This is a genomic window from Brevundimonas sp. (genome assembly GCF_041648115.1).
Taxonomy (GTDB): Bacteria; Pseudomonadota; Alphaproteobacteria; order Caulobacterales; family Caulobacteraceae; genus Brevundimonas.
The window spans coordinates 1-56,881 of sequence record NZ_JBAZPR010000002.1 but is presented as its reverse complement, the minus strand read 5'-3'; the positions used below and the strand labels follow the sequence as shown (position 1 = coordinate 56,881).

Genomic DNA, 56,881 nt, shown 5'->3' with positions numbered 1-56,881 from the left:
GGCGACATCGTCATCTGCGACCGGTTGAAGGATGTCATCAAGACGGGCGGCGAATGGGTCTCCTCCGCCGAGATCGAGGATCTGGCGCTGCGAGATCCGGACATCGCCGAGGCGGCCGTCGTCGGCGCACCGGACGCGCGATGGGGCGAACGCCCCGTGCTCTTCGCGGTGGCGCGCCCCGGCTGCACACCCTCGCTCCAGACCCTAAAAGACCGGATGTCACCCATGGTGACCGCCGGCCAGCTCAGCCGCTGGGCGGCGCCCGATCGGCTGATCCTGATCGAGGCCCTGCCGCGCACCAGCGTGGGCAAGATCGACAAGAAGCTGCTGCGTCTTCGCCTGGGAGAAGACGTTCTCGACAGCCGGAGCGCCTCATGACCCGCCTATCCTCCCCCACCCCGAGCCGGCGCGCCATCCTGACGGCCGGGACACTCGCCGCCGCCCTCGCCACCCGGACGTCAGCGGCCCCCGCCGCGGCAAACGCCGTTCGCGGCGAGGGCGCGGTGCCTTTTTTGTGGGGTGCGGCGACCGCCGGGCACCAGGTCGAGGGCAACAATGTTGCCAGCGACATCTGGCTGCTTGAACAGGTCAAGCCGACCCTGTTCAGCGAGCCGTCCGGCGATGCCTGCGACAGCTTCGAGCGCTGGAGCGAGGACGTGGAAATCGTCCGGTCACTGAACCTCAACGCCTATCGGTTCTCCGTCGAATGGTCCCGCATCGAGCCCGCCGAGGGCCAGGTCTCCCTGTCGGCCCTGGAGCACTACCGGCGCATGGTCGTCGCCTGCCGTGAGGCGGGTCTGGCCCCCATCGTCACCCTCAGCCACTTCACCTCGCCGCGCTGGTTCGCGGCCAAAGGCGGCTGGTTCCACCTGGATGCGCCGACGACCTTCGCCCGCCACGCCGAGCGGGTCATTCGCCACCTGGGCGAAGGCGTCAGCCATGTCGTGACGTTCAACGAACCCAATCTCCAGCTTCTGGGCGAATGGGGCCGAACCCCGGACCCGACGGTTCGCCAGACCATGACGGATATGCTCGCGGCCGCAGCGAAGGCCAGCGGGTCGGACCGCTTCTCCCTGATGAACACGGGAGATGCGGCGGCTATGGTCGCCCCCGTCCTGGAGGCGCACCGATTGGCGCGACAGGCGATCAAGACAGTTCGACCCGACCTTCCGGTCGGCATGACCCTGGCCATTCCGGACGATCAGGCCGAAGACGCTGACAGCCGGATCGAGGACAAGAGAGCGGCAGTCTATGCGCCCTTCTTCGCAGAGGCACGCCAAGATGATTTTCTGGGTGTCCAGACTTACAGCCGCAGCCTGATCGGCGCCGAGGGTCCGCTCCCCGTACCCGAAGGCGCGGAGCGGACCCAGATGGGCGACGAATTCTATCCGCAGGCCATCGGCAGCTCGATCCGCTACGCTTATACGCAGACCGGCCGCCCGATCCTCGTCACGGAGAATGGGCTGGCGACTGAGGACGATCGCGTGAGGGCACGCTTCATCCCCGCAGCGACGGCGGCCGTCCTCGCGGCCCGGAGCGACGGCGTGCCGGTGATTGGCTATCTGCACTGGTCGCTGCTGGATAATTTCGAGTGGTTCGCCGGCTATGGTCCAAAGTTCGGGCTCGTGGCCGTGGATCGCACGACGTTCAAACGCACGGTCAAGCCGAGCGCTCGCGTCCTCGCGGATATCGCCGGGTCTGACCTTTCTCGATCTCAGGGGCTCGCTTCATGATGAACCGGATCCGCCTCGTAGCGGCCGTCTTGGCCGCATTGATTGCCGGAACGTCTTCAGCCCTGGCGCAGGCCCCGGCGGCCGGTGCCGTCGAGGACCCGTCCACTGCGCATCTCCCGCCGATTGTCCTGCCCTATTCCAACTTCGCCAGCCCCGAGGCGCGCGTTTTGGCGGGTCGGCTGATGCATGAACCGCCCTTCGTCTTCGGAGACGATATCGCCAGGGCTCGAGCGCACTACGGGCGCTACAACGACGACCGCCTCGCAGAAATGCGAGCCCTCTATTCGACGCGCGAGGAGCGACTGACCCTGGGCGGCGTGCCGGTCGACGTCGTCATGCCGACCGAAGGCGTGTCGGAGCGGAATACGGATCGGGTCCTGATCAATGTCCATGGCGGCGCCTGGATGTGGGGATCGGGCAGCGGCGCGCTGGTCGAGGCCATTCCCGTCGCGGCGGTCGGCCGGATCAAGGTGGTGGCTGTCGATTATCGTCTGGCGCCCGAGCACCGCTATCCCGCCGCGTCGGAGGATGTCGCCGCCGTCTATCGCGAGCTGTTGAAGACCTATCGGCCCGAAAACATCGGCCTCTATGGCTGCTCGGCCGGCGGCGTCGTCGTCGCCCAGGCGACCGCCTGGTTCCAGACCCACGACCTGCCTGCCCCCGGCGCAATCGGCACCTTCTGCGGAACGGGCTCGGGTTATGGCGGGGACAGCATCTTCCTCGGCCAGGCGACGACGGGCGGCACGGCGCCGCCGCCCGCCGCCGCGGAAAGCATCGGCATCCCCAACAAGTATATGGAGGGAGTGGCGCTGGATGACCCGGAGGCCTATCCCGCGACCGACGACGCCGTCATCGCGCGTTTTCCACCCACCCTGCTGCTCGCCGGCGGTCGCGACTTCGCCGCCTCCACCCTGACGACCATGCATCGCCGGCTGGCGGCGGTCGGTGTCGAGTCCCACCTCTTCCTGTTCGACGGTCTGTGGCACGCCTTCTTCGTCTGGCCGGATTTGCCGGAGTCGAAGGAGGCATATGGGCTGATCGCACGGTTCTTCGATCAGCATCTTGGCGAACCGCCCGCCGCAACGGCCCGGGACGCCGCACGGCCGTGACCCGCAACCGCAGGTTTTCTGCCTCCCTGACCCCAAACAGAGAGCCCGCTGCCTGCGCTTGTGCGCCAGGCCGGCCCTCGGTCAATTTCCAGAGTCTCCCCTGATGTTCTCGACAGGCCCTTTCCTCCATCGTCTTGTCCTGGCCGTCGCGGCCGCGACTGTGCTGACTGCGGCGCGGGTATCCGACCCGACGCCCGCCGACCTCTATGGTCCCCTGTTCGAAGCGATTCAGGCCGGCAAGGTGTTCGGGGACGGCAAGACCTTCGTGGACGCCGTGCCCCGCCGCCCCGTGGCCGAGATCATGGCGGACTACGCGCGCGAACGCCCGGAGGGCGAAGCAGCCCTGCGGGCCTTCGTCGAGGCCCGTTTCATCGTCCCGGACGCGTCGCCCGCATCGGATTCCCCTCTCGTCGCGGAAGGCCTTTCGCTGCGGGCCCATATCGCGGCGCTTTGGCCTGTGCTGACACGCGCGCCGCTGGAGCCCGTCGAGGGCTCTTCGGCCTTGGCCCTGCCGTCGCCCTACGTCGTCCCCGGCGGCCGCTTCCGCGAGATCTACTACTGGGACACCTATTTCACGATGCTGGGCCTCAAGGCCGACAGGCAGGATGCCCTGGTCGAGTCCATGCTGGAGAATTTCGAGGTCCTGATTGCCGAGCACGGGCACATTCCCAACGGCGCGCGGACCTATTATCTGAGCCGGTCTCAGCCGCCATTCTTCGCCCTGATGGTCGGACTGTCCGACCGCACGGACTCCGAAAGTCGCCGGACCCAGCTCTCGGCGATGCAGAGTGAGTACGCCTTCTGGATGAAGGGGGCCGACTGCGTCGCCGCGACCGGCGCCTGCGACCACGTCGTGCGGATGCCGGACGGCGCCCTGCTCAACCGCTACTGGGACTCCCGCGACACGCCGCGCGATGAAAGCTGGGCCGAGGACGTCGCCACAGCGCGCGAGGCGACGGGCCGGCCCGCTGCAGAGGTCTATCGCGACCTGCGCTCTGGGGCGGAGAGCGGTTGGGACTTCAGCTCGCGCTGGTTCGACGATCCGCAGAACATCGCCACCCTGCACACGACCGAGATCGTGCCGGTCGACCTCAACAGCCTGCTCTGGACACTCGAGCGGACCATTGCTGCCCACTGCCGGGCCCTGGCTGAGCGCGCCTGCGTGCGGGACTTCGATCGCCGCGCGGGAGCCCGAAAACGCGCCATGAACAGGTACCTTTGGAGCGTTTCGGAGCGCCGCTTCGGAGACTGGGACCGCCGGACCGGCCGGATGACGTCGAGCGTCTCCGCAGCGGGCCTCTATCCCCTGTTCACGGGTTGGGCGAACCGCAGCCAAGCCCGCGACACGGCGCGCCAGACCGAGGCCGTCCTAATCGCGCCCGGCGGCCTGCGCACCACCGCCCTGACCACCGGACAGCAGTGGGACGCTCCCAACGGCTGGGCGCCGCTGCAATGGGTCGCAATCTCGGGCCTCGACCGTTACGGGCATCGCGCCACAGCCGAGACCATTGGCACGCGCTGGCTCGGCACGGTCGACCGCGTCTACCGCGAGACCGGCAAGATGCTCGAGAAATACGACGTCGAGCAACAGCGGCCCGGCGGCGGCGGCGAGTATCCCCTGCAGGACGGCTTTGGCTGGACCAACGGGGTCACCCGCGTCCTTCTGGATCGCTATCCAGACGTCGTGTCCGAAACCGCGCCGACGGCGCCCTGACACAAAGCCCCGCTTCCAGAAGACGCCGCCCTTGACCGGAAACCACCCCATGATCGCCACGCCCGCAAATGACACCGTCCCGTCGTCGAGCGGCCCGAAGGGAGACGTCGGCTATCTGCAATGGTTCGTCTTCGGGCTGTTCTTCATCTTCGGCGGCATCACCAGCCTCAATGACGTCTTGGTGCCCAAGCTGAAGGAGCTCTATTCGCTCAGCTATTTCCAGGCGATGTTGATCCAGACGGCCTTTTTCGCCGCCTATTTCATCGTCTCCCTGCCAGCGGCCGCCCTCGTCCAGAAAGTCGGCTACATGCGCGGCGCCGTGGTCGGCCTGCTGATCATGATGGCCGGCTGCCTGATGTTCATTCCTGCCGCCAACGCGGGCCTGTTCGGGGCCTTCCTCGGCGCCCTGTTCGTCCTGGCGGCGGGGGTGACCCTGGTCCAGGTCGTCGCCAATCCGCTGATCTCCATGCTGGGCGCGCCCGACACCGCCTCGAGCCGTCTGACCTTCGCCCAAGCCTTCAACTCGCTCGGCACCACACTCTTTCCCTGGGTCGGCGCCACGCTGATCCTGGGGTCGCTGGCGACGGTGAGCGCCGCGGAGTTGAGCGGAACGGCCCTGACCGCCTACCGCGCTGCGGAATCCGCCGTCATCACCCACGCCTACATCGGCATAGCCGTGGCCCTGGCGGTCGTCGCTGGTGTGGTCTGGCTGAATCGCAATCGTCTGGTGGAAGACCAGGCGCCGACCATCGGCTTCCTCAGCGCCTTCAACCTGCTCAAGCAGCCACGCTTCGCCTTCGGAGCTCTGGGCATCTTCGTCTATGTCGGCGCCGAGGTCGCGGTCGCCAGCCTGATGACCAACTATCTGATGCAGGCCGACACCCTGGCCCTGCCGGCACAGGGCGCCGGCGAGCGCCTCGCCCTCTACTGGGGCGGCGCCCTGGTCGGTCGCTTCATCGGCGCGTGGGTCATGCGGTTCATCGCCCCATGGAAGGTACTGGCCAGCGTCGCCCTTGGCGCCGTTGTGTTGATCGCCCTGTCGGTGTTCACGACCGGCGCAATTTCCGGCTACGCGCTGCTCGCCGTCGGCCTGTTCAATGCGGTGATGTTCCCGACCATCTTCACCCTGGCTTCCGCCGGTCTCGGTAAACGCGCAGCGGAGGGGTCCGGCATCATCTGTATGGCCATCGTCGGCGGGGCCATCGTCCCGCCGCTGACAGGCTATGTCGCAGACGTCTCAACCCTGCGGATCGCTTTCGTCATTCCGGTGGTCTGCTACTTCGTCATTGCCCTCTATGCGCGGTATTGCGGGGGCATCGGGAAGGATGTCAGCGACATGTCTTGGTCCGCGAGCCAGGAGCCCGGCGATGCCTGAACGGACCGCCCTGCCGGACATCATCCACCGATATCTCGACGCCTACAATCGGAGGGATGTGGAGGCCCTGGTCGCGTGCGTCTCGGAGACGGTGTTGTTCGAAAACGTCTCGAACACCAGGCCCTCCTTGCGCATCGACGGGCGCGATGCCTTCGCCCGCCTCGCAGCCCAGGCGGCGGAAACCTTCACCCTCCGGCGGCTGGAGGTTCGAACTGCGGTCATCGCCGGGGATCATGTGGCGCCTGAGGTGGACTGGACCGGTACGCCGGCCGTGGACCTCGGAGAGTTCAGGGCCGGGGAGCGCGTGGTGCTGCGCGGAGCGTCGTTTTTCACCATCTCCGGCGACCGGCTCGTCAGGTCGTGGATCTCAGTTGAGCGGCCTGACAGCAGACAGCGAATTTCCGGACCGTGAACGGTCGTGTGAGCCGGGGTGGGCGGGCACTCAATGGCGCGCTGGTGGCGTCGTCGGCCTCGTCGCGCTGTTCAGCATGCTGTTATGGTGCCGCTCCTGGCCGTCGGTGTCTTCCGGCGCCAGGCTTGCGCGAACGCGTTGATTCGATGGTCGCAATGGCTCTCGGGCGCCTGTGAAGGGGCGATGACATGAACCAGGGCGATCTCAGCCGTCTTGGCGGCGCCATGGTGGCGCGGGCCCGGCAGTGGCGAACCCGCATCGGACTCGGCGCGGTCATCGCCTTGGCCTTCTTCACTATGACAGGGTGGCCCTTCGCTTTGGCCTGGCTGCTGGTCTACTCGATCCTCCAGGCGCTCGAGTTCTGGGGCTTTCGGGTGTCGCGGAAGTCGGAGGACTGGACGCCCTCGACCGTCTGGGCATGGCGGGCGGTCGGCTTCATCGCCCTCAACAATCTCGTCTTCTGCGCCTTTGCAGTCCGGCAGGCCTTCGGCGGCCAGGATCTCTCGGTGATCGCCGCCATCCTTGTTATCGCCGGCGCCATAGTGAACGGCGTGATCGCCTGCGCAGGCTCCCGGCACCTGACCTGGGCCTCCATCCTGCCCCACATTGGTTGCTTCTGCGCCGTCACCGCCTCGGTGCTGATGGCCGGCTATCCGCCCTGGCTCACCGCCCAGATGGGCGTCGCCGGCCTGCTTTTCGTCGTGCTTGCGATCGCCGCCTCGAACCAGCTGGCCCAGAAACTCCGGCTCATGGAGCAGGGGCGGCTGACGGCCGAAAGCGCCAACGTCTCCAAGAGCCAGTTCCTGGCCAACATGAGCCATGAGAGACGAACGCCTCTCAACGGCGTGGTGAGCATGGTCGATCTGCTGGCGCGATCTCCGCTCTCGGCACCGGATCGTGAACTCGTCCAGATCATCCAGTCCTCAGCGGACACCCTGACCACCCTGCTGTCCGACATCCTGGACATGGCCCGCATCGAGGCCGGTGAGGTCACCCTCGAATACGTCCCCTACCATTTCGGGGACATGGTTCGCTCGGCCTGCGCCCTGTTCACCCTGCGCGCGCAGGAGAAGGGAGTCGCCGTCGTCCTCGAACTGCCGGAGGACGCCGATCGCTTCATCTTAGGTGACGGCAATCGTCTGCGTCAGGTCTTGAACAACCTGATCTCGAACGCGGTGAAGTTCACGACGCGGGGCCAGGTCACCGTCATCGTCACCCTGCCCGAGGCCGGCTGTGTCCGGGTAGTGGTCGCCGACACCGGGGTCGGGTTCGACCCACAGGCCTCCGGCGATCTCTTCGCCCGCTTCCAGCAGGCCGACGGCACGATCACGCGCAAATTCGGCGGTTCCGGCCTTGGGCTGGCCATCTCCCGCGAACTCGTCTGCCTCATGAAAGGACGGATCGGCTATGACAGCATCCCGGGCGAGGGGGCGACATTCTGGATCGACCTCCCGTTCGAGCCCTGCGAGCCGTCGGATCGATCGTCATCGAAGGCGACGAGATCGAGATCGGCCGTACCCTCACCGTCCTGATCGCCGACGATCATCCGATCAATCTCAAGGTGGCCACGATGATCCTCGAGCAGATCGGCTCGCGCTGCACCACGGCCGTCGACGGCGCCGAAGCCGTCGCCGCCTTCCAGTCCGGACGGTTCGACCTCGTCCTTATGGACATGCAGATGCCGGTTATGGACGGGCTGACCGCCGTCCGGGAGATTCGCGCCCTCGAAGAACGCTTGGGCCTCGCGCGAACCCCGATCGCCATCCTGTCGGCCAACGTCATGCCCGAGCACATCGCGGCCGCATCCGATTCAGGGGCCGACGAATACCTGTCCAAACCCATCCGCCCCGCCGATCTGCTCAGGCTCGTCTCAAGGCTCACGGCGTGAGGGCGCTCGAATGTGGGGCGGTGGTTCACGGACCCGAGGAACATCCGACCGGCTCGCCCTGACGACGCCTCCGTCCGGATCGCTTCTGGCGCATTCGCCTTTGGCCGGATGCCCAGATGCTGGACCTCGCGATCTGGATGTCTTCGCCAAGGTGGTGGAGACTGGAGGGTTTACACAGGCGCCTCGACTGCTCGGATCCTCGAAATCTACGCTCAGCGGGCGGGTCGTCGGTCTCGAACATTTTCTGGGCGCCGAGCCTCTGAAACGCGGTCTCCGACGCTGATGTTTCTTGACGCACTGACCGAACGCGTACCCTACGGGTGGACCGCCGTTTGAACGATGAGATGAGGCCGATGGATCGCCTCGTTCAGAGCGAATGAGCAGCCTATGTCGCCTTCGCTTTCATTCCTCGGCTGAAATCGGCTTGTAGTCGCGAAAATCTTCTCTCAACCTTGATTTGAGAAGCTTTCCCGTTGCGGTGTGCGGAAGGGCCTCGACGAAGACGACGTCGTCCGGCATCCACCATTTTGCGACCTTGCCTTCAAAGGTCTTCAACAAGTCCTCGCGGGTCACGTCCGCCTCCGGTCGCTTCACGACGATGAGCAGGGGACGCTCGTCCCACTGGGGATGTGGAACGCCAATGACCGCGGCCTCCTGCACGGACGGATGGCCCATCGCGATATTCTCAAGGTCGATCGAACCGATCCACTCGCCGCCGGATTTGATCACATCCTTGGAGCGATCAGTGATGGTCATATAACCGTGCGGGTCGATCGTGCAGACGTCCCCGGTCTTGAACCACCCATCTTCTGTGAATGCCGAAGGGTCAACACCGTGGAAGTAGGACCCCGAGATCCATGGACCTCGAACGAGCAAATCCCCGAAAGCGACCCCGTCTTTAGGCAAAGCGCGACCGGCGTCATCGACGATCTTCAAACTCACGCCAAAGATCGGGCGTCCCTGTTTGGCGATAAGGTCGTACTGCGCCTCCGCCGGCAAATCGCGCTCGCCGCGCCGCATGGAAGTGATCGTTCCCAGAGGGCTCATCTCGGTCATGCCCCAACCTTGAAGAACCCGAACCCCGTGAGCCTTGTCGAACCGTTCGATCATCGCGCGCGGCGGCGCCGATCCGCCAATCAGTGTTCGTTGCAGCGAGTCCAGGCTCCGTGATTCGGTTTCGCAGAAGCGCAGAAGCTCAAGCCAAACCGTCGGTACGCCAGCCGCTGCCGTAACCCCCTCAGCCTCGAACAGTTCAAACAGACTTGCGCCGTCCATCTTGAAGCCCGGAAACACGAGTTTGGCGCCGACCATAGGCGCCGCGTAGGGAATGCCCCAGGCATTGGCGTGGAACATCGGCACAACGGGGAGGATTGTGTCATCGGCCGTCAGGCCTATGGCGTTTGCGCCGTTGACCGCAAATGCATGAAGTATTGTCGATCGATGGCTGTAAAGAACGCCCTTTGGGTTTCCAGTCGTCCCAGATGTATAGCAAAGCGAGGCAGCGGTGTTCTCGTTGAACTCGGGCCATTCAAATGTTTCGTCCTGGGCCAGAACGAGGTCTTCGTAACAAAGCAGATTTTTTAGGACGCTCTGTGCAGGCATGTGTGCCCGATCTGTCATCACTATGATGCCGCGAACGCCGCTCAAGCTCTTGTCTAGGCCTTCGAGAATGGCGAGCACGTTGAGGTCGGCGAAGATGAATTGATCTTCTGCATCATTGATTATATAGGCAATCTGCTCCTGGAACAGGCGCGGGTTGATAGTGTGGCAAATGGCTCCGATGCCGGAGACCGCGAAATACACTTCAAAATGCCGATAGCCGTTCCAGGCGAGGGTGCCGATCCGGTCGCCCGGGGCGACGCCCAATGCTGCAAGCGCTTTCGCGAGCCGGCGTGAGCGCCGGCCGGCATCCGCGTAGGTATAACGATGGATCGGTCCCTCGACCGAGCGTGAAACGATCTCTGTGTCGCCGTGATACTCCGCCGCGTGTTCAATCAGTTGCGATATCAGCAACGGACGGTCCATCATAAGTCCAAACACTGGATTTCTCCCTAGTTCTCAGATCCTCCGCTCGGAAGGACCCGATCACACCTAAAACCGATAGACCAACCCGACATTCGCCAGGATCGGCTTGATATCCAGGGTCGCCTGAACAGGCGCGCCCCCAAGCGATCCGGAGGCGTCGGCGGAGAAGGGGACGTATCGGACGTCGGCATTCAGCATCCAGGCCGGATTGAGGTCGTAACGAACGCCTGCCTGGACTGCCGGAGCCCAGCTGTCGTCGATGTCAAAGTTGGTCAACGCCTTGTCGTTCTTGTTAAGGAAGACGATTCGCCCCACGCCCAGCCCGAGATAGGGATGGACCTGACCCAGACCGTTGAAATGGTACTGGGCCGACAGGATCACTGGCCCGAAGTCAACTTCCGCCAGAGATCCGAGGGGCGCGATGGAACCGGCGCCGTCAATTTCGGCAGTGGGCGGCACACCGACGAACAGATTTACCGCAATATTGGGCGTGAAATAGTATCCGACATCGACCGTTACCGAGCTTACATCTTCGATGCTGACGTTGGAGCCGGGGACGGGTCCGCCGCCCAAGGTGAGGCCCGATGCCTCCTCATCCACGAAAACTTGCGTTGCATTCACGCTGACGGCCCATCGCTTGAAATCTTGAGCCTCTTGGGCCGAAGCGGCTTGCGCTGAAAAGACACAGAAGACCGCGATCACTGCGGCGAGTTGTGAAAGCCGTACAGCGTTGGGCTTGCCGTTCGCACTCATGAAACTGTCCTCCCTGGTATGCCGTCCCTGTTGGCGGGATCGGCGTTTGTTGATGGTTTGGTAATGAATTCGGGCATCGGGAGCGCGCCCGTTCGGCGCGGCTCCGGTTCGTTGTGGCCATGGCCTAGTGGACAGCCTCCCCGGTTGCGCCGGATGCGAGTTTCGTTTTGCCGAGAATGAGTTCCGCGGCTCTTTCCGCGATCATCATCGTCGGGGCGTTGGTGTTGCCGGCCACAAGCGCGGGCATGATAGACGCATCCACGACCCGAAGGCCCTGCACCCCTCGCACCCGAAGCGCCGGGTCGACGACCGAGGCCGGATCACGCCCCATCCGGCAGCTTCCTACGGGATGGTAGATCGTCTCGGCCCGCCTTCGGATGTCCGCCACGATGTCCGCGTCGGTCTGAACCGATGCCCCTGGAACCAGTTCGGTCCTGGAATGGACTCCCATCGACGGCGCCGACAGGATGCGCCGCCCCAGCTTCACCGCCGCGACCATGGTCTCAAGGTCTTCGGGCGCCGAGAGATAACCTGGATCGATCAGCGGGTCGTCGAAGGGGTCGGAGCTTTTCAGCCCGATCCTTCCCCGGCTCCTGGGCAGCAGATCGCAGACGTGCAGGGTATAGCCGTATCCGAACGCCAACTCCCGGCCATGATCCTTCAGCAGGGTCGGCAGGAAGTGGAACTGGATGTTCGGCCGCGACCGCTCCGGCGAGCTTTTCACGAACCCGCCGGATTCGGCCACATTGCTCGTCAGGAACCCTCTTCCCAGGAAGACGTAAGACAGGAGACCGGCAAAGGCCCGAGGAATGAACGACAATGCGACGCCGATCGGCGTGCGGTCTTTCGATTCATGCATGATCGTGATGTCGAGGTGATCCTGCAGATTCTTCCCGACCTCCGGGCTGTCCACGACCACCGGAATGCCATGGGCTTTCAGCTCCGCCGCGTCGCCGATGCCCGATAGCAGCAGCAGTTGGGGCGAATTGACCGCCCCACCGGACAGTATGACCTCTCCATCGGTGCGGACGTCGATCAGCCTGCCCCCGACGGAGTAGGTCACCCCAACCGCCCTTTGACCTTCCAGAAGGACCCGCGTCACCCGCGCGCCGGTGATGATCGTGAGGTTCGAGCGTTCCCGGGCCTTGGACAGAAAGGCGCGCGCGGAGCTCCAACGTCGGCCGCGGCGCTGCGTGACCTGATAGCGGCCGATGCCGGCCTGGGTTTTTCCATTGAAGTCCTGAACGTGCGGAAGCTGGATCTCCCGTCCCGCTTCGACGAAAGCCTCGCTCAGCGGGTTGACCGTTCGCAGGTCACTGACGTGCAACTCCCCGTCGCCGCCATGGAACTCGTCGTTCCCAAACCGTTCATTGGCCTCCATCCGCTTGAACAGTGGAAGCACGTTCTTGTACGACCAGATCGGGTCCGCCGCCTCGCCCCACGCGTCGTAGTCGTCCGCGTGGCCGCGGATGTACACCATGGCGTTGATCGAACTGGACCCACCGAGCGTCTTGCCCCGCGGCCAGAACAGACGGCGGTCGCCAAGATTGGGCTGGGGCTCCGTGTCAAAAGCCCAGTTGAGGGTCTTGCTCTTTGACAGCAGGGCGATCCCGATGGGCATGTGTATCAGCGCGCTGCGATCCGGCGGACCTGCCTCGAGCAGGCAGACGCGCGTTTTTGGATTCGTCGACAAACGTTCGGCCAGTAGACATCCGGCTGATCCCGCCCCGACGATGATATAGTCAAACATAATTTCCCTCCCAATCATTCGTTTGTTCTCACCTCATCCAAGTATGCGAACGGTCATCTCGATGAGCTTTCTTACGCGAGCAGTATATGGAGGGAAGAGAAGACCCAAAATGGAAAACTTGTCCTTTAGAATAGATCGTTCATGGGAGAAGGTTTTGAAGCCGTAGAACCCGTGAGCAGTTCCAATTCCGCTGTTGTTGACTCCTCCAAACGGTAGGTTTGGATGCAGAAAGTGGACAACGTTATGATTAATGCAGACGCCACCAGAACTGGTCTTCTGAATAACAGCGTCATAGAAAGAAGCGTTATTGCTGAAGACGTAGATTGCAAGGGGCTTTGGAGAGGCGTTAATCTCATCCAGAACGGCGCCAAGGTCGTCGTATTCGATGATTGGAAGAATTGGGCCGAATATTTCTTCCTGCGAGATCGCCATATGCGGCGTCGTCCCGCCCAGGATCGTCGGTGAGAAATAGTTCTGCTCTGGATCTCGCGTCCCGCCTTCCAGGACCGTCGCACCTTTGGCCGTGGCGTCGTCGGCTAGGGCGCTCAGTCGCTCAAAATGCCGACGGTTCACGATCCGGCAATAGTCCGGTCCGGCCTTCTGCTGTCCGCTCGTCTGTCCGTACACCCGCCTGATCTCGCGCCGAAGCGCGTCGACCAGATCCGCTGCCCGGTCGCGAGCGACATAGACATGGTCAGGAGCGATGCAGGTCTGGCCGTTGTTCGCGAACTTGCCCCAGACGAGCTTGCGGGCGACCTGTTCGATATTCGCGGTCGAATCGACGATCGTCGGTGATTTGCCACCCAGTTCAAGCGTCACGGATGTCAGGTGTCTCGCCGCCGCCGCCATCACCATCTTGCCGACACTGGGACTACCGGTGAAGAAGATGTGGTCGAAGGGCAGATTCAGCAGGGCTTGAGAAACTTGGGCGTCGCCTTCGCAAACGGAAACGAGTTCCCTGGGGAAAGTTTCTTCGACGATGTCTTTTATCAACTCGGAGGTGTGCGGAGTCATTTCCGACGGCTTGATTATGGCGGTGTTTCCAGCCGCCAGGGCCGACACCAGCGGGCCGAAACTGAGATTGACCGGATAATTCCAAGGGGAAATGATCAGACAGACCCCCTTGGCTTGATAGCGGACCTGCGCGGCGGTTCCGAACATCCCCAACGAGCCGGGAACCCGGTGCGGCGCTAACCAGGATCGGAGGTGGCGCTGGGCGTGTGATATTTCCTGGTAGACCGGGAATAGCTCGGTCAGGCGCACCTCGGACTCAGGCTTCCTGAAATCTGCGTAAAGGGCTCCGATGATGTCGTTTTCTCTACGCTTGAGCGTCGCCCTCAAGCGCGACAGAACGGCCAGCCTTGCGTTCAGTGTAAATTTCGCCCGATTATCAACAGCCGACTGACGTTGCAGCGCGAACAGGGACTCGATCGTATCCTCGACGCGGGGCTTACCCGACATCATGCTGGTTGCCGTTATTGCGTGAACGGTCATTCCGTTCTCCTTCATAAATTCCCGAGATTGCCGACCGGAAAATGATCGTCCACTCGAACGGATCACCCATAGAGATCGTAGTCTTCCTTGGTCGCGCCGCAGTCCGGGCAGTACCAGTCTGCGGGGACATCCGCCCATCGGGTGCCGGGCGCCAGGCCCGTATCGGGATCACCCAGAGCCTCATCGTAGATGTGACCGCAGGTCACGCAGTGCCATTTCGCGAACGGCTCGGGTTCCGCAGCAATACCCGACGGTTCTGTCCCCTGGCCGGCGCTGATCATCCCCCGGCTCCGGCCCCGGCGCTGGATCGGCGTCCGGTGTTTTCTGTGGTTTCGCCCGAGCCCAATGGAATAAAATCGGGTTTGTCGCGCACGGCACAATCGGGGCAGGCCCAGTCATCGGGAATTTGCGCCCATGATGTACTGGGTGGGAACCCTTCGTGGGCCTCTCCTAGGACTTCATCATAGACGTAGCTGCAATCGGGACACTGAAACCGGGCCATGTCCTGCTCCTTTATCGATTTGTCTTTGAAAGTTGAGTTCCGGCGACGAGGCTGGTGACGAGGATGCGATCACCCGCGCCCCGCTTTTCAGGACGCCATCCCGGCCCGCGACGGTCGGCCGAGGAGACCCGGGAACGAGCCTCCTCGGATAGTCGCTCGAGGTGGGTTTCTACTCGGCCGCCGCCCGAACTGGCCGGCGTGAAGCCGCGCCGAACTTGCGTTCAATCTGTTTTCTGCGCGCGCCGTCGATCTGAATCTTGCCAAGATCGCCGCCAGCCCATTCTACAACGCGGCGGTCCATCACAGACCGGAACACGGGCGGGATGAGCGCCATGAAGAACATGCCCGGATAGCCGCTCGGCAACTCCGGAAGCCCTTTAAAGTCACGGAGAGACTGATAGCTGCGCGTCGGGTGAGCATGGTGATCGGAATGACGTTGAAGATGGAACAGGATCAGATTCGAGGCGATGTGATTGCTGTTCCAGGAATGCCGGGGCAGGGCGCGTTCATAACGCCCGTCCGCCGTTTTCTCGCGCAGCAATCCATAGTGCTCAATGTAGTTGGCGCTGGTCAGCTGCCACCATCCGAACGCAATCTGGATGGGCAAGAACACCAGCAGCTTGGGATCTGGTCCGAGCGCCAGCAAAAGGGTTGCGTAGAGAATCAGGGAAATCAGCAGCGGCGGGATGATTTCATTATCCAGGCTCCAGATACCCTTGCCCACGCGTTCAAGCCGCACCTTTTCCAGATTCCAGGCGCGCTTGAAGGCTCCCGGAATTTCGCGCAGCGAAAATTTATAGATGCTCTCACCCATCCTGGACGTAGCCGGATCTTCCGGAGTTGCAACGTCGCGATGGTGACCTTTGTTGTGTTCGATGAAGAAGTGGCCATAGCCGACCACGGCCAGAACGATCTTGGCCATCCAGCGATCAAAGGCTTCCTTCTTGTGTCCCAATTCATGGCCAGTGTTCAGCGCCAGGCCATTGACAATGCCCAGAGACAGGGCAAGCGCGACGACTTCCCACCAGGCCATCGGCTGGGTCACCACCCACCATGCCGAGACGATGAGCGAGGCATAATGCACGGGGACGGTCAGATAGGTTAGAACACGATAGTAACGATCCGCCTCAAGGCGCGCCACAGCCGCCTCCGGAGGATTGTTCGGATCGTTCCCAAATACGATGTCCAGAGCCGGAATGACGGCATACCAGACAACCAGTGTAAAGGCGTAAAAAACACCCAACCCGGTCAAGCTGACCAGGTAAAGGCCGATCAACGGCGCTGCGGGCCAGACGACCGACAACATCCACAGATAGCGTTTCCTGTCCACATAGTGGTCCGGCGCGCTATCGGCGGACGGATTTCGTGCGAGGGTGCTCACCTGTCGTCTCCTTTTCCCAATGCAGACACATTCACTGTGTTCGTAAGATCGGTTCTGATTGACCGTCTCAGCAACTAGGATTGATCGGAGAAGACGAACAACCCCACTAAAGTGTGGTTTTCAGCCTACGTCAGGGCATCTATCCGGCGTAGGCTCGAAGCTGCGGCTGGTGTCTGGATGTCCCACACAAGGCGCGCGGTTTGGAGGGCTTCTATGAGCCGATCGAACTTGAAGGTGGTGATCCTTGGCGCGGGCCATGCCGGGGGAACAGCCGCCGCCCTGCTTCGCCAGTTTGGGTTTGACGGCGACGTAACGCTGGTGGGTGAGGAGCCCATCGCGCCCTATCATCGCCCGCCCCTTTCCAAAGCCTGGCTCCGGACCGGTCTCGAAGGTGCATGGCTTCCCTTGAAACCGGTCGATTTCTACGCCGGACACGGCATTGACTTCCGACCTGGTGTTCTTGCGGAAAAGCTGACGCGTCTGACCAAGGCGGTTCATCTCTCGACAGGCGAAGTCCTGACCTATGACTTTCTCATCATCGCCACGGGCGCCCGACCGATCAAACTGGCAGTCCCGGGATCGGATCTGGCCGGGGTGCTGGCGTTGCGCACGGCCGATGACGCCGAACGGCTGAGGGCGGTCATCAAGGCGGGTCAGCGGTTGGCCGTCATCGGTGGCGGCTATGTTGGTCTGGAAGTCGCCGCGTCTGCGCGCGCCCTCGGCGCGGAGGTGGTAGTTATCGAGCGCGAAAGGCGGCTGCTCGCGCGGGTCGCCGGCAAGGACCTTTCCGCATTCTTCCTCGACTATCACCGGGAGCGAGGCGTTAGTTTCGAACTGGGAGCGGCGGTGTCGGGTTTCGAGGGCCACGATGGACGCGTAACCAGCGTCAAGCTCGACGGGGGCGGCACGATCGCCTGCACCGCCGCCCTGATCGGTATCGGCGCCGCCCCAAATGATGAGATCGCGCGGGACGCAGGATTGGACACGGCCGGCGGCGTCATCGTCGACCTGGAAGCCCGCACCACTGATCCGGCCATTTTCGCGATCGGTGATGTGACGCGCCGGCCGATGCCAATCTATGATCGCATGTTTCGCATGGAGAGCGTACCCAACGCACTCGAACAGGCCAAACAGGCCGCCAGCGCCATCGTCGGTCGGGCGCCGCCGCCTAGCGAGGTGCCATGGCAGTGGTCCGACCAGTACGATCTGAAGCTGCAGATCGCCGGCTACCCCTTCGACGTCGACCGCGTCCTTCTGCGCGGCGAACCGGCGAACGCCAGGTTCTCCGTCTTCCATTTGAGGGGCGATCAGGTCCAATGCGTCGAGGCGCTCAACTCGCCGCAAGATTTCATCTTCGGCAAACAGCTGATCGCCAGTCGCGAGTCGGTTGACCCCGGCAAGCTGGGCGACCCGGGCATCGCCTTGAAGGAGATCGCAGCCTGACGAACAGCCGGAGAAACAAACAAGGCCCGCAGCCACGCACAGGGCCTATCAGTTCGCGAGTAGCGTCGCTGGCCTCCGGATCACTGTCGCGCCCTCGCATCTTCGACGTCGATAATCCGACGCGCTGGTATCTCCTTTGCGCGCCCCGCGGCTATGGGAAAACTGTCGCTATGGCTCAGTATTGGGCAGATCATCGCAAAGCCTATACTGCGGCGGCATGGGTTTCGGTCCGGGAGTGCCAAGGCGATCTGCAACGCCTTGCGGATCTCATCTGCGCGCAACTCTCCGCTCCCCAGCAGGACACGCCGCTTCCGCCTCCGAAAGGAGGTCCTCTCAACCTCAATGATCTCGCCACCTGGCTCTGGCAAACCTGGGATCGACCAGGAATGAAGGTTCTTATCTGTTTCGATGATCTCGAATTTGATCTGCACGCGATAGATGAGATCGAGGCCTTCATGCTCGCGACGCCCGGCGGAGTGGAATTTATCGGGGCCAGCTCGGCGGACATCGGATTTTCGCGAATGAAGGCTCGACAAGGTATGCGGCAGTTGAGGCATGACTCCCTTGCCTTCACACTCGAGGAGGCGAGATCGCTATGCAGCGGGGAAAAGCCGGCAATCTCGGAAGCTGAAATTCACTTGCTCTGGAACCGCACCCAGGGCTGGCCCGAAATCTTCTGCCTCCTCATGCGAGCGGCATCAAAAAAGCGATCACTGCCCGCGAATCTCTCTGCCGATAGAATAACCGGTAGGGATATCGACCTCAATGAATATTTCCGTACCACAATACTCAACTCATTTCCTGACGACGTCGTTAAGTTCTGTCTCTGTGCATCTATCATTGGTTGTGTATCAGAGGAGTATTTCAATTATGTGTTCTGCAGGGAAGATGGGGCTTACTATATTGATAAACTCTCTACCGAGCAACTCATTTTGACAGCAGCGGACAGATCTCGTCTGACATATGAGTTTCACCCCCTGATTCGTGAATTTTTGGAACACAGATTCGCGATAGAGCATCGCGGCTCTAAATCGACTCTGCTCGCCCGCGCAGCCCAGTGGCAAAGGCAAAACAACAACAGCCGCGAAAGCATCAACCTATCCTTACGCGCGGGCGAGAACGAATCGGCCGCTGATGTCGCATCTGAAAACATGATGGATATCGCGCTGCGGGAAGGCGAGATAGATCAAATCCAATTCTGGCAGGGCAGCTTTTCCGCTGCTGTCATTTCGGGCTCGCCAACGATTGCCCTGGGGCTGGCCTGGGCCCAGATTTTCAGTCACGACAATGGGAGGGCAGACGGGCTATTGGCGGATTTGCGCGCCGCGGACCTCGGCGGTTCTGATCAAGAAATACGAAAACAGATTGAGTGCTGGTGCGATCTCGTCGCGGCTATCGGCGCAGCGACCGCCGATAATCTGTCGGAAAGTCGACGTCAATGCGAGGCCTGGATCAAAGCCTATGACGGGGCGGATCTGGTCAGCAAAGGTGCTGTGCTCACATGTCTTTGCTTTCTTGCGTCCAGCGAACACCGTTTTGATGATTTGCGGACGTTGTTTCTGGAAGCATCATCAGTAAACAACATTGCTGATCACCGCTACGCGCTGGGCTGGCTCTACGCGGCTATGACTCTTGCTGAGATTTCCAGGGGGAACATGCACGAAGGTGCTGAATTACTTCAGAAGGCTCGTGACGATGAGAATGCCAAAATCAATATGACTCCATTTTCTGTAAATCTTTTGAACACGTTAGAACTTGAGATCAACTACGAGGCCGATCAACTTGACGGACTGGAGGCGCGCGTTGATGAGGTTCTCGAATTTGTAAGACGTCACGGAATTGTCGATTTTACATTTTCCGCCTATCGTACCGCTGCGGCAATTTCCCGGCGAAATGGCAATTCACAACGTGCTATCGAGCTGCTCCAGGAGATGCGCGTTATAGCTGGAGAGTACGGATTCTCCCGGCTAGAAATTCTAGCGAGATTGACGCTCGCGGACATGTTCATTGTAGAGAGCGCGGAGCGAGCTGTCTCTATTTTACCGAACTTCAGTCACCCTGTCTTTCTCACCACTCAAGGACCGTATCTCCGCGCTCGGCAATCTCTGACTGAATCTCGCATTGCGGCAAAACAGGGGAAATTTCACCTTGCCAACCGTTTGGCAAATATCGCTCTGGACCATGCACGCCGATTTGACCTTGGTCGAATGGAGGTCGCGGCGTTGCTCTGCGCCGCCGTCTCTTGCGCTGGACTAGGAAGAACGGCGCTCTCGGAACAGCGCGTCGCCGACGCGATCGACATTGCTTCGCGCCTTGGGTGTTATCGCACGCTCCTCGACGAACGTTGGCATCTGGAAGCTCTTGGATCCATCTCAACGCCGCTGTTGAATCTTATTTCCAGTGAGGAGGGATTGGGGCGTCGAGACCCTGTTCTCGGGAACAACCGCGTCCCGCCGCTGAATAGCGCGAGTTTCGTTGCGCTCACGAGAAAAGAACTGGCCATCCTTCAAAGGATAAAAGAAGGACTATCGAATCGTGATATCGCAATCAAGCATCGTATAAGTGAAGATACTGTTAAATGGCACGTCCGCAATCTGTTCTCCAAATTGAAAGTTAAAAACAGAGTTCAAGCATTGATGGTCGCAGATAAAATCGGATATTTACAGTAAAAGTGGCTTTCGGCCCTCGAAAGGGGCCGGCGTATTGATGGGAGTCCGCCCGCAATGGGCAGGAACTCGAGGTCGCGCCATCCCCGGGGTCTGGCCGACGTCGCTCATGCCGAGGTTACGACTCCCCGGTGCGATCCGGAGGGCTGGGCACCGATCCACACGTCGGCGCCGAACGACGGAATCCACTCCGTCGGGCGTTTCATTCCCGACGATCGAAAGGGACAGGCCCATGCGCAGAGACAGAGCTCTGGACGCCGCCGTCGCCGTCACTCGGTTCGGCCTCGGCGCCCGACCCGGCGACCTCGCCGCCGTCGCCTCCGATCCGCGCGGCTGGCTGGAGGCGCAGATCCGACCCCAAAGGCGCCCAACCCTCCCGGCGGCTTCACGACCTCGGACGAGCGGATGCGGCAGGTGCAAGCCTATCAGCGGGAGGCGGCCGATGCTCGTCAGGTCCGCCCGGAGAGTTGCGCGCACCCGGCGCCCGGTGAGGGCGCCGCCATGGACGATCCCGCGGCCAAAGACCGGTTCGTCGCGCGACGCGATAGCCGGCGCGCCTGGACCCGCGACACGGCGCAGGAATTCCTTGGCCGGGCCGTTGGGCGCGACCGGGGAGGCCGGCTTCGCCGAGCGGTGGGCTCTCTTCTGGGCCAATGTCTTCACGGCCTCGGCGACAAAGTTCCAGTCGGCGATCTTCATGGGCCAGTACGAACGTGAGGCCATCCAGCCGAACTTGTTCGGGCGGTTCGAAGATCTGACCGTCGCCGCCGAGCAGCACCCCGCCATGCTGCTTTAGCTCGACCAGGCCCAGTCCATTGGGCCGAACAGCCCGGCGGGTCTGCGCCGCGAGGTCGGGCTGAACGAGAACCTGGCGCGGGAGGTGTTGGAGCTCCATTGGGTCGGCGCGGACGGGGGGCTACACCCAGGCCGATGTCACCAAGTTCGCGCGCGCCCTGACAGGCTGGTCCGCGTCCGCGCCGCGTGACCAGGGCATGGACCCGGCGGGCGAGCCGGCGGCCGGCGCGCGAGGCAGGCGGCGCTGGCCGGCGAGACGGGCGCCGATATCTCAGAAATACGTGGCCCACGCCGCTTTCCCTCGCCGGCCTAGAGTTTCACCCCCCGCAGCCTCAGCGCATTGCCGATGACGCTGACCGAGGAGAGCGCCATGGCGAGCGCCGCCAGGGCGGGCGACAGGAGCCAGCCGAACACGGGGTACAGCAGGCCGGCCGCCACCGGGACGCCAAGCGCGTTATAGCCGAAAGCGAATACGAGGTTCTGGCGGATATTGCCCATCACGGCCCGCGACAGACGCCGCGCGCGGACGATGCCCTGCAGATCGCCGCCCAGCAGGGTCACGCGGGCGCTCTCGATCGCGACGTCCGAGCCCGCTCCCATGGCGACGCCCACATCGGCGGCGGCGAGCGCCGGGGCGTCGTTGACGCCATCCCCCGCCATGGCGACGATCCGCCCTTGCGACCGCAGCTGCTGGACCACCGACGCCTTGTCCTGAGGCAGGACCTCTGCCTGGACCTCGTCTATGCCGAGGCGTCGCGCCACGGCTTCGGCCGTCGTCCGGTTGTCCCCGGTCATCATGACCAGCCGCAGGCCCGCCGCCTTGAGAGCGAGGATCGCGGCCGGGGTGGTCGCCTTGATCGGGTCGGCAATGCCAAGGACGCCGGCCGCCAGTCCGTCGATGGCGACGAAGATGGCGGTGGCGCCGTCCTTGCGGAGCGCTTCGGCGTTCGACTCCAGGCCGGAGACATCGATTGAAAGCTCTCCGAGATAGCGTGTGTTGCCCAAGGCGACCGGGTGTCCCTCGATCGTCCCGCGCACGCCCCGACCGACCGGGCTGTCGAAATCCTCAGCCCCTGACAGGGTGAGATTGCGATCCTTGGCGGCCCGGACGATCGCGTCAGCCAGGGGATGTTCGCTACCGCGCTCGAGGCTGGCCGAGAGACGCAGGACATCCTCCTCGTTGAAACCCCCGGCGGCCAGGACCGCCGTGACGGACGGACGCCCCTCGGTCAGGGTGCCGGTCTTGTCGAGAACAAGGGTATCGACCTTCTCGAGGCGCTCGAGTGCTTCGGCGTTCTTGATCAGGACGCCAGCGTGCGCGCCTCGACCCACCCCCACCATGATCGAGATCGGGGTCGCCAGGCCCAGCGCACAGGGACAGGCGATGATGAGGACCGAAACCCCCGCGACCAGGGCGTAGGACAGTCGAGGCTCCGGACCGACCAGGCCCCAGACGACGGCGGCGAGCAGGGCGATCGCGATCACCGTCGGGACGAACCAGCCGGAGACCGTGTCGGCCAGCCGCTGGATCGGCGCGCGGCTGCGCTGGGCCTGAGCGACCATCTGGACGATCTGCGACAGCAGGGTGTCGGTCCCGACCTTGTCGGCGCGCATGATGAAAGAGCCGGTCGTGTTCAGGGAGCCGGCGACGACGCGGTCCCCGACATCCTTCGTCACCGGCATCGATTCACCGGTCACCATCGATTCATCGACGGCCACGCGGCCCTCCAGCAGTTCGCCGTCAACGGGAATTTTCTCCCCGGGACGCACCCTGAGGGAATCCCCCGCCATGACCTGGTCCAGCGAAACGTCCTCGTCGACGCCATCCTTCCGGACCCGTCGCGCGGTCTTGGGCGTGAGGTCCAGCAAGGCGCGGATGGCGCCCGAGGTCTGTTCCCGGACTCGCAGTTCCAGGATCTGTCCGACCAGCACCAGCACGGTGATGACCGCCGCCGCCTCAAAATACACGGGCGCGCTTCCGTCGGCCTTGAGGAAGGCGGGCGGGAACAGACCCGGAGCCAGGACGGCGACCACGCTGTAGAGCCAGGCCGCGCCGACCCCCATCGAAATCAGGGTGAACATGTTCAGCCGGCGGGTGCGCAGCGACGCCCAGCCGCGCTGGAAGAAGGGCAGGCCGCACCACAGGACCACGGGCGTCGCCAGCGCGAACTGGACCCAGTTCGACGTCTCACCCGGGACCAGTATGTGCAGGTTGGTCAGATGCCCGCCCATCTCGAGGGCGAAGACCGGCAAGGTCAGGATCAGTCCGAGCCGGAAGCGACGGGTGAAGTCGACCAGTTCTTGGTTGGGCGGGGCTTCGGCGGTGACGGTTTCCGGTTCGAGCGTCATGCCGCAGATGGGACATGATCCCGGCCCTTCCTGTCGGATTTCCGGGTGCATGGGGCAGGTGTAGATCGCGCCTTGAACGACGGGCTCGGCGTCCACCTCCGGAGTCAGGTAATGGTCCGGGTCGGCGACGAACTTGTCCCGGCACACGGCGGAACAGAAGAAGTAGTCCTCGCCGTCACGGGCAGTGCGATGACGCGTGGTCGCGGCATCGATCATCATACCGCAGACCGGATCCTTGACCATGGCCGCGCCGCTCGAAGTCTTCGCCGCGGAGCAGACGTGGCCTGCGACGGAACTGTGGTCATGACTGGACATGTCGTTCTCTGCAACTGTTGAAGCATTCACATACACCCATGTGGGGCCGGTCGGCGCCAAAGGGCCTCGTGAACAGGCTCGCAGGCCGCTCTCGCCCAACCATCGCTCGGAGATCCCCCAGCCCTTTTTACCAGTCGCCAGCCTGTGAGAGGTAAAATCGAGCACTCCCGGTCGGCGAAACGCCTGTCGCCTGGTTTACCCGCGCGCTCGCCCAGCCCGATTTCATCTGCGCCCCCGCGTCCTCCAGGGCGGTGTCCACCCGCTGTTTCAGGCGTCGGCAGGCCGGATCGTCCGCGCGGAACAAGGTGACGTTGGCTCCGATGGCGTCGTTGACCCGGGATGTTCCGCCCCGCGCCCGACTGGAGGCCGGTCGAAACGGCGGAGGTCAATGGCGGATGCCGCGGATACCGTGATACGTTCGCCTACGATGCTTTCACCGAAAGACGTTAGGTCGTAGTGACGATTTAGGATTCCCTGACTGACGCTGTTCTGATTCAACGCTTCTCTTTGGAGGCGTTGATGGAAGGCGAAGTGCTTCGGGACGATCAGTGGGCGCGGATCGAGCCGTTCGTGCCGGGTGGTCGCAAGGGCAAGCGGGGCCCGCGCAGCAACGGTCGTCTGTTCGTGGACGCCTTGTTGTGGATGGCGCGGTCGGGGGGTCGGTGGCGTGATCTGCCGGAGCGGTTCGGGCCCTATCAGACGGCCAAGCGGCGGTATTATCGCTGGATCGAGATGGGAGTGCTGAACCGGCTGTTCGAGGCGGCGGCGGCGGAGCCCGATCTGGAGTGGGTCATGCTGGACGCCACCGTCATCCGGGCTCATGCCCAGGCCGCCGGGGCGCGGCGAAAAAGGGGGGACCGGACGCCCAGGCGCTTGGCCGGTCTCGTGGCGGCTTCGGAACCAAGATCCACGTCTGCGTAGACGCGCTGGGCCTGCCGATCCGCATCCTGCTCGGGCCGGGCCCGCAGAACGACATGGCCCCGGCCTGCGACCTGATCGACGGCATCGCCGCAGACTACGTCCTCGCCGACAAGGCCTACGACGCCGATCGGCTCTATCGGAAGATCATCGACCAGGACGGCGATCCCGTCGTGCCGCCTCGCCGCCACCGCAAGCGACAGCACGCCTACGACAAGGCCCTCTACAAGGAGCGCAACCGCGTCGAGCGCTTCTTCAGCCGCATCAAGCACTTCCGCCGCATCGCCACCCGATACGACAAGCTGGCTTCCACCTTCATGGGCTTCGTAACCCTCGCCGCCATCATGCTATGGCTCAAATAGCTAAATGGTCACCGCAATCTAGAGCGGTCCATATTACCGTCGACCGGCATGGTGTATCGAATATCGATATCGAATGATGAGATAGGCTGAAAAAGATACCGACATCACAAGAATTTCATACGCCGAAAATCTTGTTGTATTTCAAGATCCTTAGGCTTGTTGGGTTTTCTCGCCGGTCGCGCAGTCGGTTGGGCTCTGAAAATGGTATTCATAATAGCATGTTACGAGCACTTGAGTAATCGAGTGGGCTTCCAGGATCCGGGGTTTCGTCACTCGGCCCAGATAGGCCTCGGCGGTCGGCGTCCAGCCCGCCGCGACCATGTCGAGATCGACGGCGCGGGCGAGCGCATCGGCGTGGGCCATGCGTTCGCCCTGGTTCCAGGACTGGTGGACGGCGTTGACGCTGAGCCCGACGCGGTGGGCGAACAGGGCTTGCCGGCTGTCGGTGTCAAACCCGACCAGGGTCTGCCAAAGCGCACCGGGCTCCTTGGGAAGCTGCTCGGCCCAGCGCGCGTGACGTTCGACGATCACCTTGGCGGAGGCCGTCTCGTTCAGATCCGGGGCCTGATGGCCGAAGGTCGAACGCTTGACCTCCAGCTCCAGGCAGGTGGCGGTGCTGAAACGAAAGAAGGTCTTCAGCGCCAGGGCGTGGAGCACGGCGAGATAGGCGGTGTCGGGATCCCCGCCGACGGCATCGCGCAGCGCCAGCGTCCGGTGCGCGGTGAGTTCGGTCATCAGCCGCTCGGGAAGCGGCTTGATCGCGTCCTCCTCCTCGTCCGCCTCAGGAGACGGCTGCGCGGCGCTCCCTAAGGTGATCATGGCGCGCTGCACGCCGCCTTCGGAAGCGGAGGGGGCTGCGCCGCCCTCGTGCTCGCCATCCACAGGCTCGGGTTCGGCCATGGCCTCGTCTTCGGGACGCACATAGCCGCGTTCGATTTTCAGATCGCCAGAGCCAGCAAGGCTGACGAAGGCGCCGGCGCGGGCGACATCATCGGAATCGAACACCGGCGGACGGTTGTCGAAGGCTTCGAGCGCGGTCTCGATCTCGCCGAACCCTCCGCTCAGGTCGCGGGCCAGCCGGCTGGGGTGACCCGACCAGTGACCGAGCTCGTGCAAGGCCGTCCGGTGCCAGTTGATCGGCTTGAAATAGGCCTCTGGGCGAGGGATCTGGATGTAGTCCGGACCCGGGACATAGAAGGCCTTGTCGCCGCCCAGGCGCAGATCGGCGCCGCTGGCCCGCAGCAGGGCCTCGGCCTCGGGAAGGATCAGCCCTTCCGGGACCGGCGGCGGCGGGGCCGCGAGCTCTTCGGGCAGGCCCTCGCATTGGGCGATGTTGAAGACGGTGAAGCGCTTGAGGAACGGGATGGCGGCCGCCTCGTCGCCGGTTTCACGCGCGCGCCGGCGCTCGTCGTCGGGAATGAAACGAGCGGCATAGACGACGGTGGTCCCGTGTTCGCCCTTGAGCACATTACCGCCGAGGCTGAGCGCCTGAAGGAAGGTGAGCCAGCCTTGCGTCGCATACCCGTGCTGGACGACCGCGCCCCACAGGATCAGGACGGTGATTCCCGAATGCCGCGGCCCGTGGCGGCGTTCCTGGGCATGGCGAGTGGCGCGGCCACGGCGCTGGAGCCCCAGGGCTGGACCCAGGGCAGGCGGCCGGCCTCCGGCTCGCCGATGATTCGGCTGGTGATTTCGTCGTAGATGTTGGCCCGATCGGTCCGGGCGCGGCTCCTGGAAGCTGAGCGTGTCATCGCATGTCTCCGCGACGGGCCGGGGGGAGCTCCTCTCTCGACCTTCAAAACCCGTCACGGCGACAGCCGCGGCCCTCTCCCTCTCGTTTCGGCGGAGCCTTACGCCTTTCGCCAGCCTCGCCGCTGCGGCAGGAACGGGGGGCGTTGCGGGGCAGGCTGTGCAAAAACTCACCGGGACGGGCCTGTCGCTTAGGGGAAAGTCTTCGTTGGAGATGTGCGGCCGAGGGCCGACCTGGAGGCTTAGACGCGCCTTCCCGCCACCGACGCTGCAGTAGCCGGTTCGCACCACCTCCTCGATATCCCGATGTAATCACATGGCGATATCGCGGGATGCCTAGTCATCGGCTATCTAATCTCGAAGGCGTCTGATGGCGAAAGTCAGGCCCGCAACGCCCGCCACAATCATGAGAGCGCTCAGCCCGCCGATCATGTAGCTAGTCAACAAACTGATCCTCCACATGGGCCGCCAGAGATGACCCGTGAGGGGCCCACAGGTTCGCGCCCAGGGTCTTGCGCCCCCGGGGACGACCAAGCATCGAGGCTCTATGTTACCCTTGACCCTTTCGCCCAACGACTATCGTCGTCTTGCCAAGGTGATCCACACCTTAGCCCCTACAGCCGCGCGGCCTGTTTTGGTGCGGCTGGGTCTGCTCCGGGGCGCGGCTTCCGACGAGGCGAACGAGGGCTCGGCATACGGGGCCTTCGTTGCGGCTCTTGAGGCCCTCGGCCCCACATTCGTGAAGCTAGGCCAGATCATGGCGACACGGTCCGATCTGCTTCCGCCAGAGCTGACCGAGCGGCTCGGCCGGCTTCACGACGACGTGGCTCCAGTGCCCTTCGACCATTTGCGCGAACAGCTGACGATCGATCTGGGCGCGCCGCCGGAAGAGCTTTTCGCCGAATTTTCGACGACGCCAATTGCGGCTGCGTCCATCGCGCAGGTCTACGCTGCGCGGCTCATGACCGGTGAAGACGTTGTCCTCAAGGTTCGCAGACCGGGGATCGAGGCGGTCATGCGCGCTGATCTGCGGCTACTCTTGGCCGCTGCCCGCGTCATCGAGCGTCGCGCGCCGGGCCTGCGTCGACATCAGCCTGTGCGTGTCGTAACGGAGCTCAGCGAAGCCCTTCTCGAGGAGATCGATTTTCGGATCGAGGCTCGCAATCAAACGGAGGTCCGCAGACGCGCAAGCGTCTTCCATGTGCCGCTCGTTCATGAGCGATTTACCACGGAAAGGACCATGGTCAGCGCCCGCATCCGTGGCCGCAGTCCTAACGCCGCGTTCCGCAACGAAGAGCCTGCCTTGGCGCGCGCCCTGGCGCCCGATGCGGCGAGGGGGCTGCTGGGCATGATCCTGCTGGACGGGGTGTTCCACGCGGACCCTCATCCAGGAAATATTCTGGTGACTCCGGACGGTCGCCTTGCGTTGTTGGACTTCGGCTCCGTCGGGCGGCTCTCGGCGAAAAGGCGAGAGCAGGTCCTCGTGGTCCTCGGCTCCCTGGTGGATGCCGACGTCGCGGCGGTTTCTGATGTGCTGATGGAATGGGCTGGCCGCTCGGGCCCCCCGCCGACCGGGCTCGAACAAGGTGTCGAGCGATTCTTCTTGCGTTACGCCGCCGATTCCCGGCGACCAATCCGGCTTGCGGAGGCGATCAGCGAATTCATTTCCATCGCCCGAGACAACGCACTGACCTTGCCGCCGGACCTGCTGGTGCTCATGCGCGCTCTGGGCATCGCCGAAGGCTTGGCCAGGACGCTCGATCCCGACCTCGATGTCGTTGCCGCTATCGCGCCAGTGGTTCTCGGGGCCTTCGCGTCTCGGTTTGCGCCGAAAGCGCTCGCCAACCGCGCCTTCCGGACGTTCAAGGAACTAGATCAGATCCTCGCCATCGGGCCAGAGGCGATCCGGCGCGGCATCGGCCGCATCAGCCGTGACGGCATTGTCATCCAGGTCTCAAGCTCAGACTTGGCCCAGTTGCCGCGAGCGGTCAGACGGGCGAGCGATACCCTGTCGCTCGGGATCGTGGTCGCGGCCCTCATCGTCGCTGCAGCCGTCGTCATCGTCGCGAAGGACGATCAGGCCGCCGCGATCGGCCGGATCGCCATCGTCACCCTCTCAGGCGTGGGCTTGGCCGCTTTCGTGAGTCGCCTGTTCCGGCGGGATTGAGGCTTCGCGCACGGGGACACGTCTTGCTTCCCCGCGCACCCACGCGGCCTTAACCATTCTCGCGGTCAGAACGCCGTCTTCGAGGGTCGCCGTCACCTCGTCGGGATCGACCGGCTCCGGGAGATCGACGCTCAGATCGAACGGACGCCCAATGGTCCCGGGCCGCCCGTGACGGCCGGCCGCACGCAGACGCAAACGAGTGGGAGTGACCTCCAGGACCATATCTCCGATGGCATACCCAGGGGCATCGACCTCAACGGTCACGTCCTCGATCGTCTGGGCAATTGCAAAAGCCGGAACCTCGCCAAAAGGAGAACCGGGCTGGGTCTCAAGCCGGCGCCGAACACCCCTCAACCCGCGGCCGATAAGGCTGTCGTATTCCAGGGTGGCGGAATACACCCTCCGTCCCAATTTTACCGAGACGCTGCCGATCATTTGAAACTCCTGGAACATTCTCCACCTGAAGACTTGCGCGCCTGATGGCGGCAAATTCATGGCGGTTAACGCGGGCATGGTTTGCCAAGCTGCGAGGGCGAGCAGCGGGGAGTGGCCGGGACGGTCTTCCGGCTCATTAAGCCGGGCTGCGAGGTACGTACACAGAGGTCGTGACCCACCCAGCGTGCGCCGTCCCAGCAGCGGGCAGATCAGCAGGACTGCCGCTGCCCCGCAGTGCGCGGCCCAAAGACCCTCGGCCTCAGCAACGAGGACCCAGGGCCACGCATCGGTGGCCATTCCGCCGAACGCCGGCCTCTGCATGGCCAAGGCCGGTCGACGACCCACTGAGGCGATCTCAGCTGCCCCGTGTCGTTGAAAGGCGAAAAGTGGAGCGCCCAGACCACGCCTGCTGCTGCCAGAAGCAGCGGGGTCAAGCGCACAATAAGACTAAAGCCGCTGCTGATCGCGGCTAAGGCAAGGCAAGGCAGGAGAAGGCGACCAGTCGTTTTGCGGCCAACCCTCTAAGCAGCACGTCACTGCTGACCGCGCCTGCCACCGCTCCGACGAAGGACGGGAGGACTGACCGGCATACATGGCCCTCTCTCGGCGGCTCGCTGGCGTTCAAGACACTCAAAAGCTTGAGTTGACGGAGGCGGACGCGGAGCGTCAACTTGGTGCTCGGATGTGGCCACGCCTTTGGCATGCGAGCGCGATCTCTTGGAGCGCCTGGGCCCTCGCGAGGTCGGCTGATCGACGGGATGGAAGATGAGTCGACACCGCGGAGCGATCGACCGGGACAAGCAGAACGCCATTCTTGAGGCGGCGATTGATGTTGCGGTTAGCGCGAGGCCGTCCCTGGCCGCGATCGCCAGCAGGGCCGGCGTATCGCGCCAGACCGTGTACAATCAGTTCGGTGGGGCGCAGGGCCTGAAGCTTGCGGTTCTCGACTCGTGCCGGGCGGCGCTTCTGGAACCGTTTGAGCAGGTCCCGGGCCAACCGGACACTCGAACCGCCTTGGCCGCCTATGCAGAATCCGCCTTGAGGCAAATGCGCACCGTTCGGTACCACCGTGCGCTTCGAGCCATGGAACGGGTTTTGCCTGAAGACATCACTCGGGCGAATGCGATCTGCGCTGAAATCTCGCAAGAGTGCTCGTCGAGCCTCAGAGACTTTCTCGTGCGGGAGATGCAAGCAGGGCGCCTGAAATGCCCGGATCCGGACGAGGCCGCCGCCGAGTTCCGCGCCCTGACAGTGGCGGGGACCCAAGTGCGAATGCTCGCCGGCTTGTTCGACGCCGCCGAGATCGGCGACGCGTCGAAAGAGGCCCGCACCGCGGCCGACCGATTTCTGGAACTGTATGGATGCGGACCAGAGGAAACAGCACCGCCTTCGGCCAGGCGCCCCAAACGACTGGCGGGTTGACACGAGCCTAGCGCAGGGGGCGAACGCCTAGCGGCGCGGCGGGCGGACGGCAGCTTCTTTGCAAGCCGACGCCCTTGAGGAACGATCGGCGCACCAACCCCGCCTGAATCGATTGCTGAACCCGGCGGCTGTGCTGTTCCGCGCCGGACAGACGGCGGAGCGCTGTGTATTGTCGCAGCATGACGATCCTCAATCAGACGAGCGGAAGAACGACGCAGCGCGGCCAAAGACCGCACTGCGAATGGGAAGGACGCCCAAACGGGGGCATTGACGAAACTCTTTAGGGTACCCGGTCGTTCCATTTTGGCCTTTGTCTTGAAGGCGCTTTGTGGGAGTTTCCCTGTGTGGAAAATCACGATCCTGATGGCTTGCGCGATGCTGGCCGTCGCGGCCTGCGGACCACAAAGTGAGGATCCGGAACCGGTCGACGCTGTTGCGCTTGAGACGCCAATGGCGGCCAGCGGAGCCCCGGAGATCAACGACGTCAATACGCCTGAGGGATACCTTGTCGCCGCCTGCTATGACGACCTGTATCTTGTCGCAGCGGCAAGGGCGATCAAGGCCCGATCCGCGGCCCCCGAGATGAAGGCTTTGGCCAACAGCCTGGAGGCGCAACATGTCCAGCTGCTGGCGACCCAGTCAAACCTGCTCGCGGATGTCGGCGGGACAGCGGCCCCCACCCGCCTCTCGGCCAGACATGCCGCCTATGTCGCCGATCTCGAAGCCGCCGCTCCGCAGGAGCGGGATCGCCTGTGGTTGGCGCAGCAGATCACCGTACTGCTCGACTCTTCTCTGCTGCATACCACCTTTTCTCTTCACACCGACGATCCACACCTAAAGGCTCATGCCCAGGCCGCCAGCCTGTCGGCCCAGAACCAACTGGACGAAGTCCGCCGGCTCGGGGGTGACAAGCTGCGGCCTCTGGACTCCTGAAGACCTCAAAGATCGGGCGGAAAGGGCCCGACGCACGGTCCGGACGTCTCCATCTGTCATTGGTGTTTTGGTCGCCATAAAGCCGGTTAACCTTGGGCTGCCACTGTACCGCAACGGTCTTCCGGCACAGCGATTGTCTTTATCGGCGCCCGGGCCCCGATCTTGATTCTCCACGAGGCGCTTTAACCCCGTCGAACGCGCGTGATGCCGGCGTGGAGCCGAAGCCGGGTTCGCGCTTGAGCAAGACTTGCGGACGCGGACTGTCGGAGACTCCGTGACGCCCGGCATGCCGACGTCGTCGGTCGACCGTCGCTTTAAGCTGGGGTTTGTGCGCATTGCCTATCCACCAGGGTGCGAATAACCGCCGTGAATCGCGACCCTCGCGTGCGAATTTCATCCATGGCTTCATGAGGCTGCAGAGCGTTGAGACGGGTCGCGAAACCGATCAGCAGGTCGAGAACCGCCAGAGAGAGGTCCTCGGCCATTTTCTCGGATAGGCCCGGCGTCCGCTGCGCCAGAAGCACCGAGAAAACATCGACGCTTTGGCGAACTGAAGCCGACACAGTTTCTCTGATGGTGCGGAAGGTCTCGTCTTCCGTGAGCAGAAAGCCCATGAGGGCGCTTCCTTCCGGCGAGACCAGGATCTCAAGGCAGCGGCGAACGAACTCTCCCAGCCAGTCCTCGGAGCGGGACGTCGTATTCGTCAGAGATGCCCGGACGTGGCTTCTCCAGCGCTCCAGAGCATCGCGGATCGCCGCTTCCACGAGCTGATCCTTGGAACTGTATCTTTGATAGATCGTGCGCTTGCTCATGCGCGCGTGTCGCGCGACCGCCTCGATTGTGGTTCTGGAATAACCTTGATCTACAAAGAGTCGCCAGGTGGTGGCCAGCAGATCGACGTCGATGATGTCGGCTTCTCGAAGGCTCGGACGACCAATTTTCGGATCACGCTCCGTCGGCTCGTCAAAATGTGAGAGATCAGAGGTCATTCGCACACTGTAGGGAACTCAACACGCACGGGCGAGTTCCTGCGGGGTAACGCTACGGCGTATTACCCTCATCGCTAGAAAGTACTTATGCAGAGAGTTCGTATCGCGCTGATCGCAGCCTGCGGCCTGGCCTTCAGTGCGTGTGCGACGGTGGATCGCGCGCCCGAGATGTCGCTCCACGAGTTGGAGCGGGGCCTCGTCGCGACCCAGGACCCCAGGATCGCACCGAGCGATCAAGGCCGGCTGGAGCGGATTGCAGAGGATTTTCGCAATCGGCTCGCCGGCAGTGACCGCCGCCGGTCGATTCTCGCCTTGTCTGGAGGGGGTGCAAACGGTGCCTATGGGGCGGGCATCGTGGCCGGGTGGACTCAGCACGGCGATCGCCCGGACTTCGATATCGTCACAGGCGTGAGCACAGGAGCCCTGGCAGCGCCCTACGCCTTCCTCGGTCCTGACTGGGACGATGAACTCGCGGCAGCCTATTCCGAAGGACAGACCGAGGGTCTCTTAAGCTGGCGCAGCTTCGCTGCTTTTCTGTCGCCAGGTCTCTTCAGTCCGCGAACGCTTGAAGCGCTTGTCGAAGAGCACGTAACGCCGGCTTTGCTGGCGCAAATCGCCCTGGAAAACAAAAAGGGGAGGAGGCTCTTTGTCGCCACGACGAACCTCGATTCCGGCGAGACGGTGATCTGGGACATGGGCCTTCTGGCCGAGGGCGGCGATGAAAACGCCCTGCGGTTGTTCCGTCAGGTGCTTCTCGCATCGGCCAGTATTCCGGGCGTCTTCCCCCCGGTCTTGATCGCCGGAGTGACCGAGGCGGGGACCGTTCGGCAGGAGATGCATGTCGATGGCGGGGTCAACACCCCGTTTCTCGGCGTTCCGGAAGGGATGATCCTGAGTGGCGAAGCCCTTCCCGGATGGAGCGGCAGCGAACTCTACGTCATCATAAACGGAAAGCTCGGGCAGGACTATCGTCAGACCAAGGGCAGTCTGCCGTCCGTCTTCGTCCGGTCTTACCAGAGCATGACCCAGTCTCTTCTGCGAACCAGTCTTGCGGCCCAGGGCGCGTTCGCTCGCCGCAACGGAATGCGCGTGAACGTGGCGGCGATTCCGCCAGAGGTCGACGCTTCCGCGCTCGATTTCGACCAGGATTCGATGACGGCGCTCTTCGAGGAGGGCCGTCGGCGCGCAGCGGCCGGCGATGGCTGGGCGCCATTGAATGTCGGCCTGGTGGAGCCCCCCTCCCCACCGGGTGGCGGATCCGGCGGGCAACCCGGTCCTCAGAACCCCTGACGCCAACGAGACATTCGATGCCCTCTAGTAAAAATCTCCGTCCGCTGATCTCAGCGGCGGCCATCGGCCTGTCTTTTCCGTCCCTTGCCGGCGTCGCCAATGCCCAAGATGACGGTCGGCAGATCCGCGTCGCCGTCATGCAGCACGACGTCCTCCATCTGGGCGCGGGCGATCGCGAAAGCGGCCTCAACCTCGAAGTGGCGCTGTTGAGCCGGCCCATCGCGGCCCTGGCGACTGTCGGCCGTCCAAGGGTCTATGTGAGCGGCTCGGTGAACAGCGACGGCGATACGAATTTCGCGGCGGTCGGCCTGGCGTGGCGTCGCGACCTGTCCGAGCGGTTCAGCGGCGAGATCCAGTTCGGTTATGCGTTGCATGACGGGGTCGTGGACACGATCAATCCTGTCGAGGCGCAATCACGGCTTCTGCTGGGCTCACGGGATCTCTTCCGGTCCGCCCTCAGCCTTGATTGGAAGGCCTCGGAAGACACGAGGATCGGTCTCCAGTGGGTCCATCTTTCGCACGGACAAATCCTGGGCGACGGGCGCAACCAAGGTATCGATACCGCAGGTCTGGTCATGACGTACCGATTTCCTTAGAGCGCGATCCCGGTCGGCTCGGCCCCCAAAGGAAAGAACCCCAGCCTGCTCAAGCCTCGATGATCGTGCAGCAAGGCAGCGGCCGAAGAGTGCTGTCCCAAAGCGTGGGGCAATCCGGCGACTTCATAATGCAAGTCGCAGCGCCGGGCTCTGAACTTCCTGGGCTTCCTAGTCGGACGTTCTGGTAGCGACGATGCTAACCGGCCACATCGATTGAACAACGACCGTCGTGCCGAGCAACTGACGGCCTTCTTCAAGATTCCGGCCGCAGCGAACATGGCTTAAGTGTCTGGAGCCCTGTGCTCGTCTGTCATCGCCGGGAAGGACCGGCACGGTCATAGACCGTGCCGGCTTGGAAGGAAGGATGTCCACTTGTGAACGTCCTGAAAACGTCGCTGGTACCAAAGCGTTCCATTATTCGCTAGGCTTCGACCGTGTATTACAAGCCTGGGCGCCTGATGGGCTCCACATCCCCACGAGTTCACGTCAGTCAGATGACCGAGCTGTAGGCGAAATCGGGATTTGATCGCCGCGATAGTCGTCAAGCCGGTCTGCAGCCGCGGGTCCTGTAGCTAGGGAAGAGCGACCGAGAGCGGGTCAATCACAGACAGGCGCGACGCCCAAGCGAACCATCCCGCGGCTGACTGCTTCAGGGCAGGTCAGAGCGACAGGACCGGAGCCTAGGACTGTCCCCACGGGCGTGGATCTCGTCGACAAACTCATCAACGCCGGAAGGCGGACGTGGGAAGGTTTTGGTATCCGTGCGTTTGAAGCCATTATCCTTTCGCACAGCTGGCCAAGCCGAGGTCGTCGCGCGACACATCGCGTCTCTCCATTCCGACCAGCCTGCTGGACCCAGGGCGTGTCCACGACGTCGACGGGCGAGTGATGGATGGCCGGACCTCGGGAGGCCGCGAGGCGATGTGGTCCAACATCGCAGAGCGCGATGGGACGGCAAGGGGACTATTGAACGCCTTTGCCGAAACGGGCCTCAGTGCTGTAATGCTCGATCGTTTCTGTGGTGAGTTTGTGCGGGCCGCCCGTCATTTTCGAGCCGGCCTCATACTCTTATGCCCGTCAATCCCGAGCTAGGAAGTCTCTTCAGAACCGAACACTGTGCTGATCGGCAGGTCGTTGATCTTGGCTATCTCATCAACTTCGGACACCGAAAGATCTGATAAAAATCCTTCCGGATCCCCCGCGGTGATCTCCATCAAGCGAGCGGCGAATTTGGGCTCGATCGCTGCAACCGCCGCCCAGCCATTTTTCAATGGGTGGATTCCGTAGCCCGGAAACGCACCCGATAAGGCTCCCCCGCTCCGGGTCAGGCCATAGCCGACCGGCGCTGCGAACGCGAGTGCGGCCTGCTTCAGGCCGACGGTGCGATGGCGACCCTGCGATCCACGTTCCCGACCGAGCAGCAGCGCCAACCCAGCGCGCGCCGCTTCCGCTGCCCCCCCGAGATCAGCGATAAGGGTAAGAGGCATCGACGGGGGAGCGACCAGGCCTGCGTCCATCTGGTAGGTCAGATCATGACCCGGCACTTCCGGCGCCCGGGTGTCGCCCACAATCTCGACCCAGCAAAGCCGGCTGTTGATCTCCATCAGCGACGGCGCTGTAATTCCCAGGCGCGACAGGGCAGAGGGTCTCTGGCTGGTGATGAGCAGGTCTGACTGCGCCAGTATGGTGCGGAGCGAGGCCATTTGTGACGGTTCACGCAAATCCAGGGCGTAGACCTCGACTCCCCGATGCAGGTCTTCGTACCAGGGAGGGCATGCAAGGTGAAGCAGATCGCCCGAAGGCGGTTCTATCTTCGTCGCAGTCACGCCGTCCGCGACGAGCATCGACAACGCGACCGGCCCGGGCAGATTCTGGGCCAGGGAGATGACGTTGAATCCTGCCAATGGGCGATGCCTGTCATAGGTCGAAGCCGGATTCATCGGGCTGGACTCCAAATCGTTATCGAAACCGCTGCGGTCGAAGACCGTCATCTCACCTTGACAGGCTGATCATGCCAGACAACATACTGTACGTCCAACATGTAACTTTTCCCAGGCACGTGACGCTTGGTATGCGGAGCGATGACGATGTCCAAGGACGCTAGGCCGATCTTCATGGCTCCGCCGGAGACCACTCCCCTGCTCAATCGCACCGTCTTCGGGTCGGAACACGACGACTACCGCCGGGGCGTGCGAAACTTTTTCGAGGCTGAGGTCTACCCGCACTGGGAAGCCTGGGAGGCTCAGGGGCATGTCGACCGAGACCTATGGAACAAGGCGGGTGCGGCCGGGATGCTGTGTGTGACGATGCCTGAGGCCTTCGGAGGGCTCGGCGCGGACCGCCTCTTCGCGACTATAGTTATGGAGGAGCAGGCGCGCGTGGGCGCCAGCGGGCCAGGCTTTTCGCTCCACTCCGAAATCGTCGCGCCGTACCTTAAGCACTATGGCAGCCAGGCCCAAAAGGAGAGGTATCTGCCCAGAATGGCGTCTGGAGAGCTCATCGGCGCGATTGCCATGACCGAACCCGGAACGGGATCGGACCTCCAAAATATTCGGACCCGAGCCCGCGACGCCGGCGACCACTACGTCCTCAATGGATCAAAGATCTTCATCACCAACGGATTTCTCGCTGACCTCGTGATCGTCGTCGCCAAGACCGGAGAAACCGGCAAGGGGAGCGCGGACACCAGTTTGATGCTCGTGGAAGCGGGTACGCCTGGGTTCACCAAGGGAAAACCGCTCAAAAAGATGGGTATGCGAGCCCAGGACACGGCTGAACTTTTCTTCGAGGATGTCCGGGTTCCCAAGGAGAACCTGCTGGGCAGCGAAGGCGCCGGCTTCCTGATGCTGATGCAGCAACTCGCCTGGGAGCGCCTGATGATCGCAATCCAGGCGCAGGCGAGCGCAGAAGTCGCCTTCGACATCGCTCGCGACTATGTGAAGTCCCGTACCGCCTTTGGGCGTCCGGTCGCCGCCTTCCAGACCATGCGCCACCGAATGGCGGACATGCAGACCGAACTCGGCGTCGGCCGCACCTTCGTAGACGAATGTCTTAAGGCGGAGATCGCCGGGACCCTGACGCCGATGGCGGCTGCGGCGGCCAAGATGTGGGTGTCAGAGATGTGCAGCCGCGTCATAGACCAGTGTGTTCAGATGCATGGCGGTTACGGGTTCATGTGGGAGTATCCTGTGTCGCGGGCGTTCGTCGACAACCGCGCCCACCAGATCTACGGGGGCACCAATGACATCATGCGAGAGCTGATCTCCCGGGCGCTCTAGTCTGGCCCGTGACCTTTGGTTCCTTGTGCAATCCAGCCGAAACGTGAGAGGCCATGACACATCTCGCACATGACGGTCGACCTCACCCCCGAACCCAGACCGAGCGATCCGCCGCGATGAAACGGCGGCTGATCGAGGCGACGCTCGAGACGCTTCACGAGCATGGCTATGGCGAACTAACGATCGGCCGGGTCGTGGCCGTGGCAGGGGTCTCACGCGGGGCTCCCTTGCATCACTTCACATCGAAAGCCGCCCTGGTCGAGGCTGCGACGGCGTCTCTCGTCGCTGACGTGTCCCAGAAGATGCTCGAGATCTGGAAGCGAGTTCAGAGAGACCCTGATCCGATCAGGCAGTTTTCACTGGCGCTCTGGAAAGACATCTTCCTCGCGCGTGAAGGCGTTGTTTTGGCGGAACTCAGCCACGCCAGCCGCAGGGCTCCGGAACTCGCGGAGATCCTCACCCGTCTTTGGACAGGCTTTTATCGGATGGTGCAGGATTTTCATCCCGCTGATTCCGCCGGGTTTGGCGGCCCCGCCGGTGAGTTGTCTGTCGGTCGGACATTCATGTTGAGCCAATGGTTGATGCGAGGCATGCACGCTGACGTTCATTTGGGAGCGTCGAAAGCGTTGTTCGAAGCCTATTTGAACCAGTGGGTGGACGCCTTGGAACCCAAGGTTCCACCCCTAAGGGATGGGCCAGGCGCGTGATCGAAACCGGCGATTTGAGGGGGTGGTGCAGAGTTCCGCCGGTTTCCAACGCCTGGGCTGATCCTGCGGCCGGTTCAGAAACGAAGCGAAACTCCGAACCAAAGATTGAGACTTCCGAATGAAAGAACCGGCCAGAGCAGCGTTCAGGACCACCGACGGTCTAGATTTGGCGGCCGACCGCTATGGTCGGCCCGGACGCGGATCGATCCTGATGGCGCACGGCGGGGGCCAGACCCGACATTCCTGGGCCAAGACGGCGACGGTGCTTGCGGATCGAGGTTGGCAAGTGGTGGCGCTCGATCTTCGCGGCCACGGCGACAGTGCTTGGTCGACGACGGGCAGCTACGCGATCGAGCGGTTCGCGGCCGACCTTGTGGAGGTTGCGAAGACGATGGGTGACCGTCCGGCCTTGATCGGGGCGTCGCTGGGCGGTCTCGCCGGACTGTACGCGGAGGCGGAACTCGCGCCTGGAAGTTTCAACTCGATCACATTGGTGGATATCGTTCCCGGCATGGACCTGGACGGAGCCGCCAGGGTGATCGAGTTCATGAGCGCCAATGTAACGGAAGGTTTCGGAAGTCTTGACGAAGCGGCCGACATTATTGCTGCCTATCTGCCCCACCGCCCGAGACCTTCAGATCAATCCGGGTTGGCCAAGAACCTCAGGAAGGGCGCCGACGGCCGATACCGCTGGCATTGGGATCCCGGCGTCGTCGCCGGTATGCAGAGCGGGAAGTCCTTGCATGACGCGGAGGCATTCCGGGCTCGGCTGCCTGGGTTGAAACTGCCGGTCCATCTTATCCGCGGTCGCCTCAGTGAGCTGGTATCCTTAGAAGCGGCGGAATCCTTCGTCGACCAGCTTCCGAACGCCCAGTTCACCGATGTCGCCGGGGCTTCACACATGGTGGCGGGTGATCGCAACGACGCCTTTCTCAGTGCTGTGGTTGAATTCCTGGAGCGCATAGACCCTCAGTAATCCGACGCAAATGCCTGATGCCATGCTGGGGTTCGTCGTGCTGACGTCTCTCTCCACGATCAAACCGAGCCGGCGGCGTTTGTGACCGGGGACGCGCCGCAACGGCCCCTCCCCGCGCCTACAAGATATGCTCGCCTCGCACAGCATGCCGCGAACATAGGGACCGTAGAATTTGAGCGACGGGATTCGCCTCTGCGTCGCCGATACCTGAGCCTTGATGGTCGAGCTGCCGGAGGGGCGACGGTCACCCATCCTTGCACCAGATCGCTGCGTCAGCGCGGGGCAGGTTCGGAATCCCAGTTCAGGGGCCGATCGAGCTCGCGCTGCGCGGGTCGCGCTTTCGAAGCTTATCGCTCTCTAGCTGCTTGTCCTATCATTTGACCTTAGCTGCCGACTCCAAAATAGATTGGTTAGACGAATTGACCGCTGGGGTGGCGATGGCGACCTAGAGCTGGAGGACGATTGGTTGGCGCAACCGTCGAACATTTTCCTGAACGCGGAACACGAGTCGGCTGTTCGGACTGCCGACGCCGTTGATCTCCAGCATCGAGACGATCACCGGCGGCGCCTCGTCCACCTACGGATCGGATGCAGTCGGCGGCGTCCTCAACTTCCTGCTGAACCAGAACTTCGAAGGCGTTCAGCTGGACCTGCAGTATGGCGCCTCGGCCCGCGGGGACGCGGGAGCGGAAGCGGTCAGCCTGACGGTCGGCGGTGACATCGCCGAAGGTCGTGGGAGCGCCGTGCTGTCGGCGACCTATTCGAACCGCGCCTCGGTCCTCAACGCCGACCGCTCGTTCTCATTGATCGGGGGGTTCGCGGGGACCTCTCCTCTGGGCTCGACGGTGTTTGACGCCACCAACCTTCCCACGGCCGTGGCCGTCAACGCCGCGGTGCCCGGGGCCGCGCGTGGCGACACCTTCGGCTTCAACAACAACGGGACGCTGTTCACCTATCAGGGCGCGCGAGACTACGTCAGTCCGGGTGGCATCGATTATGAAGGATTCCGGACGCCGGGTCCGCTGCAGCAGACCGATTTCACCTACGCCACCGGTGACCGCAACTACATGATCATTCCGCAGACGCGCTACAATGTGTACGCGGCCGCGGACTACGAGATCAACGCAGCGGCGGAGCTCTACGCCGACTTCATGTTCTCTCAGTACGAGAGCGGCAATCAGCTCGCGTCCAATCCCGCCACTGGTCCCACCACCGGGTTCCGCATCCCGTCGACCAACCCGTTCATCCCGGCCGAACTGCGCGGCGTCCTGAACTCCCGCCCGAACCCGGCCGGAAACTTCCGCCTCGACAAACGCTTCAACGAGCTCGGCCCGCGACGCCAAACCGAGAACTACAACGTCTACCAGATCACCACGGGCTTGCGCGGTGATCTGGCCGGCTTCCGCGACTGGACGTACGATGCCTATGTCTCCTACGGGCGGGTGGACAACGGCACCGTCTACACCGGCTACCTCTCGCGCTCCGCGCTGCAGCGTCTTCTGGACGCTCCGGACGGCGGTGCGTCGATCTGCGCTGGCGGCTTCAACCCGTTCGGAACAAACCCGCTGAGCAGCGCATGCATCGGCTACGTCGGTCGTGTCGCCAAGAATACGACGACGAACGATCAGAGGGTCGCGGAGCTCAACCTGCAGGGCGGCGTCTTCACCCTGCCCGCCGGCGAAGTCCGAGCCGCCGTCGGGGCCTCCTACCGCGAGCAGAACTACGACTTTGTTCCCGACAACCTTCTGCTGAGCACCTTCACTCTGAATGGAGTCGTCGGGCCCGAACTAGCCGGAAACTCCGGCCTGCCGCTCGCGGGCTCGGATCAGGTTTCAGAACTCTACGGCGAGATCCTGATCCCGCTGCTGAGCGATTTGCCCTTCGTGCGAAACCTCGAGACCAACCTCGGCTACCGCGCCTCGGAGTACGAGACCATCGGGCGCGTGAGTTCCTACAAGGCGGATCTCAGCTGGGAGGTGGTGACCGGGCTGCGGTTCCGCGGCGGCGTTCAGCGGGCGGTCCGCGCGCCCTCGATCGGCGAACTGTTCGCAGCGCAGAATTTGAGCTTCCCGTCGATCGGAGTGCCGGTCTCCTCGACCGGTGTGCGCCAGTTCTCGGGCGACCCCTGCGACATCCGCGGGGCGTACCGTGCGCCGGGCGCGCCCGACGCCAACGCTGTGCGGGCCCTGTGCCTGGCGCAGAACGTCCCGGGCCAGGTCATCGATTCGTTCACATTCTCCAACTCGCAAGTCTCCGGGCTCACCGGCGGCAACCCTCTGCTTGAGGAGGAAACCGCTGAATCCTTCACCGTGGGCGTCACCTGGCAGTCGCAGTTCGCGAGCCCGTGGCTCAGCCGACTCTCTGCTTCGATCCGGGTCAGGCCCCCGGTCTCTGAGAGCGTGCTTGAGATAGATCAGCATCACCACGCCGAACTCGGCCGAAAGGCCGGCCAGGGCGATGAAACCCACGCCGGTCGCGACCGACTGGTCGAAGCCCATCAGATACAGCAGCCAGAACCCGCCGGTGAGGGCGAACGGCAGGGTGCCCATGATCAGCAGTGCTTCGTCGAAGCGACCGAAGGTCAGATAGAGCAGGATGAAGATGATCACGAGCGTGGCCGGAACCACGATCTTCAGCCGCTCGGCCGCCCGTTCGAGATATTCGAACTGGCCCGAGTAGGCGATGCTGACGCCCGGCGCGAGTTCCACCTCGCTGGCGACGGCCTGACGCAGATCGGCGACGACGGACGCCAGATCGCGGCCGCGCACGTCGACATAGACCCAGGTGGTCAGTCTGCCGTTCTCGGATTTCAGCATCGGAGGGCCGTCGGCGATCTGGATATCCGTGACCGTGCCAAGGGTGATCTGCTGACCCGACGGCGTCAGAACCGGCAGGGCGCGCAGTTGCTCCGGGCTGTCGCGCAGTTCTCTGGGATAGCGGACGCTGATCGGATAGCGGGCGAGCCCCTCCACTGTCTGACCGATCGTCTCCCCGCCCACAGCCCCCGAAACGATCGACTGGATATCGGCGATGTTCAGGCCGTAGCGGCCCGCCGCCTCTCGGTCGATGTCGATGTCGACATAGCGCCCGCCGGTCAGGCGTTCGGCCAGCGCCGAGGTCACGCCCGGCACGGTCTTGGCGACCTCGGCCACCTGGGCCGCGATACGGTCCATCGCGGCCAGGTCAGCGCCGGACACCTTGACGCCGACGGGGCTCTTGATGCCCGTCGCCAGCATGTCGATGCGATTGCGGATGGGAGGCACCCAGACGTTGGACAATCCGGGAACCTGAACCGCGCGATCAAGCTCCTCGACCAGTTTCTCCGGGGTCATGCCGGGCCGCCATTCATCGCGAGGCTTGAACTGAATGGTGGTCTCGAACATCTCAAGCGGAGCCGGGTCCGTGGCCGTCTCCGCCCGGCCCGCCTTGCCGAATACGGTCGCCACTTCGGGCACGGTTCGGATCATCCTGTCGGTCTGCTGCAGCAGTTCCGCGGCCTTGGCCGGGGACAGGCCCGGCAGGGCCGAGGGCATATAAAGCAGGTCGCCCTCGTCCATCGCCGGCATAAACTCGCCGCCGAGCTGGCTAAGGGGCCAGGCCGTGGTGGCGAATACCAGCAAGGCGGCCACCAAGGTCTTCCTGGGATGCCGTAGCACCCAGTCCAGCGGCCCCCGATAGATGTGGGTCAGCCAGCGGTTGATCGGATTGCTCTGTTCGGCCGGGATTCTTCCCCGGATCAGATAGCCCATCAGAACCGGCACGAGCGTGATCGACAGGATCGCCGCGGCCGCCATCGCATAGCTCTTGGTGAAGGCCAGCGGCGCGAACAGCCGGCCCTCCTGGGCCTGTAGGCTGAACACTGGAATGAACGAGAGGGTGATGATCAACAGGCTGAGGAACAGGGCGGGTCCGACCTCCACGGCCGCCTCGGTGATGACCTTCCACCGGTCCTCGCCGACGAGCTTGTGGTCCGGGTGGTCGTGTTCCCATCGCTCGATATGCTTGTGGGCGTTCTCGATCATGACCACCGCCGCATCGACCATGGCCCCGATGGCGATGGCGATGCCGCCCAGCGACATGATGTTGGCGTTCACGCCCTGAAGATTCATGATCAGGAAGGCCGCCAGCACGCCCAGCGGCAGGGTCAGGATGGCGACTAGCGCCGACCGGGCGTGCCAGAGGAACAGGCCGCAGACGAGGGCGACGACAATGAACTCCTCGATCAGCTTGCCGCTCAGATTGTCGATCGCCCGGTCGATGAGCAGCGACCGATCGTAGGTCGTCACCACCTCTACGCCCGGCGGCAATCCGGCCTTGAGTATCTGGAGTTTTTCAGCGACCGCCGCGATCGTCGCGCGGGCGTTTGCACCGGACCGCAGGATGACGACGCCGCCGGCGACCTCGCCTTCGCCGTTCAGCTCCGCTATGCCGCGCCGCATCTCCGGGCCGATCTGGATGGTCGCGACGTCTCCGAGGCTGATCGGAACCCCTCCAGCCCCCGTGCGAAGCGGCACGGCCCGGAAGTCGTCGAGCTCGGTCAGATAGGCGCCCGATGCGACTCCGGCGGGCGCGGTGTTCCACAGCGGCTCAAGGGTTTTCAGAACGTCATCCAGGGCCGCGAGGCGGCGTTCGGCGTAGAAGAGGTCGATCCAGGCCAGTCCCGTTGCGATCTGGACCTCCCGCCGCGCGACGGACTCCTCGGCGCCGGCGATGCCGATCTGCGCCTCGGCGATGTCTCGCTCAGCGCGACGGCGCGCGCGGCTCGGCACGTCCTGCTCGACGCCGATCCTGAGCATGGTGAAGTCGTCCTGGTCGAATTGCCCCGCGAACGGGCCGGTCACCGGAAACCCGTCGAGACCGAACGTGAGGCGCGGATCCGGCAGCCGGCCGGCGGCCGGAGCCGCGACCCGCGCGGCGTCCACCCCTAGGGCGCTGGCGCGCAGGCCGGGGGCTCCGGCCGCCGCGCGGGCCAGGGCCTCGTCGAACGTCTGCGGGTCGGCCTTGGCCGGCGCGGTCCAGACGCTCAGGAGCAGAATGGAAGCCGGAAGGATCGCCCAGCTTGCGTTCAGCCCAGGTTCCCGGGACGGCGCCGAAGCCCCGGCTCGTCGTGTCGCGACGCGCGGCAGGCGGGCACGGGGCGGCGGACACGCAAACGCGCGCGCCGCCGGCTTCAAACGATAGGTCATGAAATTCCTCGAAACCATGGGTCCCGCCCTGAGGGCGGGACATCGGCGAAGCGCTCGGATCGATCGGCGGTCGCCCGCGCAACGGCGGGCACGGCCTTCGATCAGCGGAAGCGGTCTACGCCAGCCGTTTCGGCGGACTCTTGAGTGGAAGCGGACCTGCGCCCTCTCGCACGACATCGACGGCCGCGAACCGGATTCCCCGCGGAGCCGAAGGCCGTTGAACGGTCGGCGCCGGCGGCATGGGCGCCGCGACGGCGGCGCAGCCCATCTTGGTGATGCAGTCGGGCGTCATTTCCTCGCAGGGGCTCATCGGCCCGCCCGAAGGCTCCTCCGCCATCACCATCATCTCGGCGCAATCCATGTCCGCCATGCCGCCCGTCGCTTCGAACACCTGGAACGGGGTGGCGTGCGCGGACGCCTGGCCGACGAAGCCGGCCACCGCCAGGGCGAATAGAAGGGTGCGGACGAGGTGCCACATGGGCGTTCATCCCACGTCAGTCAGCCCGCCGTGTCAAGGATCGACCTCGCAGGTCTCCGGGCCGGCGTCGGGCGCGCCCAACGCCGTGCTCCGAATAAGCGTGGGGCCGCCCGAAGCTCGAACGAGGGATTAAAGCCCGGTGCCCGTATATCTCATTGAACCCCTCTGATTCCGGAGCCTCCCTATGACCACTCGCAAAATCCTTTCCGTCGTCGGCGCCGTCGGCGCCCTGCTGTTGGGGGCGACGCAGGCTGCCGCCCACGCGCGCGTCGTCGCCTCCAACCCGGCGGCGAGCGCGAGCATCGCCTCGCCGCGTTCGCTGACGGTCACCTTCAGCGAACGCGTCGTTCCCGCTTTCTCGGGCCTCGAGGTCGTGAACGCCGCCGGCGCCAAATTCCCGGTCGCGACCACCGTCTCCGATGACGGCATGGCCGTTACGGGACGGACGGCGCGCCCGCTCGCGGCCGGCGCCTACAGCCTTAATTGGCACGCCGCCTCCGCAGACGGCCACCGTATGACCGGCGTCATTGCCTTCACGGTACGCTGACCCCTCGTGCTCGACGTTCTGGTCATCCTGCTCCGGCTCGCGCAGTACGGCGGCGCGGTCGTCCTGCTCGGGACGCCGTTGTTCCTCCTCTACGGGTTGCGCGGGTCGGACGCGGTGGCCCTCGGCTGGACGAGATCCTTGCTGGTCAGCGCGGCGGCCGTGGTCGCCATGGGCTCCGCCGCCGCGCTCGCGGCCCAGACCGCTGTGATGGCGGGCTCGCTGACTGAAGGTCTCAAGCCGGCGACGCTCGGCTTCATGATCACGGGCACGAGCCTTGGGCCCGCCTTTCTCGTCCGGACGCTGGCCGCATTACTCGCGCTTCTTGCGCTCATCGAAGACAAGCCGTCCCGCGGCCTGTGGAGATTCGTCGCTGTCGCCGGCCTCATCGTCTGCGCCAGCTTCGCCTGGACGGGACACGGCGCGGCCACCGAAGGCGCGGGGCGCTATGTCCATCTGACGGCCGCGATCCTGCACAGCTGGGCGGCGGCGGTGTGGCTCGGTGCGCTCGCAGCCCTGCTGATCCTGACGTTGCGGCGGCGGTCAGAAACGGTCGATGGCGATAGGATCCTTCATCGAGCGCTTCACGGATTTGCCGGCGTCGGAACCGCATCGGTCGCCGTCCTGGTTCTTAGCGGATTGGTGAACAGCTGGTTCATGGTCGGGCCAGATCGTATCGCCGGCCTGCTGAGCACCCCCTACGGTCTGCTGTTGACGGGCAAGCTCGTGCTCTTCGCGCTCATGCTGGTTCTGGCGGCCGCGAACCGCTTTCATCTGACGCCCGACCTCGGCAGCGCCCTGGACGACCCCGAGTATCTTGGCCCCGCCATTTCACGGCTGAAACGCAGCTTGGTGATGGAGACCCTCCTCGCCCTGGGGCTGCTGGCCCTGGTGTCCATCATGGGAACCCTGGCTCCGGTCTCGGCCATGGAAATGGCGATGTAGCCGTTGGCGCGCGCCGAACGCGCTGGAGCCAGGTGCGTCGCACGCGCTCTTGGGACCGGCTGCGAATGGCCGTTGGCCCAGCGACCTGGACCCGCCTAGACTGCTCAAGAATTGAGGGGGCGCGCCGTGTCAGATCGAGTTCGTGATCTTATTGAACAGTGGCGGCGCGACCCGGCTGCGACCTACCAGACCTGGTTCCTGTGGGACGAGCGTCTTAAGAATTTCCGCTCCATCCGACGCGGCATCGGCCAGGTCGTCGAGGAGATCGAAGCCGGCCGCTTCGGCGTGGCCTATCGCGGGTCATCGCTGGAAACGATCGTTCATTCGGTCGCCGAACAACGGCAGATCTTCAAGGGCGCGGATCATGCCTTCCTGTGGAAACCCAAGCTTCGCATCCCGGACATCTACGAAAACGCGGCCAATCAACGCGCTTTCGGCCGGCTCCTGCATCATTGCAGCTGTTGTTCGACAGCAACGGAAATTCTCACGGGCATCCGCACGATCGACCAGCTCCGGATCAAGGGCCTCGGGCCCGCAGTGGCCAACCTGATCTATTTTCTTCACCCCACCCACGTTTCGCCGTTCAATACCGCGATCGTCAACGGCTACAATGCGATCACCGGATCAAAGGTCAAGCTCGGGAGCTGGGAGCACTACCTTGCGATGCGGCAAGGAATTTTAGCCCTCAACGCTCGCTACAGCGATCTTTTGTCCAACGATCTCGGGGCGATCGCGGGCTTCCTGTTCGACGTGGGCTCCGGCCGCTATCCGGCGCCGCCCCTGGACGGCGAGAGTCTGTCCGCCAGCGGCTGGGACGCGCGCTTGGCCGAAGCGCGCGCCGAAGCGGTCAAATTCGAAAAGACCGCGCTCCAGCAGCGCGAGACGGATCGGACCCACACAGAGATCCAGGGGTGGGTCCGTGATCTGGGTCGCGCGCTGGGATACAGGGTCTGGATCGCGTCCAATGACCGCGGCCGCCAGCATGAGGGCGCACGCCTGAGCGAGGGCTGCCTCCAACATCTACCGCCGTCGCTGGCGAACGGTCCAGGGGCCGAGTCCATCCGGCTGATCGACGTACTCTGGCTGGAGGGAGACACGGACCGCGTGGCGGCCGCCTTCGAGGTCGAGCATTCCACCACGATCTACTCCGGTGTCGTGCGAATGCTGGACCTCGCCCTGTCAGGCGAACTGAACATCTCCGCCGGCCTCTTCCTGGTCGCTCCCGACAGCCGCGAAAACGATGTGAGGGCGCAGTTGCAACGTCCGGCCTTCAGCCGGATCGCCGATCTCAATGTGCGCTATCTGCCCTACGGAGAACTGGAACGGCACCGGGCGTCTATCGCCCGCTTCGGAACCGGTCTCAGGGCTCTGACCGAGATTTCGCACCGCGTGACCTGATCGTCGTCGACCGGACGGCCTCGCCCCCAGGTCGTTCGAACTCCTATGCCCGATCGGCCAGGGCGCGATCCTCCAGCCGCACCCGCCAGGCGATCAGCATGGCGTTCAGCGCGGTGAACACCATTGCGATCCAGACCTGGCCGAAGACCAGCGGCAGGATGGCGATCTCTAGAGATGCGACCCAGTAGTTGGGATGACGAACGACGCGGAATGGGCCGGACCGCATGAGCGGGGCGCCGGCCAGGGTGATGATACGGGTGGTCCAGAACCGGCCGAGGGTCGCGATCACCCAGACCCGACCGAACTGCAGCACAACATAGATCGCCAGCAGCCAGGAGTTCGGACTCCCGGTCCATGGCGTGAAGATCGCCAGAGCCGAGAGCCATGCCGCGTGCAGGATGACGAACAGAGGGTAGTGGCCGGCCCCGATCTCGACCGCCCCCTCGGCCATCAACCGTTTGGTGTTCCCGTGCGCCAGCCACAGCTCGCCCAGCCGTTGGAAGACGACTAGCCCAAGGACGACCGGGAACCACATCATTCTGGGTGGACCAGCATCAGGGCGGTGGTGAAGCCGGGGCCGAGCGTGGTCAGCAACAATGGCCCCGGCTCCCTGGCATCCAGCGCCGCGCGCAGCACGAACAGCACGGTGGCGGAACTCATGTTGCCGTGGTCGCGCAAGATTTCGCGGGTATGACGCATCTCTCCCGGCGACAGGGCGAAGATGCCCTCCAGCGCTTCGATGACCTTGGCCCCGCCGGGGTGGCAGACGAAGCCGCCGACGTCGGCGGCGGTCAGGCCGTTGGCGGCCAGGAAGGCCTCGGCGATGGGCTTGAAGTCGTTCTGGACCAGGCTCGGAATGTCGCGGCTAAACACCACCTTCAGTCCGTCGTCGGCCACGTCCCACCCCATGACGTCCAGGCTGTCGGGCCAGGTGTGCTCATGGCTGGCGCCCAGCACCGGTCCCTCGGCGTCGTCGCGGCACGACACGACCGCAGCCGCCGCGCCGTCGCCGAACAAGGCGGTGGCGACCAGGTTCGACTTCGACCGGTCCTGAAAGCGGAACGTCAGGGCGCACAGCTCGACGACGAGCAAAAGGACGCGGCTCTCCGGGTAGGCCCTGGCCATCTCGGCCGCCCGAGCCAGCCCCATGACGCCGCCAGCGCAGCCCAGGCCGAACAGGGGAACCCGCCGTACGTCGGGTCGGAAAGGCATCACCTGCATCAGCCGCGCTTCGAGCGATGGTGTGGCGATGCCTGTCGAGCAGACGGTGACGATGCAATCAATATGCTCGGGGCCCAGCCCCGCTTGCACCAGCGCGCTCGTCGCGCTCTCGGCCATCAGGGCGACTGCGTGTTCCAAGAACAGGTCGTTCCGCTCCGCGAAGCTGTGTGGCTGCAGATACCAGTCGATTGGCACGCACGAATGCCGTGTGTCGATCAAGGCGTTGCGATAGATCGGCGCCAGCCGCTCGAAACCGCCGAAGGTCGTGGCGAACATCTCGGCCCCGTTGGCCGCTACGTCCTCCTGCCGCAGGATGTACGGCGGCCAGGCGGTAGCCAGGGCAGCGAGACGCGGTTGTGAAGTCCGGTCGCTGTCGTCTCTTGGCGGAGCGTTTTCGTGTGGTCGCCCGGCTCATGGCTCCCGCCTGCGAGCCGCACGCACCATTTTCAGGTCGCGGGAGATCCGTATCCATAGCAGGATGAAGCCCGAAATCACGATGCTCAGGGTCAAGGCGGTAGTGATGATGATCAGGGGGTGATTGAAGTCCTCGCCGTCATTCCAATCCATGACGTGGAGACGCCAGAAGAAGTCGAAAATCCGCCAGACGCCCGAACGGCGCGTCACCACTTCGCCGGTCGCCGGCGACAGGTAGAAGGACGTCTTTTCGCGGTCGGCGAAGTCCACCCGCCACAGCGGTCCGGTGCGTCCAGTCTCCTCGGGCGCCGTCGCCAGAAGCACCGCGCCGGAAACCCGCGCCTCCCCCTTGTACGCGCTCTTGGCGAAGGCCGAAGCCTCGGCCGCCGACATCGATCCGAACGGCCGACCGGTCGCGGCGGACACGACGACGGGCTCGCCCGTCGCCGGTTTCAGGGTCCAGGCCGGCCCCCGCGGCGTCGTGTGGAGTTCCGCCTGAACCGGCGCCACGCCCGTGCGGCGGGCGATCTCCCCCAGCGCCGGAAGGCCGCCGAGCTCCAGCGGATCGGGCTTGAGTTCGACCGCGCGATGTTCGCCCCGCACCGTCTCGATCGGAATGGCCGTCATGACCAGACCGCCGCCCACCCAGAACAGAACCTGGAGCCCGACGACGAGCGCGATCCATTTGTGCAGCTGGGTGGAGAGCCTGAGAACCTTCATGGCGCCGCCTGGCCGTGACGCGCGAAGACGCGCGTGCCGCCGCCCTTGAGGATCAGCAGGGTTTCATAAGGCTCACGTTGGCCGTCGGGCGTCTCCATGCCGGGAGATCCCAGCGGCATGGCCGGCACCGCCAGGCCCACGGCCTCGGGACGTTCGGCCAGGAGCTTGCGCACGTCCTCGGCGGGCACGTGCCCTTCCAGCACATAGCCGCCGATCAGGGCCGTGTGGCAGGAGGCGAGCGCCTCGGGCACGCCCTGGCTGCTACGTATGGAGCGCAGGCTCGGCAGCTCGTTGACCCGCGCTTGGAAGCCCGCGGCGCGCATGTGATCGACCCAGGCCGTGCAGCAGGCGCAGGTCGGGGTTTTGTACACGGCGAGCTCGGTCGATGAACGGGCGCCCGGAGCGCAGGCCGCGACGGCGACGGAGCCGGCCCCCGCGGCCAAAAATGCACGGCGTGAAAGCGTGGGCATCGATCTCATGGGTCCCTCTGGCGAGCGATATCTGGAGGCCGCCGATGACGGTCGCCGCCGCGATCAGGCGGTGGGGCGGAAGGGCCGGGCCGAGGAGTGATAGACGTCGAACCTCCACTCGTCACCCCGCTTGCGCAGGACGCTCGTGGCGGCGCCGCGGCGCTCGATGGGGGCCCGGGCGCTGTCCTTGAAGGTGATGTGATAGGTGTAGGTCTCGCTCACGAAGGCGGTGTCGCCGTCGACCTCCACCTTCATCTCGTGGTTGCGGAAGTCGAAGCCCGCCAGGTCGGCGAACTCGGGCCCGAGATGGTGCTCGAGATAGTAGGCGAACGAGCCCTCGACGCCGCCGTTCTCGAAGATCTCCGAGTCGCTCCAGAACAGGGCCGGGGTCTGGGACACGTCCATCCGCTCGATGGCGTCCTTGTAGGCGGTGACGACGGTTCGGACCTGGGCCTCGTCAGCGGATTGCGCATGGCCAGGGGCGTGTTCCGAGCCTTGCGTATGCGCCGGGTCGGGGGCTTGAGCGTGGGCCGGCGCCTGAGCCTGGGCGGAGGTCGCGAGGACGGCGACAGCCAGTCCGGCGAATGCTGAACGATGCATCATGGTCAAGTCTCCTGGTTTGCCGCGGCGACGGTAGCGTCCGGTCCGGCGGAATGGATTGAAAACGACGTGGCTTGACCACGACGGCCCCCGGGGGGGCCTCAGAACATCAGATGCCGCATGCCGTGGGTCAGCATCCCGCCCAGCAGGCCGTTGACGACCACGGCGGCGGCGGTGACGGTCAACAGGCCGATGTAGATCAGCTCACGCCCGCGCCCCGGCCGGCGGACCCAATGTTCCTTGGCCCACCAGCTCAACAGGCCCAGCGCGGCGATCGAGGTGCCGAGCCACCGATGGTAGAGGTGGGTCACGTCGTCCTTCCCGGGCAGTCCCATGGCGAACCACCCCAGCGCCACCGCGGCGACCGCGGAGATCGCCGCCAGGGCGATGATCACGCGCGTGCCCTGCGTCAGGACCGGCCGACGCAGCGTCAGGGCGGCGATCTCGAGGAGCGCGGCGACGAGGAACAGCGCGATCGGGAAATGGACGGCGGCGGGATGCATGGCGCCGAGCCAGCGATACAGGCGCTGAGGCATAGGCTTGGGACCCTCGTCCACCGTCATGGCCCCGTGGTCCATGTCCATGGCCATCCCCGGCATGGCCATCACGCCGCTTTCTGGCACGGCGCCCGCCGGCGCGGCGGCCTGGGCGCGGGCCGCGGCCTGCTTGTCATGATCCTCGTGCGCGAACGCGGGCGCGCTGACAGACAGAGCCGCCACCAGGGCGAGCCCCGACAGCAATTTGCGTATCGACATTGTTATCTCCCATCCCGTCCCTTCTGCTAACTACGCACCGGAGAGGCCGTCCCCTCGTTTGAGGGATTTGGCTAGTTTCGGCGTAGTAGGGATTAGGGGCGCAAGGAGAGTGTTCGATGGCGCGTAATTTGGATGATCTTTTGGCCGGATCGACGGCGACGCCCTTAGGCCGGTCGCTCGACGGGCTCGAACCGCTCGTCTGGAGCCGGGTCGACGCGCTTCGCGGCGAAAGGTTCGCGTCGCAACTGCGTTTGGGGGCCGTCGCTATGGCCCTGGTCACTGGCCTGACGGCAGGCGGCGTCGGCGCGATCGCCGCCCCCAGACCGCCGGGGGAGATGGCCATCTTCACGGTCGATGCGGGTCTGTCGCCTCTGGTGAGACTGGAGGCCGGCCGATGATGCGCGGCTGGCGGGCCATCGCCCTGACGGCCGTCCTGGCGGCGGTCGCCAGCGGCGCGGGCACCTGGATCAGCGCCAGCTGGGTGCTGAGCCGGCGCGAACCGCCATCCCTGCACGACATCGTGCACCACGACCTGAAGCTCTCGCCCGACCAGCTGACCCGCATCGACGCAGTCGAAGCCCGGTTCGCCGTGCGCCGGACCGCGCTCGAAGCGGACGTCCGCGCGGCCAACGTGGAACTGGCGCGCGCGATCGAACAGAGCGACGGCGACGGCCCCCAGGTGCAGGCGGCGGTGGACCATTTCCACGTCGCCATGGGCGCCTTGCAGAAGGAGACGATCGCCCACGTCTTCGAGATGCGGTCCGTGCTGACGCCGGCCCAGGCGGAGGTGTTCGACGACCGCATCGTCGCCGCCCTCGCACCCGCCGAAGGCTGACGATCCGGGTGGAGAGTCCAGCGGACCTGTCAGCCCGCGCCGCCGGCGGCGACCGGGCGGCCTTCAGCGAGTTGATGCGGCAGACCAAGACGGGCCTGTTCCGCTTTGTCCGGCGCTATGTCGGCGACGAGCAGGACGCGTGGGACCTGTTGCAGGACACCTATGCGGCGGCCTGGATCAGCATCCGACGCTACGATCCGACACGGCCCTTCGAGGCCTGGATCCGCACCATCGCGCTCAATAAATGCCGGGACTGGAGCCGCCGCCGCTTCGTTCGGCGGCTCATCCGGGGCGGCGTCGACTTGTCGTCGCCGGAAGCCATGTCCGTGCCGGACGGGGCCGAGGCGGTGGATGACCGGATGGATGCCAACGCCCGGCTGGCGCGGTTGAACGAGGCCGTGAGCCGTCTGCCGCCGCACCTCAAGGCTCCGCTTCTGCTGACGGCGATCGAAGGCCGCAGTCAGGCGGAAACGGCCGGGATGCTGGGTGTCTCCATCAAGACCGTGGAGACCCGCGTGGCGCGGGCTCGTCGCAAGCTGTCCGAGGCGCTGGACGACACGCCCGCTGTCCGGGCCGTTGAGTGATCAGCTCGAGGGTCCTTGGAACCTTCGTTGCGCCTTAGCCCCGCTCGCGCCGCAGCGGCGCTCCGTCGATCGACATCCGGGCGGCGAGGGATGCGGCGCCCGTCCGCGTAATCTAGTATGAGGGCGTCGCGGGAAATCGACCCGATCATCGCCTTTTCCTTTCAGGAGCTTGTCACATGAGAGTCCCGATCCTAGCCGCCGCAGCGGCGATCACCCTGGGCGCCTGCCAGCCGGCCGCCGAACCTCAACCGGTCGAGGCCCAGACGGCGCCGGACGCCTCGGCGACGACCCCGATGGAGGCCGCGCCGGTCGCCACGCCCGAGCCGACTGCGCAGCCGCAGGCCGCCGCACCAGCCCCGGCGCCGTCCCCCCGGGCCTCGACGCCCCGACCGACCCGCCCCGCGCCGGCGCCAGCACCCGCCCCGACCCCGCCGCCGGCCGATCCGATGGCCGGGCATGACATGTCGAAGATGGACGGCATGACCATGCCGCCCAAACAATAGTTCGCGTAAGCATCAGGAGCTTTCTCATGAACCGTTCAATCTTCGCCAGCCTCGCCGCCGTGGCGGCGCTGGCTCCCGTCTCACTCGCCCACGCCCAGAGTCATTCGCACGCCGGCGTGTCAGCCCAGGAACACGCCGCCGTGCAGGCGCCTGCCAACGGCGTCGTCACCGCGCCGGCGGACAACGCCATGCTGGCCGCTGCCCCGACGGCGTTTTCGGCGACATTTCCGCACGCCATGACCCTGACGTCGCTCAGGCTGACGGGCGCCGCGGGCCAGCCGGTCGATGTGGTGGTGTCATCCGAGGCGCCGCCGGCCACAACCGTCACCGCGCCTCTGCCCACGCTTGCGCCGGGATCCTATTCCGCCGCCTGGGCCGCGAAGGGCGCCGACGGCCATCAGATGAACGGCGTCGTCCGTTTCATGGTTCACTGAGGAGTCGGCCTCCCGTCCCCTTGGGGGGCCGACGCCTGATGTGGAGGAACGCCGCGCAACCTGCTGCGCGGCGTTTTTCGTCGTGGATGGGCTTCCGTCGCCTCCCGGTCCGGGCGCCGGAGGTCACCCTCCGCCGTGAGCATTGTCGGCTCCGGGCGGTCGCAACCCGGCGCGATCACTCGCTCCAGGCGGCCTCGCCGCTCCGGGGAGATGGGTCGCCAGGCTCGCCAGGGTCCGGACCACGACGTGGGCGTCCCCTGAACCGCGTCCAACAGCTTCGCCAGCCTCCGGATCGTACAGAATTGTGAAACAGCCCAGCGCCATGGCCGGGCGAATGTCCCATACCAGACTGTCGCCGACGACGCAGACCTCTGCCGGTTCGACGGCCAGGGCGGCGAACATTCGCCTGAACGCTGCGGGATCGGGCTTCCCCACGCCGACCTCGCCTTCAATCTGGATGTGGTGGAAATGCGAAGCCAGGCCGAAACGCTCGATCTTGGCGCGCTGCAGGGGACCGGCGCCGTTGGTGAGAAGCGCCAGCCGGTATCCAGCATCCCGCAGATGGACCAACACGGCGTCCGCCCCGGGTTCGAGCCGCATCTGCCGGTCGCGATGAAGGCTGAAGGCGTCGGCGAGGCGTTCGGCGATTTCCGGAGAGGGCGTCGCACATCCGTCGCGCCGCAGGGCCTCAAAGGCCTTGGCCGCGATGATGCGCCTGGCCTGCCTCGGGGCTCCGCGGCCGATGGCGTGGCTTTCCGGATCGCTCCAGAAAGCCCGCCCCGCCTCCGTCAGGGCCCGCGCCGCATGGTCCGGAGCCAGGTCGCCAAGCTCGGTCTGGTACAACTGACAGACCCTACGCCACGCCAGGTCCGGGCGGCGATAGGCTGAGATCAAGGTGTCATCCAGATCGATAGCGACGGCCCGGGTTCGCCGAGTCGCTGTCATTGGACCCCACCCGGCCGGACACCAGCGTGCGCAAGACACTGGCTATAGTGGCGCACTGACCCACGCGAGGGCATCCTCATGCCCCCCCGCTGGTTGACTGCGCGGGCCCGGCACCAAGATGAACCCGCCAGCCTTCGCTAGAACCAGGCCCGAATGCCGACGACCAGTCGGGTGTCTTCCGAGCTTCGTCCGTCGGCTTCCAGGAAGTCCGCCGTATTGCCGAAGCTCTTGGTCCATTCCACGCCGACATAGGGGGCGAACTCCTTGCGGAACTCGTACCGCAGCCGGGCCCCGATCTGGAGCGACGACAGGCCGGAGCCGATCCGGAGTTCTGGGATGTCCTCCGCCGACAGCACCACCTCGGCCCGGGGCTGGACGATCCAGCGATTGGTGATGCGCTGATCGTATTCGGCCTCCGCCCTTGCCGTGAGTTCGCCCTTGTTGGACAGGAAGGCCGCCGCGTCGACCTCGAACCAGTAGGGCGCCAGACCCTGGATGCCGACGACCAGGTCGGTCCGGTCGCCTTCGGGCCGGTAGGTTTGCCGCAGGCCGGTCTGGAAGTCGAAGAAGGGTCGGAACGCTCGGCTGTAGAGGGCCTGAATCTCGGCCTCCTCGACCTCGCCGTCGAAGGCGCCTTCCCCTTCCGACTTCCACCAGAAGCGATTGATGTCGCCGCCGGTCCAGCCCTGGGCGTCCCAGGCGTAGGCTTCTTCGCCTTCGGCGAAGGTCGCTTCGAGCTGGTCGATGATGACCGCCGTCGTGCGCACATTTCCATGCTCGACCCGCAGTTGGGCGCGGGCCGCCGCCATTTCGGCGGGGTCGAACAGCAGGTCGGCGGCATTGGCCGGCCCGGTTGCCGCGCCCGCCGGAGCGGGGGCTTCCGGCGGACGGCCCGGATTGTCCGCGCTGGTCGGGACGTCGGGCGGCATGGCCATTCCGGACATGTCGTGTCCGGCCGGCATCTGACCCATCGTCGACATATCGTGACCGGCCGGCATCGCCGGAGTCGGCGTCTGGCCCATCATCGACATGTCGTGCCCCGCCGGCATGGCCGGCGCGGGCGGAGTCTGACCCATGGTCGACATGTCATGGCCGGCATGCGGGGGCGCGGCGGCCGGAGCCGGCTGGGTCTGGCCCATCGTCGACATGTCGTGCCCCGCCGGCATGGCTGGCGCGGGCGGGGTCTGACCCATGGTCGACATGTCATGGCCGGCATGCGGGGACGCGGCGGCCGGAGCCGGCTGGGTCTGGCCCATAGCCGACATGTCGTGCCCCGCCGGCATGGCCGGCGCGGGCTGGGTCTGACCCATGGTCGACATGTCA

General features: G+C 64.4%; 50 protein-coding genes and 4 pseudogenes (1 of these 54 cut by a window edge). 31 read left to right on the top strand and 23 right to left on the bottom strand.

Annotation, left to right across the window (positions count from 1 at the left end; genetic code table 11):
- The 9 genes from WC597_RS01815 to WC597_RS01775 form a co-directional block, all read left to right on the top strand.
- Nucleotides 1-378, top strand: partial view of a long-chain-fatty-acid--CoA ligase gene (locus tag WC597_RS01815; protein WP_372691484.1) — the 3' portion only. The gene continues 1,278 nt to the left of window position 1, outside the view; only the last 378 of its 1,656 coding nucleotides appear in the window; the start codon falls outside the window, past its left edge; it ends in the stop codon at nucleotides 376-378.
- Nucleotides 375-1,733 carry a glycoside hydrolase family 1 protein gene (locus tag WC597_RS01810; RefSeq protein ID WP_083793401.1) on the top strand — a complete coding sequence of 453 codons (1,359 nt, stop codon included), beginning with the start codon at nucleotides 375-377 and terminating at the stop codon, nucleotides 1,731-1,733. The genes WC597_RS01815 and WC597_RS01810 overlap by 4 nt, the downstream gene beginning before the upstream one ends.
- On the top strand, nucleotides 1,730-2,842 hold the full coding sequence (locus WC597_RS01805; protein ID WP_008260296.1) for an alpha/beta hydrolase: 1,113 nt from the start codon (nucleotides 1,730-1,732) through the stop codon (nucleotides 2,840-2,842). Before WC597_RS01810 ends, WC597_RS01805 begins: the two co-directional genes overlap by 4 nt.
- Nucleotides 2,843-2,945: 103 nt before the next feature.
- Nucleotides 2,946-4,556 carry an alpha,alpha-trehalase TreF gene (gene treF / locus WC597_RS01800; RefSeq protein WP_372691483.1) on the top strand — a complete coding sequence of 537 codons (1,611 nt, stop codon included), beginning with the start codon at nucleotides 2,946-2,948 and terminating at the stop codon, nucleotides 4,554-4,556.
- Between the two features lie 49 nt (nucleotides 4,557-4,605).
- Nucleotides 4,606-5,931: a sugar MFS transporter gene (locus tag WC597_RS01795; RefSeq protein WP_372691482.1), complete on the top strand. Its 1,326-nt coding sequence runs from the start codon at nucleotides 4,606-4,608 to the stop codon at nucleotides 5,929-5,931.
- On the top strand, nucleotides 5,924-6,343 hold the full coding sequence (locus WC597_RS01790; RefSeq protein ID WP_372691481.1) for a nuclear transport factor 2 family protein: 420 nt from the start codon (nucleotides 5,924-5,926) through the stop codon (nucleotides 6,341-6,343). The genes WC597_RS01795 and WC597_RS01790 overlap by 8 nt, the downstream gene beginning before the upstream one ends.
- Before the next feature lie 188 nt (nucleotides 6,344-6,531).
- Nucleotides 6,532-7,875 (top strand): ATP-binding protein, encoded by a 1,344-nt coding sequence (locus tag WC597_RS01785; protein ID WP_372691480.1) that lies wholly within the window; start codon nucleotides 6,532-6,534, stop codon nucleotides 7,873-7,875.
- A gap of 38 nt (nucleotides 7,876-7,913) precedes the next feature.
- Nucleotides 7,914-8,231, top strand: a complete 318-nt coding sequence (locus tag WC597_RS01780) for a response regulator (RefSeq protein ID WP_372691479.1) — start codon at nucleotides 7,914-7,916, stop codon at nucleotides 8,229-8,231.
- A 10-nt stretch (nucleotides 8,232-8,241) separates the two neighbouring features.
- Entirely contained in the window at nucleotides 8,242-8,514 is a 273-nt protein-coding gene (locus tag WC597_RS01775) for a LysR family transcriptional regulator (protein WP_372691478.1), read from the top strand.
- Nucleotides 8,515-8,633: 119 nt separating this feature from the next.
- Here the strand turns inward: WC597_RS01775 and WC597_RS01770 are convergent, their stop codons facing one another.
- From WC597_RS01770 to WC597_RS01740, 7 genes are all read right to left on the bottom strand, one after another.
- Nucleotides 8,634-10,271: a 3-(methylthio)propionyl-CoA ligase gene (locus WC597_RS01770; protein WP_372691477.1), complete on the bottom strand. Its 1,638-nt coding sequence runs from the start codon at nucleotides 10,269-10,271 to the stop codon at nucleotides 8,634-8,636.
- Between the two features lie 51 nt (nucleotides 10,272-10,322).
- Nucleotides 10,323-11,009: an OmpW family protein gene (locus WC597_RS01765; protein WP_372691476.1), complete on the bottom strand. Its 687-nt coding sequence runs from the start codon at nucleotides 11,007-11,009 to the stop codon at nucleotides 10,323-10,325.
- A gap of 124 nt (nucleotides 11,010-11,133) precedes the next feature.
- Complete coding sequence (locus tag WC597_RS01760; protein WP_372691475.1) at nucleotides 11,134-12,759, bottom strand: GMC family oxidoreductase; 1,626 nt, start codon at nucleotides 12,757-12,759, stop codon at nucleotides 11,134-11,136.
- A gap of 33 nt (nucleotides 12,760-12,792) precedes the next feature.
- Nucleotides 12,793-14,253, bottom strand: coding sequence for an aldehyde dehydrogenase family protein (locus WC597_RS01755; protein ID WP_372691474.1), 1,461 nt, complete (start codon nucleotides 14,251-14,253; stop codon nucleotides 12,793-12,795).
- A 62-nt stretch (nucleotides 14,254-14,315) separates the two neighbouring features.
- Nucleotides 14,316-14,498, bottom strand: coding sequence for a rubredoxin (locus WC597_RS01750; protein ID WP_372691731.1), 183 nt, complete (start codon nucleotides 14,496-14,498; stop codon nucleotides 14,316-14,318).
- A gap of 32 nt (nucleotides 14,499-14,530) precedes the next feature.
- Nucleotides 14,531-14,755 (bottom strand): rubredoxin, encoded by a 225-nt coding sequence (locus tag WC597_RS01745; protein ID WP_372691473.1) that lies wholly within the window; start codon nucleotides 14,753-14,755, stop codon nucleotides 14,531-14,533.
- A gap of 169 nt (nucleotides 14,756-14,924) precedes the next feature.
- Entirely contained in the window at nucleotides 14,925-16,136 is a 1,212-nt protein-coding gene (locus tag WC597_RS01740; RefSeq protein ID WP_372691472.1) for an alkane 1-monooxygenase, read from the bottom strand.
- A gap of 213 nt (nucleotides 16,137-16,349) precedes the next feature.
- On the opposite strand from WC597_RS01740, the gene WC597_RS01735 reads away from it, so the two are divergent.
- The 4 genes and pseudogenes from WC597_RS01735 to WC597_RS01720 all read left to right on the top strand — a co-directional run bounded on the left by WC597_RS01735 (nucleotide 16,350) and on the right by WC597_RS01720 (nucleotide 21,390).
- A complete protein-coding gene (locus WC597_RS01735; RefSeq protein ID WP_372691730.1) occupies nucleotides 16,350-17,579 on the top strand; it encodes an NAD(P)/FAD-dependent oxidoreductase in 1,230 nt (409 codons plus the stop codon).
- 170 nt (nucleotides 17,580-17,749) lie between these two features.
- Nucleotides 17,750-20,248, top strand: coding sequence for a LuxR C-terminal-related transcriptional regulator (locus tag WC597_RS01730; protein WP_372691471.1), 2,499 nt, complete (start codon nucleotides 17,750-17,752; stop codon nucleotides 20,246-20,248).
- A gap of 37 nt (nucleotides 20,249-20,285) precedes the next feature.
- Nucleotides 20,286-21,230, top strand: a pseudogene (locus WC597_RS01725) (DUF1800 family protein).
- Nucleotides 21,139-21,390, top strand: a complete 252-nt coding sequence (locus WC597_RS01720; protein ID WP_372691728.1) for a DUF1800 family protein — start codon at nucleotides 21,139-21,141, stop codon at nucleotides 21,388-21,390. Before WC597_RS01725 ends, WC597_RS01720 begins: the two are co-directional and overlap by 92 nt.
- Here the strand turns inward: WC597_RS01720 and WC597_RS01715 are convergent.
- Nucleotides 21,350-23,704, bottom strand: coding sequence for a heavy metal translocating P-type ATPase (locus WC597_RS01715; protein WP_372691470.1), 2,355 nt, complete (start codon nucleotides 23,702-23,704; stop codon nucleotides 21,350-21,352). The two genes, WC597_RS01720 and WC597_RS01715, sit on opposite strands and share 41 nt — an antisense overlap.
- A gap of 519 nt (nucleotides 23,705-24,223) precedes the next feature.
- Between WC597_RS01715 and WC597_RS01710 the strand changes: the two genes are divergently transcribed.
- Nucleotides 24,224-24,984 (top strand): IS5 family transposase gene (locus WC597_RS01710; RefSeq protein ID WP_372691469.1). Its coding sequence is split into 2 segments (ribosomal slippage): nucleotides 24,224-24,548 and nucleotides 24,548-24,984, totalling 762 coding nucleotides; the frame shifts between segments, so codons are not numbered across the junction.
- Between the two features lie 150 nt (nucleotides 24,985-25,134).
- Here WC597_RS01710 and WC597_RS01705 read toward each other — a convergent pair.
- On the bottom strand, nucleotides 25,135-26,199 hold the full coding sequence (locus WC597_RS01705) for a zincin-like metallopeptidase domain-containing protein (RefSeq protein WP_372691727.1): 1,065 nt from the start codon (nucleotides 26,197-26,199) through the stop codon (nucleotides 25,135-25,137).
- Between the two features lie 180 nt (nucleotides 26,200-26,379).
- A pseudogene (locus tag WC597_RS01700) lies at nucleotides 26,380-26,735 on the bottom strand (ArdC-like ssDNA-binding domain-containing protein); the annotation flags it as partial.
- Between the two features lie 545 nt (nucleotides 26,736-27,280).
- On the opposite strand from WC597_RS01700, the gene WC597_RS01695 reads away from it, so the two are divergent.
- The gene (locus WC597_RS01695; RefSeq protein ID WP_372691468.1) at nucleotides 27,281-28,900 is read left to right on the top strand and encodes an ABC1 kinase family protein; all 1,620 of its coding nucleotides are present in this window, start codon (nucleotides 27,281-27,283) and stop codon (nucleotides 28,898-28,900) included.
- On the opposite strand, the gene WC597_RS01690 is transcribed toward WC597_RS01695, so the two are convergent.
- Nucleotides 28,850-29,335, bottom strand: a complete 486-nt coding sequence (locus WC597_RS01690) for an Hsp20/alpha crystallin family protein (RefSeq protein WP_372691467.1) — start codon at nucleotides 29,333-29,335, stop codon at nucleotides 28,850-28,852. The genes WC597_RS01695 and WC597_RS01690 overlap by 51 nt on opposite strands.
- A 765-nt stretch (nucleotides 29,336-30,100) precedes the next feature.
- On the opposite strand from WC597_RS01690, the gene WC597_RS01685 reads away from it, so the two are divergent.
- A complete protein-coding gene (locus WC597_RS01685; RefSeq protein WP_372691466.1) occupies nucleotides 30,101-30,757 on the top strand; it encodes a TetR/AcrR family transcriptional regulator in 657 nt (218 codons plus the stop codon).
- Between the two features lie 342 nt (nucleotides 30,758-31,099).
- Complete coding sequence (locus tag WC597_RS01680; protein WP_372691465.1) at nucleotides 31,100-31,690, top strand: DUF4142 domain-containing protein; 591 nt, start codon at nucleotides 31,100-31,102, stop codon at nucleotides 31,688-31,690.
- A 314-nt stretch (nucleotides 31,691-32,004) separates the two neighbouring features.
- Here the strand turns inward: WC597_RS01680 and WC597_RS01675 are convergent, their stop codons facing one another.
- Entirely contained in the window at nucleotides 32,005-32,679 is a 675-nt protein-coding gene (locus WC597_RS01675; protein WP_372691464.1) for a TetR/AcrR family transcriptional regulator, read from the bottom strand.
- 87 nt (nucleotides 32,680-32,766) lie between these two features.
- Between WC597_RS01675 and WC597_RS01670 the strand changes: the two genes are divergently transcribed.
- Nucleotides 32,767-33,969, top strand: a complete 1,203-nt coding sequence (locus WC597_RS01670; protein ID WP_372691463.1) for a patatin-like phospholipase family protein — start codon at nucleotides 32,767-32,769, stop codon at nucleotides 33,967-33,969.
- 17 nt (nucleotides 33,970-33,986) lie between these two features.
- On the top strand, nucleotides 33,987-34,565 hold the full coding sequence (locus WC597_RS01665) for a hypothetical protein (RefSeq protein ID WP_372691462.1): 579 nt from the start codon (nucleotides 33,987-33,989) through the stop codon (nucleotides 34,563-34,565).
- Nucleotides 34,566-35,653: 1,088 nt separating this feature from the next.
- On the opposite strand, the gene WC597_RS01660 is transcribed toward WC597_RS01665, so the two are convergent.
- Nucleotides 35,654-36,556, bottom strand: coding sequence for a CoA transferase (locus WC597_RS01660; protein ID WP_008260488.1), 903 nt, complete (start codon nucleotides 36,554-36,556; stop codon nucleotides 35,654-35,656).
- Nucleotides 36,557-36,652: 96 nt separating this feature from the next.
- Here WC597_RS01660 and WC597_RS01655 point away from each other — a divergent pair, with 96 nt between their 5' ends.
- The 4 genes and pseudogenes from WC597_RS01655 to WC597_RS01640 form a co-directional block, all read left to right on the top strand.
- A complete protein-coding gene (locus WC597_RS01655) occupies nucleotides 36,653-37,843 on the top strand; it encodes an acyl-CoA dehydrogenase family protein (RefSeq protein ID WP_372691461.1) in 1,191 nt (396 codons plus the stop codon).
- Nucleotides 37,844-37,959: 116 nt separating this feature from the next.
- Nucleotides 37,960-38,550 carry a TetR/AcrR family transcriptional regulator gene (locus WC597_RS01650; RefSeq protein ID WP_008259822.1) on the top strand — a complete coding sequence of 197 codons (591 nt, stop codon included), beginning with the start codon at nucleotides 37,960-37,962 and terminating at the stop codon, nucleotides 38,548-38,550.
- 118 nt (nucleotides 38,551-38,668) lie between these two features.
- A complete protein-coding gene (locus WC597_RS01645) occupies nucleotides 38,669-39,526 on the top strand; it encodes an alpha/beta fold hydrolase (protein ID WP_040349824.1) in 858 nt (285 codons plus the stop codon).
- 1,067 nt (nucleotides 39,527-40,593) lie between these two features.
- Nucleotides 40,594-41,802: pseudogene (locus WC597_RS01640) on the top strand (TonB-dependent receptor domain-containing protein); the annotation flags it as partial.
- Between the two features lie 57 nt (nucleotides 41,803-41,859).
- Here WC597_RS01640 and WC597_RS01635 read toward each other — a convergent pair.
- Nucleotides 41,860-44,499: pseudogene (locus tag WC597_RS01635) on the bottom strand (CusA/CzcA family heavy metal efflux RND transporter); the annotation flags it as partial.
- A gap of 328 nt (nucleotides 44,500-44,827) precedes the next feature.
- Nucleotides 44,828-45,190 carry a hypothetical protein gene (locus WC597_RS01630; RefSeq protein WP_316629549.1) on the bottom strand — a complete coding sequence of 121 codons (363 nt, stop codon included), beginning with the start codon at nucleotides 45,188-45,190 and terminating at the stop codon, nucleotides 44,828-44,830.
- Between the two features lie 184 nt (nucleotides 45,191-45,374).
- Here WC597_RS01630 and copC point away from each other — a divergent pair, with 184 nt between their 5' ends.
- The 3 genes from copC (at nucleotide 45,375) to WC597_RS01615 (ending at nucleotide 48,077) form a co-directional block, all read left to right on the top strand.
- On the top strand, nucleotides 45,375-45,737 hold the full coding sequence (gene copC / locus WC597_RS01625) for a copper homeostasis periplasmic binding protein CopC (protein WP_372691460.1): 363 nt from the start codon (nucleotides 45,375-45,377) through the stop codon (nucleotides 45,735-45,737).
- 6 nt (nucleotides 45,738-45,743) lie between these two features.
- Entirely contained in the window at nucleotides 45,744-46,679 is a 936-nt protein-coding gene (gene copD, locus WC597_RS01620) for a copper homeostasis membrane protein CopD (protein WP_372691459.1), read from the top strand.
- 126 nt (nucleotides 46,680-46,805) lie between these two features.
- Complete coding sequence (locus WC597_RS01615) at nucleotides 46,806-48,077, top strand: type II restriction endonuclease (protein WP_372691458.1); 1,272 nt, start codon at nucleotides 46,806-46,808, stop codon at nucleotides 48,075-48,077.
- A 43-nt stretch (nucleotides 48,078-48,120) separates the two neighbouring features.
- On the opposite strand, the gene WC597_RS01610 is transcribed toward WC597_RS01615, so the two are convergent.
- The 6 genes from WC597_RS01610 to WC597_RS01585 form a co-directional block, all read right to left on the bottom strand.
- On the bottom strand, nucleotides 48,121-48,615 hold the full coding sequence (locus WC597_RS01610) for an isoprenylcysteine carboxyl methyltransferase family protein (RefSeq protein ID WP_372691457.1): 495 nt from the start codon (nucleotides 48,613-48,615) through the stop codon (nucleotides 48,121-48,123).
- Nucleotides 48,612-49,574 carry a type III polyketide synthase gene (locus WC597_RS01605; RefSeq protein WP_372691456.1) on the bottom strand — a complete coding sequence of 321 codons (963 nt, stop codon included), beginning with the start codon at nucleotides 49,572-49,574 and terminating at the stop codon, nucleotides 48,612-48,614. Before WC597_RS01605 ends, WC597_RS01610 begins: the two co-directional genes overlap by 4 nt.
- Before the next feature lie 135 nt (nucleotides 49,575-49,709).
- Entirely contained in the window at nucleotides 49,710-50,432 is a 723-nt protein-coding gene (locus tag WC597_RS01600) for a PepSY domain-containing protein (RefSeq protein ID WP_372691455.1), read from the bottom strand.
- The gene (locus tag WC597_RS01595) at nucleotides 50,429-50,911 is read right to left on the bottom strand and encodes a DUF411 domain-containing protein (RefSeq protein WP_372691454.1); all 483 of its coding nucleotides are present in this window, start codon (nucleotides 50,909-50,911) and stop codon (nucleotides 50,429-50,431) included. The genes WC597_RS01600 and WC597_RS01595 overlap by 4 nt, the downstream gene beginning before the upstream one ends.
- Before the next feature lie 54 nt (nucleotides 50,912-50,965).
- Nucleotides 50,966-51,505 (bottom strand): nuclear transport factor 2 family protein, encoded by a 540-nt coding sequence (locus WC597_RS01590; RefSeq protein ID WP_372691453.1) that lies wholly within the window; start codon nucleotides 51,503-51,505, stop codon nucleotides 50,966-50,968.
- A 98-nt stretch (nucleotides 51,506-51,603) separates the two neighbouring features.
- The gene (locus WC597_RS01585) at nucleotides 51,604-52,257 is read right to left on the bottom strand and encodes a DUF2231 domain-containing protein (RefSeq protein WP_316629558.1); all 654 of its coding nucleotides are present in this window, start codon (nucleotides 52,255-52,257) and stop codon (nucleotides 51,604-51,606) included.
- Between the two features lie 116 nt (nucleotides 52,258-52,373).
- Between WC597_RS01585 and WC597_RS01580 the strand changes: the two genes are divergently transcribed.
- The 5 genes from WC597_RS01580 (at nucleotide 52,374) to WC597_RS01560 (ending at nucleotide 54,613) form a co-directional block, all read left to right on the top strand.
- The gene (locus WC597_RS01580) at nucleotides 52,374-52,655 is read left to right on the top strand and encodes a hypothetical protein (RefSeq protein ID WP_316629559.1); all 282 of its coding nucleotides are present in this window, start codon (nucleotides 52,374-52,376) and stop codon (nucleotides 52,653-52,655) included.
- On the top strand, nucleotides 52,652-53,092 hold the full coding sequence (locus WC597_RS01575; RefSeq protein WP_316629560.1) for a periplasmic heavy metal sensor: 441 nt from the start codon (nucleotides 52,652-52,654) through the stop codon (nucleotides 53,090-53,092). Before WC597_RS01580 ends, WC597_RS01575 begins: the two co-directional genes overlap by 4 nt.
- A gap of 8 nt (nucleotides 53,093-53,100) precedes the next feature.
- Nucleotides 53,101-53,676: a sigma-70 family RNA polymerase sigma factor gene (locus tag WC597_RS01570; protein ID WP_316629561.1), complete on the top strand. Its 576-nt coding sequence runs from the start codon at nucleotides 53,101-53,103 to the stop codon at nucleotides 53,674-53,676.
- Nucleotides 53,677-53,852: 176 nt separating this feature from the next.
- On the top strand, nucleotides 53,853-54,179 hold the full coding sequence (locus tag WC597_RS01565; protein ID WP_316629562.1) for a hypothetical protein: 327 nt from the start codon (nucleotides 53,853-53,855) through the stop codon (nucleotides 54,177-54,179).
- A gap of 26 nt (nucleotides 54,180-54,205) precedes the next feature.
- On the top strand, nucleotides 54,206-54,613 hold the full coding sequence (locus tag WC597_RS01560) for a copper resistance CopC family protein (protein ID WP_303694479.1): 408 nt from the start codon (nucleotides 54,206-54,208) through the stop codon (nucleotides 54,611-54,613).
- A gap of 123 nt (nucleotides 54,614-54,736) precedes the next feature.
- Here WC597_RS01560 and WC597_RS01555 read toward each other — a convergent pair whose 3' ends face one another.
- Both WC597_RS01555 and WC597_RS01550 read right to left on the bottom strand, forming a co-directional pair.
- Complete coding sequence (locus tag WC597_RS01555) at nucleotides 54,737-55,558, bottom strand: HAD family hydrolase (protein ID WP_316629564.1); 822 nt, start codon at nucleotides 55,556-55,558, stop codon at nucleotides 54,737-54,739.
- A 137-nt stretch (nucleotides 55,559-55,695) separates the two neighbouring features.
- On the bottom strand, nucleotides 55,696-56,881 hold a 1,186-nt coding region (locus tag WC597_RS01550; protein WP_372691452.1), incomplete at its 5' end, for a copper resistance protein B.

What these genes read in the sequence shown, in the direction of transcription:
- WC597_RS01810 (WP_083793401.1), top strand. Translation starts at nt 375, where the DNA reads ATGACCCGCCTATCCTCCCCCACCCCGAGCCGGCGCGCCATCCTGACG.
- WC597_RS01805 (WP_008260296.1), top strand. Translation starts at nt 1,730, where the DNA reads ATGATGAACCGGATCCGCCTCGTAGCGGCCGTCTTGGCCGCATTGATT.
- treF (WP_372691483.1), top strand. Translation starts at nt 2,946, where the DNA reads ATGTTCTCGACAGGCCCTTTCCTCCATCGTCTTGTCCTGGCCGTCGCG.
- WC597_RS01795 (WP_372691482.1), top strand. Translation starts at nt 4,606, where the DNA reads ATGATCGCCACGCCCGCAAATGACACCGTCCCGTCGTCGAGCGGCCCG.
- WC597_RS01790 (WP_372691481.1), top strand. Translation starts at nt 5,924, where the DNA reads ATGCCTGAACGGACCGCCCTGCCGGACATCATCCACCGATATCTCGAC.
- WC597_RS01785 (WP_372691480.1), top strand. Translation starts at nt 6,532, where the DNA reads ATGAACCAGGGCGATCTCAGCCGTCTTGGCGGCGCCATGGTGGCGCGG.
- WC597_RS01780 (WP_372691479.1), top strand. Translation starts at nt 7,914, where the DNA reads ATGATCCTCGAGCAGATCGGCTCGCGCTGCACCACGGCCGTCGACGGC.
- WC597_RS01775 (WP_372691478.1), top strand. Translation starts at nt 8,242, where the DNA reads ATGTGGGGCGGTGGTTCACGGACCCGAGGAACATCCGACCGGCTCGCC.
- WC597_RS01765 (WP_372691476.1), bottom strand. Translation starts at nt 11,009, where the DNA reads ATGAGTGCGAACGGCAAGCCCAACGCTGTACGGCTTTCACAACTCGCC.
- WC597_RS01760 (WP_372691475.1), bottom strand. Translation starts at nt 12,759, where the DNA reads ATGTTTGACTATATCATCGTCGGGGCGGGATCAGCCGGATGTCTACTG.
- WC597_RS01755 (WP_372691474.1), bottom strand. Translation starts at nt 14,253, where the DNA reads ATGACCGTTCACGCAATAACGGCAACCAGCATGATGTCGGGTAAGCCC.
- WC597_RS01745 (WP_372691473.1), bottom strand. Translation starts at nt 14,755, where the DNA reads ATGGCCCGGTTTCAGTGTCCCGATTGCAGCTACGTCTATGATGAAGTC.
- WC597_RS01735 (WP_372691730.1), top strand. Translation starts at nt 16,350, where the DNA reads ATGAGCCGATCGAACTTGAAGGTGGTGATCCTTGGCGCGGGCCATGCC.
- WC597_RS01730 (WP_372691471.1), top strand. Translation starts at nt 17,750, where the DNA reads ATGGCTCAGTATTGGGCAGATCATCGCAAAGCCTATACTGCGGCGGCA.
- WC597_RS01715 (WP_372691470.1), bottom strand. Translation starts at nt 23,704, where the DNA reads ATGTCCAGTCATGACCACAGTTCCGTCGCAGGCCACGTCTGCTCCGCG.
- WC597_RS01695 (WP_372691468.1), top strand. Translation starts at nt 27,281, where the DNA reads ATGTTACCCTTGACCCTTTCGCCCAACGACTATCGTCGTCTTGCCAAG.
- WC597_RS01690 (WP_372691467.1), bottom strand. Translation starts at nt 29,335, where the DNA reads ATGATCGGCAGCGTCTCGGTAAAATTGGGACGGAGGGTGTATTCCGCC.
- WC597_RS01685 (WP_372691466.1), top strand. Translation starts at nt 30,101, where the DNA reads ATGAGTCGACACCGCGGAGCGATCGACCGGGACAAGCAGAACGCCATT.
- WC597_RS01675 (WP_372691464.1), bottom strand. Translation starts at nt 32,679, where the DNA reads ATGACCTCTGATCTCTCACATTTTGACGAGCCGACGGAGCGTGATCCG.
- WC597_RS01670 (WP_372691463.1), top strand. Translation starts at nt 32,767, where the DNA reads ATGCAGAGAGTTCGTATCGCGCTGATCGCAGCCTGCGGCCTGGCCTTC.
- WC597_RS01665 (WP_372691462.1), top strand. Translation starts at nt 33,987, where the DNA reads ATGCCCTCTAGTAAAAATCTCCGTCCGCTGATCTCAGCGGCGGCCATC.
- WC597_RS01660 (WP_008260488.1), bottom strand. Translation starts at nt 36,556, where the DNA reads ATGACGGTCTTCGACCGCAGCGGTTTCGATAACGATTTGGAGTCCAGC.
- WC597_RS01655 (WP_372691461.1), top strand. Translation starts at nt 36,653, where the DNA reads ATGTCCAAGGACGCTAGGCCGATCTTCATGGCTCCGCCGGAGACCACT.
- WC597_RS01650 (WP_008259822.1), top strand. Translation starts at nt 37,960, where the DNA reads ATGAAACGGCGGCTGATCGAGGCGACGCTCGAGACGCTTCACGAGCAT.
- WC597_RS01645 (WP_040349824.1), top strand. Translation starts at nt 38,669, where the DNA reads ATGAAAGAACCGGCCAGAGCAGCGTTCAGGACCACCGACGGTCTAGAT.
- WC597_RS01630 (WP_316629549.1), bottom strand. Translation starts at nt 45,190, where the DNA reads ATGTGGCACCTCGTCCGCACCCTTCTATTCGCCCTGGCGGTGGCCGGC.
- copC (WP_372691460.1), top strand. Translation starts at nt 45,375, where the DNA reads ATGACCACTCGCAAAATCCTTTCCGTCGTCGGCGCCGTCGGCGCCCTG.
- WC597_RS01610 (WP_372691457.1), bottom strand. Translation starts at nt 48,615, where the DNA reads ATGATGTGGTTCCCGGTCGTCCTTGGGCTAGTCGTCTTCCAACGGCTG.
- WC597_RS01605 (WP_372691456.1), bottom strand. Translation starts at nt 49,574, where the DNA reads ATGTTCGCCACGACCTTCGGCGGTTTCGAGCGGCTGGCGCCGATCTAT.
- WC597_RS01600 (WP_372691455.1), bottom strand. Translation starts at nt 50,432, where the DNA reads ATGAAGGTTCTCAGGCTCTCCACCCAGCTGCACAAATGGATCGCGCTC.
- WC597_RS01595 (WP_372691454.1), bottom strand. Translation starts at nt 50,911, where the DNA reads ATGAGATCGATGCCCACGCTTTCACGCCGTGCATTTTTGGCCGCGGGG.
- WC597_RS01590 (WP_372691453.1), bottom strand. Translation starts at nt 51,505, where the DNA reads ATGATGCATCGTTCAGCATTCGCCGGACTGGCTGTCGCCGTCCTCGCG.
- WC597_RS01585 (WP_316629558.1), bottom strand. Translation starts at nt 52,257, where the DNA reads ATGTCGATACGCAAATTGCTGTCGGGGCTCGCCCTGGTGGCGGCTCTG.
- WC597_RS01580 (WP_316629559.1), top strand. Translation starts at nt 52,374, where the DNA reads ATGGCGCGTAATTTGGATGATCTTTTGGCCGGATCGACGGCGACGCCC.
- WC597_RS01575 (WP_316629560.1), top strand. Translation starts at nt 52,652, where the DNA reads ATGATGCGCGGCTGGCGGGCCATCGCCCTGACGGCCGTCCTGGCGGCG.
- WC597_RS01565 (WP_316629562.1), top strand. Translation starts at nt 53,853, where the DNA reads ATGAGAGTCCCGATCCTAGCCGCCGCAGCGGCGATCACCCTGGGCGCC.
- WC597_RS01560 (WP_303694479.1), top strand. Translation starts at nt 54,206, where the DNA reads ATGAACCGTTCAATCTTCGCCAGCCTCGCCGCCGTGGCGGCGCTGGCT.
- WC597_RS01555 (WP_316629564.1), bottom strand. Translation starts at nt 55,558, where the DNA reads ATGACAGCGACTCGGCGAACCCGGGCCGTCGCTATCGATCTGGATGAC.